This window comes from Streptomyces sp. SudanB25_2051 (assembly GCF_964272635.1).
GTDB lineage: Bacteria > Actinomycetota > Actinomycetes > Streptomycetales > Streptomycetaceae > Streptomyces.
The window spans coordinates 1354385-1412055 of the sequence record NZ_OZ186787.1 but is presented as its reverse complement, the minus strand read 5'-3'; the positions used below and the strand labels follow the sequence as shown (position 1 = coordinate 1412055).

The 57671-nt window shown below is 72.7% G+C and carries 50 protein-coding genes and 3 pseudogenes (2 of these 53 running past the window's edge); 37 read left to right on the top strand and 16 right to left on the bottom strand.

Annotation, left to right across the window (positions count from 1 at the left end; genetic code table 11):
* The 4 genes from ACSUPT_RS06270 to ACSUPT_RS06255 all read left to right on the top strand — a co-directional run.
* Positions 1-650: the 3' end of a DEAD/DEAH box helicase gene (locus ACSUPT_RS06270; protein ID WP_436943640.1), read on the top strand. It extends 2263 nt beyond the left edge of the window; only the last 650 of its 2913 coding nucleotides appear in the window; its start codon lies beyond the left edge, outside the window; it ends in the stop codon at positions 648-650.
* A complete protein-coding gene (locus ACSUPT_RS06265; protein ID WP_436943639.1) occupies positions 647-2032 on the top strand; it encodes an SWIM zinc finger family protein in 1386 nt (461 codons plus the stop codon). Before ACSUPT_RS06270 ends, ACSUPT_RS06265 begins: the two co-directional genes overlap by 4 nt.
* Before the next feature lie 54 nt (positions 2033-2086).
* A complete protein-coding gene (locus ACSUPT_RS06260) occupies positions 2087-2530 on the top strand; it encodes a hypothetical protein (protein WP_436943638.1) in 444 nt (147 codons plus the stop codon).
* A 181-nt stretch (positions 2531-2711) separates the two neighbouring features.
* Positions 2712-3488, top strand: a complete 777-nt coding sequence (locus ACSUPT_RS06255) for a chaplin (protein ID WP_436943637.1) — start codon at positions 2712-2714, stop codon at positions 3486-3488.
* Here the strand turns inward: ACSUPT_RS06255 and ACSUPT_RS06250 are convergent.
* Both ACSUPT_RS06250 and ACSUPT_RS06245 read right to left on the bottom strand, forming a co-directional pair.
* Positions 3452-4177 carry a DUF2293 domain-containing protein gene (locus ACSUPT_RS06250; protein WP_436943636.1) on the bottom strand — a complete coding sequence of 242 codons (726 nt, stop codon included), beginning with the start codon at positions 4175-4177 and terminating at the stop codon, positions 3452-3454. The two genes, ACSUPT_RS06255 and ACSUPT_RS06250, sit on opposite strands and share 37 nt — an antisense overlap.
* A 75-nt stretch (positions 4178-4252) precedes the next feature.
* Positions 4253-5464: a pyridoxal phosphate-dependent aminotransferase gene (locus tag ACSUPT_RS06245; protein ID WP_436943634.1), complete on the bottom strand. Its 1212-nt coding sequence runs from the start codon at positions 5462-5464 to the stop codon at positions 4253-4255.
* 84 nt (positions 5465-5548) lie between these two features.
* On the opposite strand from ACSUPT_RS06245, the gene ACSUPT_RS06240 reads away from it, so the two are divergent.
* Entirely contained in the window at positions 5549-6217 is a 669-nt protein-coding gene (locus ACSUPT_RS06240) for a winged helix-turn-helix transcriptional regulator (protein WP_351967451.1), read from the top strand.
* A 200-nt stretch (positions 6218-6417) separates the two neighbouring features.
* Positions 6418-7053, top strand: coding sequence for a uridine kinase (locus ACSUPT_RS06235; RefSeq protein ID WP_351967452.1), 636 nt, complete (start codon positions 6418-6420; stop codon positions 7051-7053).
* 107 nt (positions 7054-7160) lie between these two features.
* On the opposite strand, the gene ACSUPT_RS06230 is transcribed toward ACSUPT_RS06235, so the two are convergent.
* Both ACSUPT_RS06230 and ACSUPT_RS06225 read right to left on the bottom strand, forming a co-directional pair.
* Positions 7161-8051: a carbohydrate kinase family protein gene (locus ACSUPT_RS06230; RefSeq protein ID WP_436943632.1), complete on the bottom strand. Its 891-nt coding sequence runs from the start codon at positions 8049-8051 to the stop codon at positions 7161-7163.
* Between the two features lie 179 nt (positions 8052-8230).
* Positions 8231-9139, bottom strand: a pseudogene (locus ACSUPT_RS06225) (pseudouridine-5'-phosphate glycosidase); the annotation flags it as partial.
* A 75-nt stretch (positions 9140-9214) separates the two neighbouring features.
* Between ACSUPT_RS06225 and ACSUPT_RS06220 the strand changes: the two are divergent.
* Positions 9215-10000, top strand: a complete 786-nt coding sequence (locus tag ACSUPT_RS06220; RefSeq protein WP_436943631.1) for a class I SAM-dependent methyltransferase — start codon at positions 9215-9217, stop codon at positions 9998-10000.
* 82 nt (positions 10001-10082) lie between these two features.
* On the opposite strand, the gene ACSUPT_RS06215 is transcribed toward ACSUPT_RS06220, so the two are convergent.
* Positions 10083-10637, bottom strand: coding sequence for a methylated-DNA--[protein]-cysteine S-methyltransferase (locus ACSUPT_RS06215; RefSeq protein WP_351967455.1), 555 nt, complete (start codon positions 10635-10637; stop codon positions 10083-10085).
* Between the two features lie 148 nt (positions 10638-10785).
* Here ACSUPT_RS06215 and ACSUPT_RS06210 point away from each other — a divergent pair, with 148 nt between their 5' ends.
* The 5 genes and pseudogenes from ACSUPT_RS06210 to ACSUPT_RS06190 all read left to right on the top strand — a co-directional run bounded on the left by ACSUPT_RS06210 (position 10786) and on the right by ACSUPT_RS06190 (position 18218).
* Entirely contained in the window at positions 10786-11742 is a 957-nt protein-coding gene (locus ACSUPT_RS06210) for an MHYT domain-containing protein (RefSeq protein ID WP_399217399.1), read from the top strand.
* A gap of 95 nt (positions 11743-11837) precedes the next feature.
* Positions 11838-14000, top strand: a complete 2163-nt coding sequence (gene uvrB, locus ACSUPT_RS06205; protein ID WP_436943630.1) for an excinuclease ABC subunit UvrB — start codon at positions 11838-11840, stop codon at positions 13998-14000.
* Positions 14001-14198: 198 nt separating this feature from the next.
* A complete protein-coding gene (locus ACSUPT_RS06200; RefSeq protein ID WP_351968497.1) occupies positions 14199-14777 on the top strand; it encodes a TerD family protein in 579 nt (192 codons plus the stop codon).
* Positions 14778-14951: 174 nt separating this feature from the next.
* A pseudogene (locus ACSUPT_RS06195) lies at positions 14952-16956 on the top strand (TerD family protein).
* 272 nt (positions 16957-17228) lie between these two features.
* The gene (locus ACSUPT_RS06190) at positions 17229-18218 is read left to right on the top strand and encodes a TerC family protein (protein ID WP_351968495.1); all 990 of its coding nucleotides are present in this window, start codon (positions 17229-17231) and stop codon (positions 18216-18218) included.
* 67 nt (positions 18219-18285) lie between these two features.
* Here the strand turns inward: ACSUPT_RS06190 and ACSUPT_RS06185 are convergent.
* The 3 genes and pseudogenes from ACSUPT_RS06185 to ACSUPT_RS06175 all read right to left on the bottom strand — a co-directional run bounded on the left by ACSUPT_RS06185 (position 18286) and on the right by ACSUPT_RS06175 (position 21102).
* Positions 18286-19579, bottom strand: a pseudogene (locus tag ACSUPT_RS06185) (MFS transporter).
* Between the two features lie 167 nt (positions 19580-19746).
* Positions 19747-20403, bottom strand: coding sequence for an MBL fold metallo-hydrolase (locus ACSUPT_RS06180; RefSeq protein WP_351965396.1), 657 nt, complete (start codon positions 20401-20403; stop codon positions 19747-19749).
* 9 nt (positions 20404-20412) lie between these two features.
* The gene (locus tag ACSUPT_RS06175) at positions 20413-21102 is read right to left on the bottom strand and encodes a maleylpyruvate isomerase family mycothiol-dependent enzyme (RefSeq protein WP_436943629.1); all 690 of its coding nucleotides are present in this window, start codon (positions 21100-21102) and stop codon (positions 20413-20415) included.
* 195 nt (positions 21103-21297) lie between these two features.
* Between ACSUPT_RS06175 and uvrA the strand changes: the two genes are divergently transcribed.
* From uvrA to ACSUPT_RS06100, 15 genes are all read left to right on the top strand, one after another.
* Positions 21298-24210, top strand: a complete 2913-nt coding sequence (gene uvrA, locus ACSUPT_RS06170; protein WP_436943628.1) for an excinuclease ABC subunit UvrA — start codon at positions 21298-21300, stop codon at positions 24208-24210.
* A gap of 201 nt (positions 24211-24411) precedes the next feature.
* Entirely contained in the window at positions 24412-24840 is a 429-nt protein-coding gene (locus ACSUPT_RS06165; RefSeq protein ID WP_361657904.1) for a Rieske (2Fe-2S) protein, read from the top strand.
* A 261-nt stretch (positions 24841-25101) separates the two neighbouring features.
* Positions 25102-27150 carry an excinuclease ABC subunit UvrC gene (gene uvrC, locus ACSUPT_RS06160; protein WP_365724773.1) on the top strand — a complete coding sequence of 683 codons (2049 nt, stop codon included), beginning with the start codon at positions 25102-25104 and terminating at the stop codon, positions 27148-27150.
* A complete protein-coding gene (gene rapZ / locus ACSUPT_RS06155) occupies positions 27143-28099 on the top strand; it encodes an RNase adapter RapZ (RefSeq protein WP_351965401.1) in 957 nt (318 codons plus the stop codon). Before uvrC ends, rapZ begins: the two co-directional genes overlap by 8 nt.
* The gene (locus ACSUPT_RS06150) at positions 28096-29121 is read left to right on the top strand and encodes a gluconeogenesis factor YvcK family protein (protein ID WP_351965402.1); all 1026 of its coding nucleotides are present in this window, start codon (positions 28096-28098) and stop codon (positions 29119-29121) included. The genes rapZ and ACSUPT_RS06150 overlap by 4 nt, the downstream gene beginning before the upstream one ends.
* Positions 29112-30101 (top strand): DNA-binding protein WhiA, encoded by a 990-nt coding sequence (gene whiA / locus ACSUPT_RS06145; protein ID WP_023589240.1) that lies wholly within the window; start codon positions 29112-29114, stop codon positions 30099-30101. The genes ACSUPT_RS06150 and whiA overlap by 10 nt, the downstream gene beginning before the upstream one ends.
* Positions 30102-30364: 263 nt before the next feature.
* On the top strand, positions 30365-31369 hold the full coding sequence (gap, locus tag ACSUPT_RS06140; RefSeq protein ID WP_351965403.1) for a type I glyceraldehyde-3-phosphate dehydrogenase: 1005 nt from the start codon (positions 30365-30367) through the stop codon (positions 31367-31369).
* Between the two features lie 114 nt (positions 31370-31483).
* Positions 31484-32695, top strand: a complete 1212-nt coding sequence (locus ACSUPT_RS06135) for a phosphoglycerate kinase (RefSeq protein ID WP_351965404.1) — start codon at positions 31484-31486, stop codon at positions 32693-32695.
* 5 nt (positions 32696-32700) lie between these two features.
* The gene (tpiA, locus tag ACSUPT_RS06130; protein WP_361657915.1) at positions 32701-33477 is read left to right on the top strand and encodes a triose-phosphate isomerase; all 777 of its coding nucleotides are present in this window, start codon (positions 32701-32703) and stop codon (positions 33475-33477) included.
* Positions 33478-33597: 120 nt separating this feature from the next.
* On the top strand, positions 33598-33828 hold the full coding sequence (secG, locus tag ACSUPT_RS06125; protein WP_058944784.1) for a preprotein translocase subunit SecG: 231 nt from the start codon (positions 33598-33600) through the stop codon (positions 33826-33828).
* A 129-nt stretch (positions 33829-33957) separates the two neighbouring features.
* The gene (locus tag ACSUPT_RS06120) at positions 33958-34293 is read left to right on the top strand and encodes an RNA polymerase-binding protein RbpA (protein WP_003957010.1); all 336 of its coding nucleotides are present in this window, start codon (positions 33958-33960) and stop codon (positions 34291-34293) included.
* Positions 34294-34507: 214 nt separating this feature from the next.
* Positions 34508-36163 (top strand): glucose-6-phosphate isomerase, encoded by a 1656-nt coding sequence (gene pgi, locus ACSUPT_RS06115; protein ID WP_436946176.1) that lies wholly within the window; start codon positions 34508-34510, stop codon positions 36161-36163.
* Between the two features lie 4 nt (positions 36164-36167).
* A complete protein-coding gene (locus ACSUPT_RS06110) occupies positions 36168-36668 on the top strand; it encodes a PH domain-containing protein (protein WP_404142271.1) in 501 nt (166 codons plus the stop codon).
* A 134-nt stretch (positions 36669-36802) separates the two neighbouring features.
* Entirely contained in the window at positions 36803-38350 is a 1548-nt protein-coding gene (locus tag ACSUPT_RS06105) for a PH domain-containing protein (protein ID WP_403502213.1), read from the top strand.
* A gap of 101 nt (positions 38351-38451) precedes the next feature.
* The gene (locus ACSUPT_RS06100; RefSeq protein WP_351965408.1) at positions 38452-39300 is read left to right on the top strand and encodes a poly-gamma-glutamate hydrolase family protein; all 849 of its coding nucleotides are present in this window, start codon (positions 38452-38454) and stop codon (positions 39298-39300) included.
* A gap of 90 nt (positions 39301-39390) precedes the next feature.
* On the opposite strand, the gene pgl is transcribed toward ACSUPT_RS06100, so the two are convergent.
* From pgl to tkt, 5 genes are read right to left on the bottom strand one after another with little or no spacing between them, the layout of a single operon-like run.
* On the bottom strand, positions 39391-40167 hold the full coding sequence (pgl, locus tag ACSUPT_RS06095) for a 6-phosphogluconolactonase (RefSeq protein ID WP_436943623.1): 777 nt from the start codon (positions 40165-40167) through the stop codon (positions 39391-39393).
* Positions 40164-41345, bottom strand: a complete 1182-nt coding sequence (opcA, locus tag ACSUPT_RS06090) for a glucose-6-phosphate dehydrogenase assembly protein OpcA (RefSeq protein WP_436943622.1) — start codon at positions 41343-41345, stop codon at positions 40164-40166. Before opcA ends, pgl begins: the two co-directional genes overlap by 4 nt.
* Positions 41342-42865 carry a glucose-6-phosphate dehydrogenase gene (gene zwf / locus ACSUPT_RS06085; RefSeq protein WP_351965411.1) on the bottom strand — a complete coding sequence of 508 codons (1524 nt, stop codon included), beginning with the start codon at positions 42863-42865 and terminating at the stop codon, positions 41342-41344. Before zwf ends, opcA begins: the two co-directional genes overlap by 4 nt.
* A gap of 4 nt (positions 42866-42869) precedes the next feature.
* A complete protein-coding gene (tal, locus tag ACSUPT_RS06080; RefSeq protein WP_351965412.1) occupies positions 42870-43988 on the bottom strand; it encodes a transaldolase in 1119 nt (372 codons plus the stop codon).
* Positions 43989-44023: 35 nt separating this feature from the next.
* A complete protein-coding gene (gene tkt / locus ACSUPT_RS06075) occupies positions 44024-46111 on the bottom strand; it encodes a transketolase (protein ID WP_361657935.1) in 2088 nt (695 codons plus the stop codon).
* 400 nt (positions 46112-46511) lie between these two features.
* Between tkt and ACSUPT_RS06070 the strand changes: the two genes are divergently transcribed.
* Both ACSUPT_RS06070 and ACSUPT_RS06065 read left to right on the top strand, forming a co-directional pair.
* On the top strand, positions 46512-47486 hold the full coding sequence (locus ACSUPT_RS06070; RefSeq protein ID WP_399217412.1) for a heme o synthase: 975 nt from the start codon (positions 46512-46514) through the stop codon (positions 47484-47486).
* 97 nt (positions 47487-47583) lie between these two features.
* Positions 47584-47907 (top strand): hypothetical protein, encoded by a 324-nt coding sequence (locus tag ACSUPT_RS06065; protein ID WP_351965415.1) that lies wholly within the window; start codon positions 47584-47586, stop codon positions 47905-47907.
* A gap of 250 nt (positions 47908-48157) precedes the next feature.
* On the opposite strand, the gene ACSUPT_RS06060 is transcribed toward ACSUPT_RS06065, so the two are convergent.
* From ACSUPT_RS06060 to ACSUPT_RS06050, 3 genes are all read right to left on the bottom strand, one after another.
* A complete protein-coding gene (locus ACSUPT_RS06060; protein WP_361657939.1) occupies positions 48158-49120 on the bottom strand; it encodes a COX15/CtaA family protein in 963 nt (320 codons plus the stop codon).
* Positions 49121-49226: 106 nt separating this feature from the next.
* Positions 49227-49994 carry an ABC transporter permease gene (locus ACSUPT_RS06055; protein ID WP_436943619.1) on the bottom strand — a complete coding sequence of 256 codons (768 nt, stop codon included), beginning with the start codon at positions 49992-49994 and terminating at the stop codon, positions 49227-49229.
* On the bottom strand, positions 49991-50917 hold the full coding sequence (locus ACSUPT_RS06050) for an ABC transporter ATP-binding protein (RefSeq protein WP_351965418.1): 927 nt from the start codon (positions 50915-50917) through the stop codon (positions 49991-49993). Before ACSUPT_RS06050 ends, ACSUPT_RS06055 begins: the two co-directional genes overlap by 4 nt.
* Before the next feature lie 238 nt (positions 50918-51155).
* Between ACSUPT_RS06050 and ACSUPT_RS06045 the strand changes: the two genes are divergently transcribed.
* The 8 genes from ACSUPT_RS06045 to ACSUPT_RS06010 form a co-directional block, all read left to right on the top strand.
* Positions 51156-51908 (top strand): helix-turn-helix transcriptional regulator, encoded by a 753-nt coding sequence (locus ACSUPT_RS06045; protein ID WP_351965419.1) that lies wholly within the window; start codon positions 51156-51158, stop codon positions 51906-51908.
* Complete coding sequence (gene sufB / locus ACSUPT_RS06040) at positions 51905-53320, top strand: Fe-S cluster assembly protein SufB (RefSeq protein WP_351965420.1); 1416 nt, start codon at positions 51905-51907, stop codon at positions 53318-53320. Before ACSUPT_RS06045 ends, sufB begins: the two co-directional genes overlap by 4 nt.
* A gap of 63 nt (positions 53321-53383) precedes the next feature.
* Positions 53384-54559 (top strand): Fe-S cluster assembly protein SufD, encoded by a 1176-nt coding sequence (gene sufD, locus ACSUPT_RS06035; RefSeq protein ID WP_351965421.1) that lies wholly within the window; start codon positions 53384-53386, stop codon positions 54557-54559.
* Positions 54559-54876 (top strand): bifunctional 3-phenylpropionate/cinnamic acid dioxygenase ferredoxin subunit, encoded by a 318-nt coding sequence (locus tag ACSUPT_RS06030; protein ID WP_351965422.1) that lies wholly within the window; start codon positions 54559-54561, stop codon positions 54874-54876. Before sufD ends, ACSUPT_RS06030 begins: the two co-directional genes overlap by 1 nt.
* Positions 54877-54883: 7 nt before the next feature.
* Positions 54884-55648: a Fe-S cluster assembly ATPase SufC gene (gene sufC / locus ACSUPT_RS06025; RefSeq protein WP_351965423.1), complete on the top strand. Its 765-nt coding sequence runs from the start codon at positions 54884-54886 to the stop codon at positions 55646-55648.
* Positions 55645-56901: a cysteine desulfurase gene (locus ACSUPT_RS06020; protein WP_351965424.1), complete on the top strand. Its 1257-nt coding sequence runs from the start codon at positions 55645-55647 to the stop codon at positions 56899-56901. The genes sufC and ACSUPT_RS06020 overlap by 4 nt, the downstream gene beginning before the upstream one ends.
* A 97-nt stretch (positions 56902-56998) precedes the next feature.
* On the top strand, positions 56999-57472 hold the full coding sequence (gene sufU / locus ACSUPT_RS06015; RefSeq protein WP_351965425.1) for a Fe-S cluster assembly sulfur transfer protein SufU: 474 nt from the start codon (positions 56999-57001) through the stop codon (positions 57470-57472).
* On the top strand, positions 57469-57671 hold the 5' portion of the coding sequence (locus ACSUPT_RS06010) for a metal-sulfur cluster assembly factor (protein WP_023589266.1). It continues 136 nt past the right edge of the window; 203 of the gene's 339 nt are visible here — the first part of the coding sequence; it begins with the start codon at positions 57469-57471; the stop codon falls past the right edge of the window. The genes sufU and ACSUPT_RS06010 overlap by 4 nt, the downstream gene beginning before the upstream one ends.

Below are 57671 nucleotides of genomic sequence, written 5' to 3'. Positions count from 1 at the left end.
CCATCGAGGACTCGCGGGGGATGGCCCGCCGCGGCCTGATCATGAAGCTGCTCACCTCGCTCAAGCAGATCTGCAACCACCCGGCGCAGTACCTGAAGGAGGACACGCACCGGCTCGCCGGCCGCTCCGGGAAGCTCGCCCTCCTCGACGAGCTGCTGGACACGATCCTCAGCGAGGACGGCTCCGTCCTGGTCTTCACCCAGTACGTGTCGATGGCCCGGCTGCTCACCGCCCATCTCGCGGCCCGCGCCATCCCCTCCCAGCTGCTGCACGGCGGCACGCCGGTGGCGGAGCGCGAGCGGATGGTCGACCGCTTCCAGTCCGGCGGCGTTCCCGTCTTCGTCCTGTCCCTGAAGGCCGCCGGGACGGGCCTCAACCTCACCCGCGCCGGACACGTCGTCCACTACGACCGCTGGTGGAACCCGGCCGTCGAGGAGCAGGCGACCGACCGCGCCTACCGCATCGGCCAGACCCAGCCCGTCCAGGTGCACCGGCTCGTCGCCGAGGGCACCGTGGAGGACCGCATCGCCGAACTCCTCACCGCCAAGAAGGCCCTGGCCGACGCCGTCCTCGGCTCCGGCGAGGCCGCGCTCACCGAGTTGACCGACCGCGAACTGGCGGACCTCGTGTCCCTGAGGAGGCCGTCGTGACACCCCGCCGGCCCGGCCCCACCCCGTCCGGCGCCGACCGGCCGGTCCCACGGGGCCTCACCCCGCCCGGCACGGACCGGCCGCGCCCGGCCCGCGAGGACCGGGCCGCCGCACGCCGCGCCGCCGGGGGCCGCGCCCGCGTCGCGCCGCCCGTCCACGACGACCGGCGCCGCACCTTCCCGCGGCTCACGTCCGTCAGCGGCGGGGACGGACGGTTCGCCGCCACCTGGTGGGGCAACGCCTGGGTGTCCGCCCTGGAGGAGACCGCCCTCGACCCGGCCCGCCTCGCCCGGGGCCGCGCCTACGCCGACCGGGGCCTCGTGGACGCCATCACCGTCACGCCCGGCCGCGTCACCGCCTACGTCCACGGCAGCCGCGCCCGTCCCTACCGCACGCAGATCCGCCTCCAGGTGCTCGGCGACGACGACTGGGAGGCGTTCCTCGACGCCGCCGCGGCCCGCCCCGAACACATGGCCGCCCTGCTCGACAAGGACGTCCCGCAGGCGCTGGCCGACCTCACCGACCTCCTCCCGCACGCCGGGGACCTGATCCCCGACTGCTCCTGCCCCGACGACGGCTACCCCTGCAAGCACGCGGCCGCCCTGTGCTACCAGGCCGCGCGCCTCCTCGACGAGGACCCGTTCACGCTGTTCCTGATGCGCGGCCGGGGCGAGCAGGAGATCCTCGCCGCGCTCGGCCACCGCAGCGCCGCCGCATCCGCCGCCGAGGCCGGCACCGCCGCGCCCCCGCCCGCCGCCACCGTCCCCGCCCGCGAAGCCGTCACGGCGGCGCGGCCCGCCGCCCTGCCCCCGCCGCTGCCGGCCCCGGCCCACCCCGGCCGCCCGCCCGCCTTCCCCGAGGCGCCCGGCGCGCCCGACCCGCTCGCCCTGGAGCTCCTCGCCACCGAGGCCGCGGCCCGCGCGCACGCCCACCTGATCACAGGACACGACCCGGTCGCGGGCCTCACCCCCTGGCAGGACGCCGTGCGGCTGGCCGCCGCCCACCCCGGTTCGGGCCTCACCGCCACCACGCGCGCCCTGTACCGGGACATCGCCGCCGCCGTGGACCGCACCCCCGCCGACCTGGCGCGCGCCGTCGCAGCCTGGCGGCAGGGCGGACCGGCCGGGCTCGCCGTGCTGGAGGAGGCGTGGGACCCGCCCGCCGGGCCCTTCGACCGGGCCAGGCCCTCCCTCATCGCCGCCGACTTCCCGCACTTCCGGCCGTGGCGCAACCGCCTCTCCACCCCCACGCTCCAGCTCCGCTACGGCCGCGACGGCCTCTGGTACGGCTACGAGTCCGACGCCGGCCGCGAGGACTGGTGGCCGCGCGGCACCCCGGACCCGGACCCGGTCGGGGCGCTCGCCGGACTGCTCGGGACGTGAGCGCTACGCTGCAAGCCTGTTGGTTCGACCGTCGGTCAACCCCAAGGGGGAACTGTGGAAGCGGAGTTGGTGACGCTGGCGTCGGCGGGGGCGGCGGCCCTCGTCCAGCACATGGTCGGTGACGCGTGGGAGCAGGTCCGGGGGCGGGTCGCCGCGTTCTTCGCCCGCAGGTCCGGCCAGGACGTCGCGGTGATCGACGGTGAGCTGGACGAGGCCAGGGCCGACCTCGTGGACGCCGAGCGGTCCGGCGACGAGGAGGCCAGGAGCGAGGCGCTCGCCGAGTGGCGCAGCCGCATGCGCCGCGCCCTGCGCAACGACCCGGAGGCCGCGGCGGAGCTGAGAGGCCTGCTGGACGAGTTGGAGGGTACGGCGGGGGAGGCGCCCCGCCAGGTCGTGGAGACCCACAACTCGATGAGCCACAGCACCGTCAACGGCGGCACGGTCATCCAGACCGGCACGATCGGGACCTTCAACAACGGGGGCGGGCAGAGCGCCTGACCCGGCGGCGCCCCGGCGCTCCTCACCCCGGCAGCGCGGGGAGCGCCGAGGCGCCGTGAAGCCCGTTTCAAACGTCCCTCGATGGAGTGAATGAGGGGCGTGCCGTAGCCCTTCCGGGTGCCGGGCGCGTTAACCGGAGTGCGGGCGAGTGCCCGCGAGGAACTCCGGAAGGCAGGAAGCCATGAGGCACAGTCGCCGAAATGGTCTGGTCATTCTGATGGCCACGAGCGGCGCGCTCGCGCTGGCCGCCGGCTCGGCGCAGGCCGACGCCGGCGCGTCCGGCGCGGCGGTCGGCTCGCCCGGGCTGATCTCGGGCAACGGGGTGCAGCTGCCGGTGCACGTCCCCGTCAACATCTGCGGGAACACGGTGAACGTGGTCGGCCTGCTCAACCCCGCGTTCGGCAACGGCTGCGCGAACAAGGGCGGCGGCGCGCACGGCTCCCACAAGGACAAGCCGGGCACGCACCACGGCTCCGACCACGGAGGCAAGGGCGGCCACAATGGCGGCAAGGACCAGGGCGGGCACGGCAGCGGCAACGGCGGCGGCGCGACCGCGGACGGCGCCGCCGTCGGCTCACCGGGCGTGATCTCCGGAAACGGCGTCCAGCTTCCCGTCGACCTGCCGGTCAACGTCTCGGGGAACTCCGTCAACGTCGTCGGCATCGGCAACCCGGTCTTCGGCAACACCTCCACCAACGGCGGCGCCAAGCCGCCCACCCAGACCACCCCGCCGAAGCCCGCCAAGCCCGCCAAGCCGGTCACGCCCCCGGAGGACGACGAGCCGGCCGAGCCGTCGGCGCCCAAGCCCGCCGACGAGGCGCCCGCTCCGGCGGACGTCCCGGCGCTCGCCGTCACCGGCACCGGCGACCTCCTCGGCATCGGCCTGCCGGCCGCCGGCCTGGTCCTCGCGGGGGCGCTGCTCTACCGCCGCTCCCGACTGTCGGCCGCCCGGGCCTGACCCTCCTCGGCGGGGTGTCCGGCCTCGCCACCGGGACGCCAGGAAGCGAGCACGGCCTCGACCGCCGGCCCCACCCGGAGCCGGGCCTGGTGGCGCGGCACCCCGCTCAGCAGCAGCGCGTCGTACGGGGTGTCCCGGTGCCGCACCGACGCCCGTACGGCCGCCGTCACCGCGCCCTCGTCCAGGGCGCGCCCGGCCGCCGTACGACCCACGCGTCCGCTGCCGCGCACCGAGGCGTGCGCGGCGATCTCGGCGGCCCGGTCGGCCGGGCATCCCGGGAACAGCCGCCGTATCTCCGCCTCCAGCGCCGCGGTGAAGCGGGCGTCCTCCGCCGCGCGGCGCTCCGCGTCCCTGGCCCTGCGCCGGGCCCGCGCCTCGGCGTCGGCCCGGCACGCCGCCTCCGCGCGGGCCAGCGCCGCCCGCTCCACGAGGATGCCGAGCCGCTCGTACCGGGTGCGGCGCCGGTCGTGCCGTACGACCACCGCCCACAGGCCGCTCGCCTCCCGGGAGCGCCGGGTGAGCGCCGTGTCGCCGCGCGGCAGGTACACCAGATGGGCGAGGTCCGCGCAGCGCAGGCAGAGCGGCGCGGAATCCTCCAGCACCATCCGCGGCAGCGGCCCACCGCGGCACCGCGAGCAGCGGGCGCGCGGGCGGCGCGGCTCCACCACGACGACCGGGTCACGCGACACGGCGCACCTCCCCCGGGGAAGCCGTACGACGCAGAGGTCATCCCCGCCCCGGCCCCACCCCGAAACCGCCCCGTCCTACTGCCGGTAGCCGCTGAGGAAGCGGCCGATCCGGCTGATCGCCGCGTCCAGGTCGTCGGCGTACGGCAGCGTCAGGATGCGGAAGTGGTCGGGGCGCGGCCAGTTGAAGCCCGTGCCCTGCACCACCTGGATCTTCTCCCGCAGCAGCAGGTCCAGGACGAACTTCTCGTCGTCGTGGATCGGGTGCACCTTCGGGTCGAGGCGCGGGAACGCGTACAGCGCCCCGCGCGGCTTCACACAGGACACGCCGGGGATCTCGTTGAGCTTCTCCCACGCGCGGTCGCGCTGCTCGTACAGCCTGCCGCCCGGCGCCGTCAGCTCCTTGATGGACTGCCGGCCGCCCAGCGCCGCCTGGATCGCGTACTGCGCCGGGGCGTTGGGGCACAGCCGCATGGAGGCGAGCATCGTCAGCCCCTCCAGGTAGTCCTTGGCGTGCTGGCGCGGCCCGCTGACGACCAGCCAGCCCGAGCGGAAACCGGCCACGCGGTACGTCTTCGACAGGCCCCCGAAGGTGAGGACGACCAGGTCCGGGGCGAGGGCGCCGGCCGGGTGGTGCACGGCGTCGTCGTAGACGATCTGGTCGTAGATCTCGTCGGCGAAGACCATCAGCTGGTGGCGGCGCGCCAGGTCGAGGATGCCTTCGACCACCTCGCGCGGATAGACCGCGCCGGTGGGGTTGTTGGGGTTGATGATGACCACGGCGCGCGTACGGTCGGTGATCTTCGCGGCCATGTCGTCGAGGTCCGGGTACCAGTCGGACGACTCGTCGCACAGATAGTGCACGGGCCGCCCGCCGGCGAGGGTGGTGACCGCCGTCCAGAGCGGGAAGTCCGGCGCGGGGATGAGCACTTCGTCACCGTCCTCGACCAGTGCCTGGACCGCCATGGTGACCAGTTCGGAGACACCGTTGCCGAGGTACACGTCGTCGACGTCGACCCCGGTGAGCCCCATGGCCTGATAGCGCTGGGCGACGGCGCGCCGCGCCGAGAGGATGCCGCGCGAGTCGGTGTAGCCGTGGGCCCGGGGCAGCATCCGGATCATGTCCAGGACGATCTCCTCCGGCGCCTCGAACCCGAACAGCGCGGGGTTGCCGGTGTTGAGGCGCAGGACGCTGTGGCCCGCCTCCTCCAGCGCGTTGGCGTGCTCGATCACCGGGCCGCGGATCTCGTAGCAGACCTCGCTCAGCTTGCTCGACTGCCGGAACTCCATACGGCGACCTCCACGGAAACGGTGTTGCTTGGTTTTACCAAGTGCAAGCTTGGAAAGTCCAACAAGACGTCTAGACTGCGTCGCATGCCACGTCCGAGCACGCGTTCCTCCGACCGCCGCCGCAGCTACGACCAGTACTGCGCCGCCGCCCGCGCCCTCGACGCCGCGGGCGACCGCTGGACCCTGCTGATCGTCCGCGAACTTTTGGCGGGCCCCCGCCGGTACACCGACCTCCACGCCGACCTGCCGGGCGTCAGCACCGACATGCTCGCCACCCGCCTGAAGGACATGGAGCGCGACGGCCTCGCCACCCGCCGCCGGCTGCCGCCCCCCTCGCCCGCGTACGTGTACGAGCTCACCGACCGGGGCCGCGCGCTGCTGCCCGTCCTGCGCGCCCTCGCACGCTGGGGCGCCCCCGCCCTGGACACGCCGCGCCCCACGGACGCCGTGCGGGCCCACTGGTTCGCGGTGCCCCTGCTCGACGCGCTGGAGGCGGCGGGGGAGCCGGGGACGGTGGAGGTCCGCCTGGACGAGGGCGTGTTCCATGTGCGCCTGGGCGACGGGGAGGGCTCCGCGTACGGGGACGGCCCGGCCGAGGCGCCGGACGCCCGGATCCACATGGACGCCGAGACCTGCGCGGCGGTGGCCGCCGGCACGCTGACCCTCGCCGCCGGGGTGAAGGCGGGGCGCGTGGACGTGGCGGGGGAGAGCGCGCTGGCGGCAGCGCTCCGGGACGAGACGGCACGCGGCTGAGGCGGACGGCCTCCGGGGGCATGTGACGGCGGCCGGCCTGCCCCGCCCCGCCCCGTCAGGGACGCCGCCGTCGAGCGGGCCGGGGCGGGGCCACCCGGACTCTGGACAGGCGGGGGCGCTGCGGGGTCCGGGACGGGCGGGTCGCTGCGGTGCGGGGCCGGCCCGGCACGGTCCTCGGGCCGGCTTGGCAGGATGGGGGCGTGCGACTGGAACCGATCACCTGGGAACGGCTGACCGACGCGCTCGCCGCGCACCTGGACGGCCTGCGCCCCGCCGACGGAGGCCCCTGGCTGAAGGTCGCGCTCGACGGCGCCCCCGCCGCGCGCCCCGGCGACCTGGCGGAGAGCGTGGCACGGGAGCTGCGGCTGCGCGGGCGGGACGTGATCGTGGTCGGCACGTCGGGGTTCCTGCGGCCCGCGTCGCTGCGGTTCGAGTACGGCAAGGAGGACCCGGACGCGTACTACAGCGGCTGGTTCGACACGGGCGCGCTGTGGCGGGAGGTGTTCGGGCCGCTGGAGCCGGGCGGCACCGGGCGCGTGCTGCCCGACCTGTGGGACCCGGCCACCGACCGCGCGACGCGCAGCCCGTACCGGCGGCTCGCGCCCGGCGGGGTCCTGCTCCTGCACGGCCCGTTCCTGCTCGGGCACTGGTTCCCGTTCGACCTGACCGTCCATCTGCGCCTGTCGCCGGCCGCGCTCGCCCGCCGCACGCCCGAGCGCTGGACGCTCCCGGCCTTCGAGCGGTACGAGACGGAGGTCGCCCCGGCGGACACGGCTGACGTGGTCGTACGCGCCGACGACCCCCGCCACCCGGCCTGGACCCCGCTTCCCCGCTGACCGCCCACCGGGCCTCCACCCGGCACCCGCGCGGCGCCCCGCCCCACCGACACCACCGCCCCGCCTGACCGCCCGGCACCGGCCCCGCACGCCCGCGCACCACCCCGCTACTCCGGTCGGCCGCCCACCACCCCCACCGCGTCGGCGCCCGCCCGGCAGCCGGCCTCCGCGGCCTCCGCCGCCGTCGCACCGGCCAGGCGGGCCGCCAGGAACGCACCGGCGAACGCGTCGCCCGCGCCCGTCGTGTCGACCGGCCGCATCCGGCGGGCCCGCACCCGCGCGACCACCTCACCGGCCTCGGCGACCAGCGCGCCCCGCGCCCCGAGGGTCACCGCCACCAGCCGGTGCCGGCGGCTCAGCGCGGCGGCCGCCGCCTCCGGAGAGGCCAGCCCCGTCAGCAGCGCGGCCTCGTCGGCGTTCGGGAACAGCACGTCCGCCCCGGCCACCGCGTCCAGGAACCGGTCCACGCCCAGCTCCCCGACGAAGCCCGTGGACGCCGGGTCCACACTCACCGGAACGCCCCGCTCCCGCGCGTCCGCCATGGCGAGCGCCGCCGTCGCCCGGCTCGTCGCGGCGAAGAACAGATAGCCCGACAGGTGCAGCAGGCCCACCCCGTCCAGCAGCCGCGCCGACCAGTCGCCGGGCGACAGCCGCAGCACCGCCCCGCTGTCCGTGAGGAACGTCCGCTCACCGCCGGCCCGCCCGTCCACCAGGGCCACCACCGTCCCGGTGGCCGCCTCCGCGTCCCGGACGAGCAGCGGACGCACCCCGGCCCGCCGCAGGGCCTCCTCGTGCCAGTCGGCCTCACCCGCGCCGACCCGGCCCAGCAGCCGTACGTCGGGGCAGCCGGAACGCGCCGCCCAGCAGGCCGCGTTCGCCGCCGCCCCACCCGGCAGGATCCGGATCAGGGCGGCGGTGTCCGTGCCGGGCGCGAGCGGCTTCGCGTGCCGGGCCACCACATCGGTGACCACGTCCCCCACCAGCAGCAGCCCGGTCACGGCGCCCCGACCACCCCGCCTGCCCCGGCGCCGCCCACGGCTCCACCGCCCACGGCTCCACCGCCCACGGCTCCACCGCCCGCCGCGAAGCCGCCCGCCGGGAAGCCGCCCGCCGACAGCCCGCCCGCGGAGAGGCCGCCCGCTCCAGGGCCCCCGTCCGGCCCGCCGTCACCCTCCGCGGCCCACGCCGCGGCGATGCGCGCCGCCAGCCGTACATTGCCGCGCACGGCCGCGAGGTTGGCCTCCAGCGAGGCGCCGTCCGTGTGCCGCATCAGGTACTCCAGCAGGAACGGCGTCACCGCCTGCCCCGTGATGCCCCGCTCACGGCACTCCGCGAGACCCTCCGCGAGCACCCGGTCGTGCAGCGCCGGGTCCAGCTGCTCGTCCTCGGGCACCGGGTTCGCGACGATCAGCGCCGCCTCCGGGCCGCCGAGCGCGTCGCCCGCCCGCATGACCGCCGCCACCTCCTCGGGCGACCCCACGCTCCAGTCGACCGGCTCCCCCGACGAGGCGAGGTAGAAGCCGGGGAAGCGGTCCGTCCCGTACCCGACCACGCCGACGCCCAGCGTCTCCAGGCGCTGGAGCGTCGCGGGGACGTCCAGGATCGACTTCACCCCCGCGCAGACCACCGTGATCCGTGTCCGCGCCAGCAGCCGCAGGTCCGCCGACTCGTCCTGGGTGCGCACCCACTCGCGGTGCACCCCGCCGAGCCCGCCCGTCGCGAAGACCCGCAGACCCGCCCGCGCCGCCAGGAACGCCGTGGCCGACACGGTCGTCGCCCCGCTGGCGCCCGCGGCGACCGCCGGAGCCAGGTCGCGGTGGCCGAGCTTGCGCACCGAGTCGTCCCCGGCGACCCGCTCCAGGCCAGCCTTGTCCAGGCCGATCCGCGGCACCCCGTCCAGTACGGCGATCGTGGCCGGGACGGCGCCCCCGGCCCGTACGAGCGCCTCCAGCTCCACGGCGACGGCCAGATTGCGCGGGCGCGGCAGCCCGTGCGCGATGATCGTCGACTCCAGGGCGACCACCGGGCGGCGCGCGTCGAGCGCCTCCCGTACCTCTTCCGACAACACCACTTCGGTCAGGGACATGACCCATCCCTGGCGCGCCGGCCACACCCCCAAACATCCCCGCCCCCGACCTCCCCCTCCTCGTACGCTGCCCCCATGCGCACCCCCACGGCCCGGTACTTCTACGACGACCTGGCAGCCGACTACGACCTGCTGTACGCGGACTGGGACGCGAGCGTCGCCCGGCAGGGCACGGCCCTCGACGACCGCGTGACCCGCGCGCTCGGCCCCGGCACGTACGACGTGCTGGACTGCGCGTGCGGCATCGGCACCCAGGCGCTCGGCCTCGCCGCCCTCGGCCACCGGGTCACCGGTACGGACCTGAGCCCCGTCGCCGCCGCCCGCGCCGCCCGCGAGGCCGCCGCCCGAGGGGTCCCGCTCGCCGTGGCCGCCGCCGACATGCGCGCCCTGCCGCTGCGGGACGGCGCCTTCGACGTGGTCGTGTGCGCCGACAACTCGCTGCCGCATCTGCTGACCGCCGACGACGTCCGCACCGCCCTGGCCGGGATGCGCCGTGTGCTGCGCCCCGGCGGACTGCTGGTCCTCACCACCCGCCCGTACGACGAACTGCGCCGCGAACGCCCCCTCACCACCGCGCCCACCGTGCGCACCGGCCCCGAGGGGCGTGTCATCAGCTTCCAGCTGTGGCACTGGCACGACGACGGCGAGCGCTACGACCTGGAGCTGTTCCAGGTGCGGCCCGACACGGGAGAGGGCGCCGCCCCGGAACGCTGGACCACCACCGTGCGCCGCGCCACCTACTGGGCGCTCACCCGGCGGCAGCTGGCCGGGCTCGCCGCGGAGGCGGGCTTCCACTCCACGCAGTGGCACGACCCGGACAGCACCGGCTACTTCCAGCCGCTGCTGACCGCCCGCGCCTGACCGCCCGGGCCCCGCCCGCCGGTCCGCGCCTGACCGGCCCCGCCCCGCACGCGGCTCGCAGGACAGCAGGCCCGTACGGCCCTCAGAACAGCGGCTCGGGAAGCACACCCTCCAGCACCAGCAGCCGCCGCTTGGTCTCCAGACCGCCGCCGAACCCGCCGAGCCCGCCGTCCGCCTCCACCACGCGGTGGCACGGTACGACGACCGGCAGCGGATTGGCGCCCATCGCCGCGCCCACCGCCTGGGCCGCGCCCGGCTGCCCCACGCGGGCGGCCAGCTCGCCGTACCCGACCAGCGTCCCGTACGGCACCCCGGTGGCCAGCTCGCGCAGCACCTGCCGGTTGAACCCGCTGGTCAGCGACCAGTCCAAGGGCAGCCGGAACTCCCGCAGACGCCCCGCGAAGTACGCCTCCAACATCCGTATCGGCTCGGCGAGACGCCCCGCGGCCGTCTCCACCGGCTCCGCGCCGAGCCGTGCCGCGATCCGGCCGGGCGCCTCCCGCCGGACGTCCTCGCCCGCGTGGAAGACGACACCGGCCAGCCCGTCGGCGGTGGCCGCCAGCAGCAGCGGCCCGATGCCGCTGCCGACGACCGCCCACTCCACGGTCCGCTCCCCGCCCCGCACACTGCTGTCCATACCGCCACGCTACGCGCCGCCACTGACAGCGCACCGATCCGGCCACCGCCGCCCTGCCGGGCCGCCCGCCCGAAGGGGCGCCCGGCCGGTGCACTACCCTCCACGGTCAGGTTCGCGGCGAACACCGAGGGGTGAGGGGCACACGGGTATGCGGGGCACAGTCGACGGATTCAGCCACGGGCTGGTCACGCCCGTGGCGGCCTACCTCATGGCCTGCCTGGGCGGCGCGCTCGGCCTGCGCTGCACCACCAGATCCCTGCGCACCCCCGCCGCCCCCCGCCCCGGCTGGCTCGCCCTGGGCGCCGCCTCCATCGGCGCCGGCATATGGACCATGCACTTCATCGCCATGACGGGCTTCCGGATCGAGGGCGTGGCGATCGGCTACGACCTGCCCGTCACCTTCGCCAGCCTCGCCGTCGCGATCGTCATGGTCGGCGTCGGGATCTTCCTGGTCGGGCTGCGCGGCCGCACGGCGATGGCCCTCGTCACCGGCGGCACGATCACCGGGCTCGGCATCGCCACCATGCACTACCTCGGCATGGCGGGCATGCGCCTGCCGGGCCGCATCGCCTACGACACGCTCACCGTCTCCCTCTCCGTGGCGATCGCCGTCGTGGCGGCGACCGCGGCGCTGTGGGCGGCCGTCAGCGTGCGCGGGTTCGCGGCGAGCGTCGGCGCCAGCCTCGTCCTGGGCCTCGCCGTGACCGGGATGCACTACACGGGCATGGCCGCCGCCACCGTCCACCTCCACGACACCGCCGCCGGCCGGGCCGGCAGGGTGGACGCGGTCGACGCGCGGGCCGCCGCCGATGCCGTGGACGCGGTGGGCACGGAAGCCGCGAACGCCGTGGGCGGCGCGCTCGACGCGGCCGTGACGGCGGGCGGCGGTACGGACACGGAGCTGGTCCCGCTGCTCGTCGGACCGGCCGCGTTCCTGCTGCTGGCCGGTTTCGTCGTGCTGTTCGACCCGGCTCTGGTCGGGGGCGACGGGCCGGGCCGCGGCCCGGCCGACCCGCGCACGCAGCCGCCCGGCATCCCCGCCCCGCGCGCGAAGCGCCCCGGTACGCCCGTCCCGCGCCCCGGCGACCGCCGCGCCGGACACTGAACCCCGGCCCCGGCCGACGGCCCGGGGCGTCCCGCGGGCCGGGGCCGCCGGGCGATCGGCGCCCGACTGTCAGTGGCGGGTCGTACGGTGGACTCATGCGGCCCGTAACCCAGATCGAACGCTCGGTGGCGCCCTTCGAGGTCGTCAGCCCGTACCAGCCCAGCGGTGACCAGCCCACGGCCATCGCCGACCTCGAACGGCGCGTCCGCGCCGGTGAGAAGGACGTCGTCCTGCTCGGCGCGACCGGCACGGGCAAGTCGGCCACCACGGCCTGGATGATCGAGCGGCTCCAGCGGCCCACGCTCGTCATGGCGCCGAACAAGACGCTGGCCGCGCAGCTGGCGAACGAGTTCCGCGAGCTCCTGCCGAACAACGCCGTCGAGTACTTCGTCTCGTACTACGACTACTACCAGCCCGAGGCGTACGTCCCGCAGTCGGACACCTACATCGAGAAGGACTCCTCGATCAACGAGGAGGTGGAGCGCCTGCGCCACTCCGCGACGAACTCCCTGCTGACCCGGCGCGACGTGGTCGTCGTCGCCTCCGTCTCCTGCATCTACGGCCTCGGCACGCCCCAGGAGTACGTCGACCGGATGGTCTCCCTCAAGGTCGGCGACGAGATCGACCGGGACGACCTGCTGCGCCGCTTCGTCGACATCCAGTACACGCGCAACGACCTCGCCTTCACCCGCGGCACCTTCCGGGTGCGCGGCGACACCATCGAGATCTTCCCCGTGTACGAGGAGCTCGCCGTCCGCATCGAGATGTTCGGCGACGAGATCGAGGCCCTCTCCACGCTCCACCCGCTCACCGGCGAGGTCATCAGCGACGACCAGCAGCTGTACGTCTTCCCCGCCAGCCACTACGTGGCGGGCCCCGAGCGCATGGAGCGCGCCGTCACCGGCATCGAGCGCGAGCTGGAGCAGCGCCTCGCCGAGCTGGAGAAGCAGGGCAAGCTGCTGGAGGCCCAGCGGCTGCGCATGCGCACCACGTACGACATCGAGATGATGCGCCAGATCGGCTCCTGCTCCGGCATCGAGAACTACTCGCTCCACTTCGACCAGCGCGAGCCCGGCTCCCCGCCGAACACCCTCCTCGACTACTTCCCCGAGGGCTTCCTGCTGGTCATCGACGAGTCGCATGTCACCGTCCCGCAGATCGGCGCCATGTACGAGGGCGACGCCTCCCGCAAGCGCACCCTCGTCGACCACGGCTTCCGGCTGCCGTCCGCACTGGACAACCGGCCGCTGAAGTGGGAGGAGTTCCAGGAGCGCATCGGCCAGACCGTCTACCTGTCGGCCACGCCCGGCGCGTACGAGCTGTCCCGCTCCGACGGGTTCGTCGAGCAGATCATCCGCCCCACCGGCCTGGTCGACCCGGAGGTCGTCGTCAAGCCCACCGAGGGGCAGATCGACGACCTGGTCCACGAGATCCGCCTCCGCACCGAGCGCGACGAGCGCGTCCTCGTCACCACGCTCACCAAGAAGATGGCCGAGGACCTCACCGACTACTTCCTGGAGCTCGGCATCCAGGTCCGCTACCTCCACAGCGACGTGGACACGCTGCGCCGTATCGAGCTGCTGCGCGAGCTGCGCTCCGGCGAGTACGACGTGCTGGTCGGCATCAACCTCCTGCGCGAGGGCCTCGACCTGCCGGAGGTGTCGCTGGTCGCCATCCTCGACGCGGACAAGCAGGGCTTCCTGCGGTCCGGCACGTCGCTGATCCAGACCATCGGCCGCGCCGCCCGCAATGTGTCCGGCCAGGTCCACATGTACGCGGACACGATCACCCCCGCGATGGCGCAGGCCATCGACGAGACCAACCGCCGCCGCGAGAAGCAGATCGCCTACAACAAGGCCCACGGCATCGACCCGCAGCCGCTCCGCAAGAAGATCAACGACATCGTCGCCACCATCGCGCGCGAGGAGGTCGACACCGAGCAGCTGCTCGGCACGGGCTACCGGCAGTCGAAGGACGGCAAGGGCGCCAAGACGCCCGTCCCGACCCTGGGGACGGCCGCGAAGGCCGCCAAGGACGGCGGCAAGGCCGCGAAGCCCGCCAAGGGCAAGGCGGCCCGCACGGGCGCCGTCACCAGCGACCGGCCCGCCGCCGAACTCGCCGGGATCATCGAGGAGATGACCGAGCGGATGCGGGCCGCCGCCGCGGACCTCCAGTTCGAGGTGGCCGCACGGCTCCGCGACGAGGTCAGCGAACTGAAGAAGGAGCTGCGCCAGATGCGGGAGGCGGGCATCTCCTGAACGGCCGCGCCCCGCCGCCGGCGGGGCGCGCCACCGCCGCGGGCGCGGCCCGACGCGCCGCGCCCGCCCGCTGTGTTGCAACACCGATACAAAGTGGGACCGCCCTCCTGGCGTCCCCACGACCCCGCATAGGGTGCTGGCAACCGCACCCCACACCACAGGGCGGCCGCGGGGAACGCTACAGAGAGGGGACAGGGCGTGTCGGTCAACTTGACCAAGGGTCAGGCCATCAGCCTGCAGAAGAGCGACGGGGGGACCCTGACGGCGGTGCGGATGGGGCTCGGCTGGCAGGCGGCGCCGCGCCGCGGTCTGTTCGGCTCGCGCACCCGGGAGATCGACCTCGACGCGTCGGCGGTGCTGTTCGCCGGCAAGCAGCCCGTCGACGTCGTCTTCTTCCGCCACCTGGTGAGCGACGACGGCTCGGTCCGCCACACCGGTGACAACCTGGTCGGCGGCGCCGGCCAGGGCGGCGACGACGAGGCGGTCCTCGTGGACCTCCAGCGCGTACCGGTCCACATCGACCAGATCGTCTTCACGGTGAACTCCTTCACCGGCCAGACGTTCCAGGAGGTGCAGAACGCGTTCTGCCGCCTCGTCGACGAGACCAACGGCCAGGAGCTCGCCCGCTACACCCTGAACGGCGGCGGCCAGTACACCGCCCAGATCATGGCCAAGGTGCACCGCACCGGCGACGGCTGGACCATGACCGCCATCGGCGCCCCGTCGAACGGCCGGACGTTCCAGGACCTGATGCCGGCGATCCTGCCGCACCTGTAACCACAGGGCGCAGCCCCGCGGCCGCCGCACTCGCACGGCCGCGGGCGCCCGCAGCCGTACGAACGTACGCACCGCAGCTCCCGGAGGTCCGGCCGCCGGGAGCTGCACGCGTGCGCGACCGCCCGCGCCGCGCACGCACGCCACCAGCCGCAACCACCGAGGGGACGACAGGCGATGACGGCCGAGCTGGTCCGGGGGCAGAACCATCCGCTGCCCGGCACCCGACTGGAGGTCCGGGTGTCGTCCGGGGTGCCGGTGGCCGCGGGGGCCACGCTCTCCGACGCCGACGGGACCGTCCCCGGAGCCGACCGCGTCGCCCACCCCGGCGCGCCGTCGCTGCCCGGCGTCGAGGTCTCCCGGCAGGCCGCCGCACAGCACCGGCTCGCCGTGGACCTGGAGGCGGTCGCCGCCGACGTGCACCGGGTCGCCGTTTGGCTGGCCCTGCCCGAGGGCACGGGCGGCCCCGTCCGCTTCGGCGCGGTCGCCGCGCCGTTCGTCGCGGTCACCGCGCTCGACGGCGCCGAGATCGCCACCTTCACCCTCACCGGACTGGACAGCGAGTTCGCGGTCGTCGCCGTGGAGCTGTACCGGCGGCAGGACACCTGGAAGGTCCGCGCGGTCGGCCAGGGGTACGCGGGCGGCCTCGCCGCCCTCTTCCAGGACCAGGGCGTACCGGGCGCGACCGTGCTCGCCGCGGCGGTGCGGGACGCCGTCGCGAGCGGGCTGGACCGCTCGGTCGCCGCGCCGCCGCCCCGCAGCGAGGACGGCGACCGTTTCCGCCGTACCGCCCCGCCCCTCGCCCCGGCCACCCCGGCAGGCCCCTGCCGCCACTCCGCAGAGCCCCGTCGCCCCGCCGCAGCCCCCGCACGGCCCGGCGCCCGCGTCCGCCGCGACGCCCCCGCCCGCGCCGGACGCCGTCACCACGCCGGGCCCCGGGCCCGCCCCCTCCGGCGGTCCCATCGACTACACGCACCCCCGCCGCCGTACCGCCGCGCCCCCGCCGCCCCCGTCGGCCCCGCCCGCGCAGCCCGGTGCCCCCGCCGCCCCCGTCGCCGGGGACGCCGGCGGCTGGTCCATGGAGGAGCGCCTCTACAACCAGGTCTGGGGCATGTTCGAGGACCTGGCCCGTACGACCGCCGCCTACCGCAGCGCCGTCGACTTCGCCGAGTCCCGGATGGAGCAGGAGCTGGACAGCGCCCTCTCCGACCCGCGCAACCGCATCGGCGCCGCCGGCGACGCGGCCCGCGCCGAGGCCCGCGCCCGCTGCGAGGAGCTGACCGGCCGGGCGAGGGAGGCCCTCGACCGCGACCTCGCCCAGCTCACCGCCGAGTCCGAGGTCGTCGAGCCCGCCCTCCCGGCCGCGTTCGCCCGCTGGGACCACCCCGTGTGGCACGCGTACTCCGTCCCCGCCGAGGCCCCCATGGCCCTGCGCCTGGGCGACCTCCACCTCCCCGAACGGCCCGAGCTGCGCATCCCCATGCTGATCAGGCTGCCCCTGGCGCGCGGCCTGTGGGTGGACAGCGGCCGCCGGAGCTCCGAGCAGGCCCTGATGACCGACGAGGGGCGGCTGCGCCGGCTCGCCCTCGACACGGCCGTCGCCCATGCCGCGCGCCTCATCGCCGTCCACCCGCCCGGCGCATTCACCGTCCAGGTGATCGACCCGGCCGGCTCGGGCGCCGCCGCGTTCGCGCCGCTCACCGCCTCCGGGGTGCTGGCGGAGCCCCCGGCGAGCGGCGCCGGGGGAGTGGCCGCGGTGCTGGCCCGGCTCACCCGGCGCGTGGACCTGGTGCAGATGGCCCTGCGCGGCGGCGCGGGCACCGACGTCCTGCCGCCGGACCTGGACACGGCCGAGCAACTGCTGATCGTCAACGACTTCCCGCACGGCTTCGACGACCGGGCCGTGACCCAGCTGCGGTACCTCGCCGACGAGGGCCCGGCCGTGGGCGTGCACCTGATGATGATCGCCGACCGCGAGGACGCCCGTGCCTACGGGCCGGTGCTCGACCCGCTGTGGCGCTCGCTGCTGCGTGTCACCCCCGTGCCGGACGATCACCTGGCCGACCCGTGGGTGGGGCACGCCTGGACGTACGAGCCGCCGCGGGTACCGGAGGGGAGCCAGGTCCTGCACCAGGTCCTCGCGAGCGTCGCGGAGGCCCGTCGCCGCAGCCGGCGGAGCTGAACGCCGGCCCCCTGCGCGCCCCGATGACCTGCGCGTTTGGGGCGTCCTTTACAAAGCCCTTTACCTCGGCTTGGTGATGCGTGTACGGTTCCTTTACGCGGAGGGGAGTACTCCCACACAGCGGCGTGCCCGTCAGTACGGCCCGGTCGGACGGAGACCGGTCCCGGGGCGCCGGCCCGTAGAGCACCGCCCGGACATCCGCGGGCGCTCGGGTGGAAGAGACCTCCGGCAGCGACGACGCTGATCAGTAGCCGTACGACGCCGGAGGCGCAGTGGACGTTTCAATGAACCTGTGGGTGGTGACCGTTCTCGGTCTCATCGCCCTCATCGCGGTCGACTTCCTCATCGGGCGCAAGCCCCACGATGTGTCGATCAAGGAAGCCGGAATCTGGACGGTCGTCTGGATCGTCCTCGCCGTCCTCTTCGGCATCGGCCTGTGGGTCTTCGGCGACAGCAAGGCGTCCGGGGAGTTCTTCGCCGGCTTCATCACCGAGAAGTCGCTCAGCGTCGACAACCTCTTCGTCTTCGTCCTGATCATGGCGAAGTTCTCCGTGCCGTCCCACCTCCAGCAGCGGGTGCTGCTCGTGGGCGTGCTCATCGCGCTCGTGCTGCGGGCGATCTTCATCGCCGCGGGCGCCGCGATCATCGCCAGCTTCTCGTGGGTCTTCTACATCTTCGGCGCGTTCCTGATCTACACCGCCTGGAAGCTGATCAAGGAAGCCTCCTCCGACGAGCCCGACGAGGAGTACGAGGAGAACCGCCTCCTGAAGTCGATCGAGCAGCGCTTCGGCGTCGCCGACCGCTACCACGGCACGAAGCTGTCGATCCAGGTCGCCGGCAAGCGCGTGCTGACGCCGCTGATGGTGGTCATGCTCGCCATCGGCACCACGGACGTGCTGTTCGCGCTGGACTCGATCCCCGCGATCTTCGGCCTGACCCAGGACCCGTACATCGTCTTCACCGCGAACGCCTTCGCCCTGATGGGTCTGCGGCAGCTGTACTTCCTCATCGGCGGCCTGCTCAAGAAGCTGGTCCACCTGAGCTACGGCCTCTCCGTGATCCTCGGCTTCATCGGCGTCAAGCTGGTCCTGCACGCCCTGCACGAGTCCGGGGTGCACGTCCCGGAGATCTCCATCCCGTTCTCGCTGGCCGTCATCTGCGGTGTCCTGATCGTCACCACGATCACCAGCCTCATCGCCTCGCGCCGCCAGGCCGCGCAGGACGAGGGGACCGAGAAGGACACCGAATCCGCGAAGATCTGACGCCCCCGAGGGCAGCGGCGGCGTCGGCCGGGTCGTCCCACGACCCGGCCGACGCGCGCGTCCGGCCTCACGCCGGCGCCGGTTCCCCCGCGGGGGCGCGCCGTGCCGAGGCCGTTCCCGGCGCCGTCTCGGGCAGCAGCGCGAAGCAGCCGAGGCTCACCACCGCGATTCCCGCCAGATACGCCGCCACCGCCCACGGCGGCCCCGAGCCCCCCGCGGCGGCCGTGGTCGCCACCACCGGCGTCAGCGCCCCGCCCAGCACCCCCGCCAGGTTGTAGCCCACCGCCGCACCCGTGCAGCGCACCCGCGGCTCGTACAGCTCCGGCAGATACGCGCCGACCACCGCGAACATCGTGATGAACCCCAGCAGCGCCACCAGCATCGCCAGGAACATCAAGGCCGGCCGTCCGGTGTGCAGCAGGCCCACCATCGGGAACATCCACAGCGCACACCGCGCACCCCGCCAGACACATCGGCCGCCGCCCGTACCGGTCGCCCAGCACCGCCGCGAACGGCGTCACGGCGCCCTTCACCGCCACCGCCGCCATCACGCAGCCGAGCATCACCGTGCGGCTCACCCCGAGCCGTTCCGTGCCGTACGCGAGCGCCCACGTGGAGACCGCGTAGAACACGGCGTACCCCACCGCCAGCGCACCCGCCGTCAGCAGCAGCAACCGCCACTGCCTGCGCACCACCTCCACCAGCGGGGCGCCCGCCCGCCGTCCCGTCTCCGCCAGCTCCCGGAACTGCGGCGTCTCCGCCAGGGACGACCGCAGCAGCAGTCCGCCCAGCGCCAGCAGCCCCGCCGCCCAGAACGGCACCCGCCACCCCCACGACCGGAACGCCGCGTCGCTCAGCCCGGCGGAGAGCGCCAGCATCACCCCGTTCGCCAGCAGGAACCCCACCGAGGGCCCGATCTGCGGGAAGCTCGCCCACAGCGCGCGCCGCCGCTCCGGGGCGTGCTCCCCGGCCAGCAGGACCGCACCGCCCCACTCGCCGCCGAGCCCCAGCCCCTGGAGGAACCGCAGCACCAGCAGCAGCACGGGCGCCGCCGGGCCGATCACCGCGTACGACGGCACGCACCCCACCGCGACCGTCGCCGCGCCCGTCAGCGCCAGCGACGCGAACATCACCGTCCGGCGCCCCCGCCGGTCACCGACGTGCCCGAAGACCACCGCCCCCAGGGGGCGCGAGACGAACCCCACGGCGAAGGTGCCGAACGCGGCGAGCGTCCCGGCCAGCGGCGAGAAGGTGGGGAAGAACAGCGGTCCCAGGACCAGCGCGGCAGCGGTCCCGTAGACGTAGAAGTCGTAGAACTCGACGGCCGTACCGGCGAGCGACGCGGCCGCGACCCGCCCCATGGAAGGCCCGTCCGCGGACGGGGGCGCGGCGCTGCCGGGCGCGTGCGCGTCAGCGGGGGACGCGTGACCGTCGTCGGAAGAGGTGTGGTGCTGCATGCCGCGCCAACCGTGCGCGGCGCGCCGGGGTCACGGGGCGCGCGGAGGCACGCGGGTGGGTACCCGGCGCGTCACCAGCCCCGCGCGCGCCACTCCGGGAGGTGCGGGCGCTCGTCGCCCAGCGTCGTGTCCCGGCCGTGGCCCGGATAGACCCAGGACTCGTCCGGCAGCGCGTCGAACAGCTTGGTCTCCACGTCGTGGAGGAGGCTGGCGAACGCCTCGGGGTCCTTGTGGGTGTTCCCGACGCCGCCGGGGAACAGGCAGTCGCCGGTGAAGACGTGCGGGTGGCCGTGCGGGTCGTCGTAGACCAGCACGATCGAGCCCGGTGTGTGCCCGGTCATGTGGCGCGCCGTCAGCTCGACCCGGCCCACCCGGATCGTGTCGCCGTCCTCCACGAGGACGTCCGTCGGCACGTCGATCCCCTCGGCGTCGTACCGCCCCGCGTAGGTGCGGGCCCCCGTGGCCGCCACCACGTCCCGCAGGGCGTACCAGTGGTCGTGGTGGCGGTGGGTGGTGACGACGGACGCGATGCCGTCGTCACCGATCAGCTGGAGCAGGGTCCGCGGCTCGTTCGCCGCGTCGATCAGCAGCTGCTCGCCGGTGGTCCGGCAGCGCAGCAGGTACGCGTTGTTGTCCATCGGTCCGACGGCGACCTTCGAGATGATCAGGTCCGTCAGCTCGTGCGCATCCGCGGGTCCGCCGACCTTCACCGCTCCGCTGTACGTCATGGGGCCAGCCTATAGCGGGGGCAGCGCCGGGAGGGTGCCGTTCGAGACGTCCAGCGCGGAGCCGTCGCGGCGGCCCGCGAGCCAGCCCAGCAGGTCGGCGCGGGTGCCCTGGACGGTCACCGGGCCGCCGTCCGCGCCGCCGCCGGTGGTCCACTTCCGGCCGTCCTCGGCGAGGACGGTGGTGGCGGGGACGTCCTTGTGGCCGGCGAACCGCTCCGTCAGGAAGTCGATCTCCCGCTCGGTGAACTCTTCCGGCAGGTCCTCCAGCTCGTAGCCGACGCCGAGGTCGACGTGGTGCAGCTCGACCTCCACCAGGCGGCGGAAGGGGACGCGGGCGGCCAGGTCGGTCACCCCGTTGCGGAGCTCGACGGTGCGGCCCCAGTCGGCGGGCGCGTCGCCCTCGGCGCGGAAGCGCTCGGCGCTGGCCCGCAGGTCGTCGAGGTGGGCTGCGAGCGGGCGTACGGCGTCGCGCTCGATGTCGGCCTCGCGGGCCTCGGCGCTGGGGTACATGGGCAGTCCGCGCAACACGTTCACCAGGGCGTCGGCGTTGCGGGAGAGGTGGGCGAGGACATGGCCGCGGGTCCAGCCGGGAAGCCGGGAGGGCGCGGCGACGGCCGAGTCGTCCAGGGTGGAGGCGGCGGTGAGCAGCCGGTCGGTCGCCTCGCGGACGGAGGCCAGGTCATGGGCGTGGTCGATCATGCTGCTGACAGTAGCGCCGCCACTCGTTCGGGTGAAGCTCTCCGGGAGCGGCCGGAAATCGAATGCGCGTGCTATACGCTCGATGGAGGCATCCTTGAAAGTCAGGCAGTCATCCATCTGGCGGCCCCCCTAGGCTGGGGCGGTCGGAGACGGGGGCTGACCCCCCGCTTCTCTCAAGAAAGGTGCGGACCCGGCGTGGCCGACCGTCTCATCGTCCGTGGCGCGCGCGAGCACAATCTGAAGAACGTCTCGCTCGACCTGCCACGTGACTCGCTCATCGTCTTCACCGGGCTCTCGGGGTCGGGCAAGTCCTCCCTCGCGTTCGACACCATCTTCGCCGAAGGGCAGCGGCGCTACGTCGAGTCGCTCTCGTCGTACGCCCGGCAGTTCCTCGGCCAGATGGACAAGCCGGACGTCGACTTCATCGAGGGCCTCTCCCCGGCCGTCTCCATCGACCAGAAGTCGACCTCCCGCAATCCGCGCTCCACGGTCGGCACGATCACGGAGGTCTACGACTACCTCCGCCTCCTCTTCGCCCGCATCGGCAAGCCGCACTGCCCCGAGTGCCGCCGGCCGATCACCCGCCAGTCGCCGCAGGCCATCGTGGACAAGGTGCTGGAGCTGCCCGAGGGCAGCCGCTTCCAGGTCCTCTCGCCGCTGGTGCGCGAGCGCAAGGGCGAGTTCGTCGACCTCTTCGCGGACCTCCAGACCAAGGGCTACAGCCGGGCGCGCGTCGACGGGCAGACCGTCCAGCTGAGCGAGCCGCCCACGCTGAGGAAGCAGGAGAAGCACACGATCGAGGTGGTCGTGGACCGCCTCACCGTCAAGGAGAGCGCCAAGCGGCGGCTCACCGACTCCGTGGAGACCGCCCTCGGCCTGTCCGGCGGCATGGTCGTGCTCGACTTCGTGGACCTCCCCGAGGACGACCCCGAGCGCGAGCGGATGTACTCGGAGCACCTGTACTGCCCGTACGACGACCTGTCCTTCGAGGAGCTCGAGCCCCGCTCCTTCTCGTTCAACTCGCCCTTCGGCGCCTGCCCCGACTGCACCGGCATCGGCACGCGCATGGAGGTCGACCCCGAGCTCGTCGTCCCCGACGAGGAGCGCTCCCTGGACGAGGGCGCCATCCACCCCTGGTCGCACGGCCACACCAAGGAGTACTTCGGCCGCCTGATCGGCGGGCTCGCCGACGCGCTCGGCTTCCGCACGGACATCCCGTGGGCCGGGCTGCCGCAGCGCGCCAAGAAGGCCCTGCTGTACGGCCACAAGACCCAGGTCGAGGTGCGGTACCGCAACCGCTACGGCCGGGAGCGGGCGTACACCACCGCCTTCGAGGGCGCCGTGTCCTTCGTCAAGCGCCGCCACAGCGAGGCCGAGAGCGACTCCAGCCGCGAGCGCTTCGAGGGCTACATGCGCGAGGTGCCCTGCCCCACCTGCGAGGGCACGCGCCTGAAGCCGATCGTGCTCGCCGTGACGATCATGGACAAGTCCATCGCGGAGGTCTCCGCGATGTCCATCAGCGAGTGCGCCGAGTTCCTCGGCCGGCTCAAGCTCAACGCCCGCGACAAGAAGATCGCCGAGCGGGTGCTGAAGGAGGTCAACGAGCGGCTGAGGTTCCTGGTCGACGTCGGCCTCGACTACCTCTCGCTCAACCGCGCCGCCGGCACGCTCTCCGGCGGCGAGGCCCAGCGCATCCGGCTCGCCACGCAGATCGGCTCCGGCCTGGTCGGCGTGCTGTACGTGCTGGACGAGCCGTCCATCGGCCTGCACCAGCGCGACAACCACCGGCTGATCGAGACCCTGGTCCGGCTGCGCGACATGGGCAACACGCTCATCGTCGTGGAGCACGACGAGGACACGATCAAGGTCGCCGACTGGGTGGTCGACATCGGCCCCGGCGCCGGCGAGCACGGCGGCGAGGTCGTCCACTCCGGACCGCTGAAGCAGCTCCTCGCCAACAAGCAGTCCGTGACCGGGCAGTACCTCTCCGGCAGGAAGTCCATCCCCGTGCCGGAGGTCCGCCGGCCCGTCGACCCGGCGCGCCAGCTCACCGTGCACGGCGCCCGCGAGAACAACCTCCGCGACATCGACGTGTCGTTCCCGCTCGGCGTGCTCACCGCCGTCACCGGCGTCTCCGGTTCCGGCAAGTCCACGCTGGTCAACGACATCCTGTACACCCACCTGGCGCGCGAGCTGAACGGCGCCAGGTCCGTGCCCGGCCGCCACACCCGCGTGGACGGCGACGACCTGGTCGACAAGGTGGTCCACGTCGACCAGTCGCCCATCGGCCGCACGCCCCGGTCCAACCCGGCGACGTACACGGGTGTCTTCGACCACATCCGCAAGCTGTTCGCCGAGACGACGGAGGCGAAGGTCCGCGGCTACATGCCCGGCCGGTTCTCCTTCAACGTCAAGGGCGGCCGCTGCGAGAACTGCTCCGGCGACGGCACCATCAAGATCGAGATGAACTTCCTCCCGGACGTCTACGTCCCGTGCGAGGTCTGCCACGGCGCCCGCTACAACCGGGAGACCCTGGAGGTCCACTACAAGGGCAAGTCCATCGCCGAGGTGCTCGACATGCCCATCGAGGAGGCGCTGGACTTCTTCGAGGCCGTCCCGTCCATCTCCCGCCACCTCAAGACGCTCAACGAGGTCGGCCTGGGCTACGTGCGCCTCGGCCAGTCCGCGCCCACCCTCTCCGGCGGCGAGGCCCAGCGCGTCAAGCTCGCCAGCGAGCTCCAGAAGCGCTCCACGGGCCGCACGGTCTACGTCCTGGACGAGCCGACGACCGGTCTCCACTTCGAGGACATCGCCAAGCTGATCAAGGTGCTGTCCGACCTGGTGGACAAGGGCAACACCGTGATCGTCATCGAGCACAACCTCGACGTGATCAAGACGGCCGACTGGCTGGTCGACATGGGCCCCGAGGGCGGCAGCGGCGGTGGCCTGGTCGTCGCCGAAGGCACCCCGGAGGCGGTCGCGGGAGTCCCCGCGAGCCACACCGGCAAGTTCCTCCGCGACATCCTCGACCCCAGCCGCATCAGCGACGCGACCCCGGCCGTCCCGAAGGCCAAGCGCGCCCGCAAGACCGCCGCCCGCGCCCGCTGACGCCCAGCGGCCGGTGCCGCCCGCCGGGGCGCCGGCCGACCGCCGCCCCCGAGGGGCGACCGCCACGCGCGGTCGCCGCCTCGGGGGCGTCCGTCCATGGGCGGGACCCGGCGGAAGGGGTGCCGGGTTGCGTCGGTATCGTCGGGTCCGTACCGGTCGCACCGACGCCGGCCCCACCCACCCGCACGCCCAGGAGCGCCCATGCCCGGCCAGCCCGCCACCCGCCGCACCGTGCTGAAAGGCGCCGCCCTCGCCGGCACCGCAGGGCTGGGGGTCGCCGCCTGCTCCACCGAGTCCAAGCTCGGCCACGCCCGCACGCCCACCCCGACGGCCCCCGTCGACCTCGGCGCGGCCGACGCGGTGCCCGTCGGCGGCGCCCGCCTCTACCGGGAGCAGCGCCTCCTCGTCCACCGCCCCGCCGAGGGCGAGTACAAGGCGTTCAGCGCCCAGTGCACCCACGCCGGATGCGTCCTCGACAAGATCGAGGAGAACGAGGGCAACTGCCCCTGCCACGGCAGCCGCTTCGACGTCACCACCGGCAAGTCCCTCAAGGGCCCCGCGACGGTCCCGCTGCCCGAGGTCCCCGTCACGGTCAAGAACGGCAAGCTGATCGCCGGCCCCCAGGCCTGACGACCGGCGCCCACCGCCCGCGCCTGTCACCCTCCGCGCCCCGCGGCCCGCACGCGCCCGGCGCCCCGCGGCGCGCATCGGCCCCGCCCACCGGGCGCCCACTCCGGGCCCGTCCCGCCCGGCGCCCACACCCTCCCGCCCCGCGGCCGGCCTGGCCGGCGGCAGGCGTCCACACCCGGCCCCGTGGCACCCCCGCGGCGACCCCGGGCGCGGCTTCGCGGGCGGGCCGGGGTGTCGGTGGGCGCCAGTAGGGTGTGGGGTATGGCAGACCCCTCCAGCTACCGCCCCAAGCCGGGACAGATCCCCGACTCGCCGGGGGTCTACAAGTTCCGTGACGAGCACGGCCGCGTGATCTACGTCGGCAAGGCCAAGTCGCTGCGCCAGCGCCTCGCCAACTACTTCCAGGACCTCGCGGGACTCCACCCGCGCACGCGCACCATGGTCACCACGGCCGCCTCCGTGGAGTGGACGGTGGTCTCCACGGAGGTGGAGGCCCTCCAGCTGGAGTACTCCTGGATCAAGGAGTTCGACCCCCGGTTCAACGTCAAGTACCGCGACGACAAGAGCTATCCGTACCTCGCGGTCACCCTCGGCGAGGAGTTCCCCCGCGTCCAGGTCATGCGCGGCCACAAGCAGAAGGGCGTGCGCTACTTCGGGCCGTACGCCCACGCGTGGGCCATCCGCGAGACCGTCGACCTGCTCCTGCGCGTCTTCCCCGTCCGCACGTGCAGCTCCGGCGTCTTCCGCAACGCCCACCGCACCGGCCGCCCCTGCCTCCTGGGCTACATCGGCAAGTGCTCCGCGCCCTGCGTCGGCCGGGTCACGCCCGAGGAGCACCGCGAACTGGCCGAGGACTTCTGCGACTTCATGGCCGGCCGGACCGGCACGTACATCCGCCGCCTGGAGAAGGACATGATGGCGGCCGCCGACGACATGGAGTACGAGCGCGCCGCCCGCCTCCGCGACGACATCGAGGCGCTGCGCCGGGCCATGGAGAAGAACGCCGTGGTCCTCGCCGACGCCACCGACGCCGACCTGATCGCCGTCGCGGAGGACGAGCTGGAGGCCGCCGTCCAGATCTTCCACGTGCGCGGCGGCCGGGTGCGCGGCCAGCGCGGCTGGGTCACCGACAAGGTGGAGGCCGTCGACACGGCCGGCCTGGTCGAGCACGCCCTCCAGCAGCTGTACGGCGAGGAGAGCGGCGACGCCGTGCCCAAGGAGGTCCTGGTGCCCGCCCTCCCCGAGGACCTCGACGCCGTCACCGAGTGGCTGAGCGGCCGCCGCGGCTCCCAGGTGTCCCTGCGCATACCGCAGCGCGGCGACAAGAAGGACCTGATGGAGACCGTCGGGCGCAACGCCCAGCAGGCCCTGGTCCTCCACAAGACCAAGCGCGCCAGCGACCTCACCACCCGCTCCCGCGCCCTGGAGGAGATCGCCGACGCCCTCGGCCTGGACACGGCCCCGCTGCGCATCGAGTGCTTCGACATCTCCCACCTCCAGGGCGAGGACGTCGTCGCCTCCATGGTCGTCTTCGAGGACGGGCTGCCCCGCAAGAGCGAGTACCGCCGCTTCCAGATCAAGGGCCGCGTCGGCGACACCCAGGTGTGGCACGGCCAGGGCCAGGACGACGTGCGCTCCATGCACGAGGTGGTCAGCCGCCGCTTCCGGCGCTACCTCGCGGAGAAGGAGCAGACGGGGGAGTGGCTCGCCGAGAGCGGCGAGGTGCCCGTCGACGCCGCCGAGCCCGCGCCCGCGGAGGACGGCCGGCCGAAGAAGTTCGCGTACCCGCCGCAGCTCGTCGTGGTCGACGGCGGCAAGCCGCAGGTCGCCGCGGCCCGCCGGGCGCTGGACGAGCTGGGCATCGACGACGTCGCCGTGTGCGGCCTGGCCAAGCGCCTGGAGGAGGTCTGGCTGCCCGACGAGGACGACCCGGTCGTCCTGCCCCGCACCAGCGAGGGCCTCTACCTCCTCCAGCGGGTCCGTGACACGGCTCACGACTTCGCCATCCGCTACCAGCGGGGCAAGCGGGGCAAGCGGCTGAGGACCAGTCCCCTCGACGACGTGCCGGGCCTGGGCGAGGCGCGCAAACGGGCGTTGATCAAGCATTTCGGTTCGGTGAAACGCCTCCGGCAGGCGACAATCGAGCAGATCTGCGAGGTGCCCGGCTTCGGCCGCAAGACCGCCGAGGCGGTCGCCGTCGCCCTCGCCCAGGCGGCGCCGGCCGCCCCCGCCGTGAACACGGCGACAGGAGAGATCATTGAAGACGACGACGGGGGAACGGCACATGGACGGGAATCCGGACATGAATGAGCACACGGCGCACGACCACGACCGAGAAGACGGAGCAGCAGACGTGAGTACGGGCACGACGATCGAGGCCGGAGAGGCCGCCGAGGCGGCCATCCCCGAGCTGGTGATCATCTCCGGCATGTCCGGTGCCGGGCGCAGCACCGCCGCGAAGTGCCTGGAGGACCTCGGCTGGTTCGTCGTGGACAACCTGCCCCCGGCCCTGATCCCCACCATGGTGGAGCTCGGCGCCCGCTCCCAGGGGAACGTCGCCCGCATCGCCGTCGTCGTCGACGTGCGCGGCCGGCAGTTCTTCGACAATCTGCGCGAGTCCCTCGCCGACCTCGACGCCAAGCAGGTCACCCGCCGCATCGTCTTCCTGGAGTCGTCCGACGAGGCCCTCGTCCGCCGCTTCGAATCGGTACGCCGCCCGCACCCCCTCCAGGGCGACGGCCGGATCGTCGACGGCATCGCCGCCGAGCGCGACCTGCTGCGCGAGCTGCGCGGCGACGCCGACCTGGTGATCGACACCTCCAGCCTCAACGTCCACGAGCTGCGCGCCAAGATGGACGCCCAGTTCGCGGGCGACGAGGAGCCCGAGCTGCGGGCGACGGTCATGTCGTTCGGCTACAAGTACGGCCTGCCCGTCGACTCCGACCTGGTGGTCGACTGCCGCTTCCTGCCCAACCCGCACTGGGTGCCCGAGCTGCGCCCGTTCACCGGGCTCAACGAGGAGGTGTCCGGCTATGTCTTCAACCAGCCCGGCGCCAAGGAGTTCCTCGACCGGTACACGGAGCTGCTCCAGCTGATCGCCGCCGGCTACCGCCGCGAGGGCAAGCGCTACGTCACCATCGCCGTCGGTTGCACGGGCGGCAAGCACCGCTCCGTCGCCATGTCCGAGAAGCTCGCCGCCAGGCTCGCCTCGGAAGGGGTCGAGACCGTCGTCGTGCACCGGGACATGGGGCGCGAGTGAGGCGCCCCTACCGCCGGCGTGCGAGCACCCTCACCGCTCGTACGCTGCGCAGACGCGGCGCGCAGCCCAAGGTCGTCGCCCTCGGCGGGGGCATGGGCCTGTCGGCCTCACTCGCCGCCCTGCGCCGGATCACCGGCGACCTGACCGCCGTGGTCACCGTCGCCGACGACGGCGGGTCCAGCGGCCGGCTCCGCGAGGAGCTGGGCGTCCTGCCCCCCGGCGACCTCCGCAAGGCGCTCGCCGCCCTGTGCGGCGACGACGACTGGGGCCAGACGTGGGCGCGGGTCATCCAGCACCGCTTCCAGTCCAAGGGCGACCTGCACGAGCACGCCGTCGGCAATCTGCTGATCGTCGCCCTGTGGGAGCAGCTCGGCGACCATGTGCAGGCCCTGGACCTGGTCGGCCGGCTGCTCGGCGCGCAGGGCAGGGTGCTGCCCATGTCGGCCGTGCCGCTGGAGCTCCAGGCGCTGGTCAGGGGCCACGACCCGGCCCGTCCGCACGACGTGGACACCGTGCGCGGCCAGGCGACGGTGGCGCTCACGCCCGGCGAGGTCCAGTCGGTGCACCTGGTGCCGCACGACCCGCCGGCCGTGCCGGAGGCCGTCGCCGCGGTGCTGGACGCCGACTGGGTGGTCCTCGGGCCCGGCTCGTGGTTCTCCTCGGTGATCCCGCACCTGCTGGTGCCGGAACTGCTGGACGCGCTCGTCGAGACCAAGGCCCGCAGGGTGCTGTCGCTGAACCTCGCGCCGCAGCCCGGGGAAACCGCCGGGTTCTCTCCGCAGCGTCATTTGGAGGTTTTGGCCCGACACGCCCCTAAACTCGCCCTGGACGTGGTGCTGGCCGACGAGGCCGCCGTGCCCGACCGCGAATCTCTGGCGGACGCCGCGAAGCGGCTCGGAGCGGCGGTCGAGCTGGCCCCGGTGGCCCGGAAGGACGGCCTGCCCAAGCACGACCCGGAGCTGCTGGCCGCCGCGTACGACCGTATTTTTCGGATGCATGGAAGGATCGGCCCATGGCGATGACGGCAGCGGTGAAGGACGAGATCTCCCGGCTCCCCGTCACCCGCACCTGCTGCAGAAAGGCCGAGGTCTCGTCGATCCTGCGGTTCGCCGGCGGCCTGCACCTGGTGAGCGGCCGGATCGTGATCGAGGCGGAGCTGGACACGGCGATGGCGGCGCGCCGCCTGAAGCGGGACATCGCGGAGATCTTCGGCCACGGCTCGGAGCTGATCGTCATGGCCCCGGGCGGGCTGCGGCGAGGCTCCCGCTTCGTGGTGCGCGTGGTGGCGGGCGGCGACCAGCTGGCCCGCCAGACGGGCCTCGTGGACGGCCGCGGCCGGCCGATCCGCGGGCTGCCCCCGCAGGTCGTCTCCGGCGCCACCTGTGACGCGGAGGCCGCCTGGCGCGGCGCGTTCCTGGCGCACGGCTCGCTGACCGAGCCGGGCCGGTCCTCCTCCCTGGAGGTGACCTGCCCCGGCCCGGAGGCCGCGCTCGCCCTGGTCGGCGCCGCCCGGCGGCTGTCCATCGCCGCGAAGGCCCGCGAGGTACGGGGCGTGGACCGGGTCGTCGTCCGCGACGGCGACGCGATCGGCGCGCTGCTGACGCGGCTCGGCGCCCACGAGTCCGTACTGGCCTGGGAGGAGCGGCGGATGCGCCGCGAGGTGCGCGCCACCGCCAACCGCCTGGCCAACTTCGACGACGCCAACCTGCGTCGCTCGGCGCGTGCCGCGGTTGCCGCGGGCGCCCGGGTGCAGCGGGCCCTGGAGATCCTGGGCGAGGACGTGCCCGAGCACCTCGCGGCCGCCGGCCGGCTGCGCATGGAGCACAAGCAGGCGTCGCTGGAGGAGCTGGGCGCGCTCGCCGAGCCGCCGCTCACCAAGGACGCCGTCGCGGGCCGAATCCGCCGCCTTCTCGCAATGGCCGACAAGCGGGCCCAGGACCTGGGTATTCCGGGGACCGAATCGAATCTGACGGAGGAGATGGCCGACGGTCTCGTCGGCTGATTTCCACCGCCGCACCCCGCCCCGCGCACGACCCCGCCGAGCCGCTGTTTCCGCAGGCCCGGCGGGGTTTTGTCGTCTGCACATATGGGCCGGTGGTCCGACAAATGATTAACCAGACGGTAGATTTTCCGGTTCGGGTCTTTACGGTGCGCTGGATGTCACTCAAGCGGCTTGGGAGATGTAGGGTCGGAGGCGGTCGGGGACATCCCAAATAAAGCTCGCCGGGCGTCGAACCCCGGCGTACCTAACGAGGAGATCGGTTCGTGACGATCCGCGTAGGAATCAACGGCTTCGGCCGCATCGGTCGTAACTACTTCCGGGCGCTGCTGGAGCAGGGTGCGGACATCGAGATCGTGGCTGTCAACGACCTGGGTGACACCGCGACCACCGCGCACCTGCTGAAGTACGACACCATTCTGGGCCGCCTCAAGGCCGAGGTGACCCACACGGCCGACACCATCACCGTGGACGGCCACACCATCAAGGTGCTCTCGGAGCGCAACCCGGCCGACATCCCCTGGGGCGACCTGGGCGTCGACATCGTCATCGAGTCCACCGGCATCTTCACCAAGAAGGCCGACGCCGAGAAGCACATCGCCGGCGGCGCGAAGAAGGTCCTCATCTCGGCCCCGGCCAAGGACGAGGACATCACCATCGTGATGGGCGTCAACCAGGAGAAGTACGACCCCGCGCAGCACCACGTCATCTCCAACGCGTCCTGCACCACCAACTGCGTGGCCCCGATGGCCAAGGTCCTCGACGAGAGCTTCGGCATCGTCAAGGGCATGATGACCACGGTCCACGCCTACACCAACGACCAGCGCATCCTGGACTTCCCGCACAAGGACCTGCGCCGCGCCCGTGCCGCCGCGGAGAACATCATCCCGACGTCCACCGGCGCCGCCAAGGCGACCGCGCTGGTCCTCCCGCAGCTCAAGGGCAAGCTGGACGGCATCGCCATGCGCGTCCCGGTCCCGACCGGCTCGGTCACCGACCTGGTGCTGGAGCTCGACCGCGAGGTCACCAAGGACGAGGTCAACACCGCCTTCCAGAAGGCCGCCGAGGGCCAGCTGAAGGGCATCCTGGAGTACACCGAGGACCCGATCGTCTCCTCCGACATCGTCAACTGGCCGGCCTCCTGCACCTTCGACTCGTCCCTGACGATGGTCCAGGGCAAGCAGGTCAAGGTCGTCGGCTGGTACGACAACGAGTGGGGCTACTCGAACCGTCTGGTGGACCTGACCGTCTTCGTCGGTTCCCAGCTCTGATAAACAGCAGGGCGGGCACCTCGATGTGAGCACGGGGCCCGGGCAGCGCGACGTCGCGCTGTACGGGCCCCGTGGCTTGCCCCGGCCACGAGTTCTCCAAGGAGCACCACACCGATGCAGACGATCGACACACTTCTCGAGCAGGGGGTCGACGGCAAGCGGGTCTTCGTCCGCGCCGACCTCAACGTCCCGCTCGACGGCACCACCATCACCGACGACGGCCGCATCCGCGCCGTCCTGCCCACGATCAAGGCCCTCGTCGAGGCGGGCGCCAAGGTCGTCGTGGCCTCCCACCTCGGCCGCCCCAAGGGCGCCCCGGACCCGGCCTTCTCGCTGCGCCCCGCCGCCGAGCGCCTCGGCGAGCTGCTCGGCGCGCCCGTCGCGTTCGCCGGCGACACCATCGGCAGCGAGGCCCACGACGCGGTGGGCGGCCTCCAGGCCGGCCAGGTCGCCGTCATCGAGAACCTGCGCTTCAACGCCGGCGAGACGTCCAAGGACGACGCCGAGCGCGCCGAGTTCGCCGCCCGCCTCGCCGCTCTCGCCGACGTCTACGTCGGCGACGGCTTCGGCGCCGTGCACCGCAAGCACGCCTCGGTGTTCGACCTGCCGAAGCTGCTGCCCGCCTACGCCGGCCACCTCATCGCCACCGAGGTCGGCGTCCTGAGGAAGCTCACTGACGACGTCAAGCGGCCCTATGTGGTCGTCCTCGGCGGCGCCAAGGTCTCCGACAAGCTCGGCGTCATCGACCACCTGCTGGAGAAGGCCGACCGCATCCTGATCGGCGGCGGCATGGCGTACACCTTCCTCAAGGCCAAGGGCCACGAGGTCGGCATCTCCCTGCTCCAGGAGGACCAGATCCCGGCCGTCCTGGACTACCTGGACCGCGCCGAGAAGCGCGGCGTGGAGTTCGTCCTCCCCGTCGACGTCCTGGTCTCCGCCGAGTTCCCGGACCTCAAGACGAAGGCCCCGGCCAACCCGACCACGGTCGCCGCGGACGCCATCCCCGCCGACCAGGAGGGCCTCGACATCGGCCCGGAGACCCGCGAGCTGTACGCGTCGAAGCTGGCCGATGCCGCGACCGTCTTCTGGAACGGCCCGATGGGCGTCTTCGAGCACCCCGACTACGCCCAGGGCACCAAGGCCGTCGCCCAGGCGCTCGTCGACTCCCCGGCCTTCACGGTCGTCGGCGGTGGCGACTCCGCCGCGGCCGTCCGCATCCTGGGCTTCGACGAGAACGCATTCGGCCACATCTCGACCGGCGGCGGCGCCAGCCTCGAATACCTCGAGGGCAAGACGCTTCCCGGCCTCGCCGCACTGGAGGACTGAACACCGTGACCACCCGCACCCCGCTCATGGCGGGCAACTGGAAGATGAACCTCAACCACCTCGAGGCCATCGCGCACGTCCAGAAGCTCGCCTTCGCCCTCACCGACAAGGACTACGACGCCGTCGAGGTCGCCGTCCTGCCGCCCTTCACCGACCTGCGCTCCGTGCAGACCCTGGTGGACAGCGACAAGCTGAAGATCAAGTACGGCGCCCAGGACCTGTCCGTGCACGACTCCGGGGCGTACACCGGTGAGATCTCCGGCGCCATGCTCGCCAAGCTGCGGTGCACCTACGTCGCCGTGGGCCACTCCGAGCGCCGCCAGTACCACGGCGAGACCGACACCACCTGCAACGAGAAGGTGAAGGCCGCCTTCCGGCACGGCCTCACCCCGATCCTGTGCGTCGGCGAGGGCCTCGACGTCCGCAAGGCCGGCGACCAGGTCGCGTACACCCTCGCCCAGCTCGACGGCGGCCTGCAGAGCATCCCCGCCGAGCAGGCCGAGACGATCGTCATCGCCTACGAGCCGGTGTGGGCCATCGGCACCGGCGAGGTCGCCACCCCCGAGGACGCGCAGGAGGTGTGCGGCGCCATCCGCGGCCGCCTCGCCGAGCTGTACTCGCAGGAGCTGGCCGACAAGGTCCGCATCCAGTACGGCGGCTCCGTGAAGGCCGGCAACATCGCCGCGATCATGGCGCAGCCCGATGTGGACGGCGCGCTGGTCGGCGGCGCCGCGCTGGACCCGGAGGAGTTCGTCAAGATCGTCCGCTTCCGCGACCAGTGAGTATGCGGTAGGGCGGAATCGTCGTACCCTTGCGGGGGCCCGGGGCTCTGGGTGAGCCCAGGGCCCCCGTCGTCCATCCAGTCCGAGAGAATTGCCAGGAAGTAGGGTCCAGCCGTGATTATGGGGTTCTCGATCGCCCTGATCGTGTTCAGCCTGCTGCTGATGCTGCTGGTGCTGATGCACAAGGGGAAGGGCGGCGGTCTCTCCGACATGTTCGGTGGCGGTATGCAGTCCTCCGTCGGCGGCTCCTCGGTCGCCGAGCGCAACCTCGACCGCATCACCGTCGTCGTCGGCCTGCTGTGGGTCGCCTGCATCGTCGTCGTGGGGCTGCTCATCAAGCTCGACGGCTGACCGGGTCCAGCCCGGCCCGCCGCCTTGGCGTCCGCGTCCCGGGGCGGGGTAACTCCCGTCACTGGACGTGCGTTGGGCCTTACGTAGACTGGGGCATCCTCGAGCACCATCACGCAGGGAGTGACGACCGTGGCAAGTGGCAACGCGATCCGGGGAAGCCGGGTCGGGGCGGGGCCGATGGGGGAGGCCGAGCGCGGCGAGTCCGCACCCCGGCTCCGCATTTCCTTCTGGTGCTCCAACGGGCACGAGACACAGCCGAGCTTCGCCAGCGACGCACAGGTCCCCGACACGTGGGACTGCCCCCGGTGCGGCTTCCCGGCCGGTCAGGACCGGGACAACCCGCCGGACCCGCCGCGCACCGAGCCGTACAAGACCCACCTGGCGTACGTCAGGGAGCGGCGCAGCGACGCGGACGGCGAGGCGATCCTGGCCGAGGCACTGGCCAAACTGCGCGGCGAGATCTGAGTTCCGGCACCTGGCAGCAGCACCACGGGCCCTGCCCGCGAATCCCCCCCGGGGATTTCCGCGAGCGGGGCCCTTTTCGCATGCCTGTGGAGAACTCCCTCACCCGGCCAACTTCGACCTGTGGACAAGTCGGTGGCACGAGGTCAGATCAATTAGGTTGGAGGTGCAGCGGGGCAAGCAGGCAGGTACGAGAAGAAGTGGGCTGATGTCCAACATGAACGCAGAAAGCAGCCGCCCGAGGCTGAACCGGATGCCGGAGTGGGCCGCTCTCGCGGAACACCGCGAGCGGTTCGGCAGGACACATCTGCGCGAGCTGTTCGCCGCCCAGCCGACGCGCGGCACCGACTACACCCTGCGGGTCGGCGACCTGTATCTGGACTACTCCAAGCAGCTCGTCACCGACGAGACGCTGACGCTGCTGCGCCGCCTCGCCGAGGCCGCCGGCGTCGCGGAGCTGCGGGACGCGATGTTCCGCGGCGAGAAGATCAACACGACGGAGCACCGCGCCGTCCTCCACACCGCGCTGCGCGCCCCGCGCGACGCCGTCGTCGAGGTCGACGGGGAGAACGTGGTCCCCGGTGTCCACGCCGTCCTCGACCGGATGGCCGACTTCGCCGAGCGCGTCCGCTCCGGCGCCTGGACGGGCCACACCGGAAAGCCCATCAGCAACGTGGTGAACATCGGCATCGGCGGCTCCGACCTCGGCCCCGCCATGGCGTACGAGGCGCTGCGCGCCTACACCCACCGCGGTCTGACGTTCCGTTTCGTGTCGAACGTCGACGGCGCCGACCTGCACGAGGCGATCCGCGACCTGGACGCGGAGGAGACCCTCTTCATCATCGCGTCCAAGACGTTCACCACCATCGAGACCATCACCAACGCCACATCCGCCCGCGAATGGCTGCTCGGTGAGCTGAAGGCCGGCCAGGAGGCCGTCGCGCGGCACTTCGTCGCCCTGTCGACCAACGCCGGCAAGGTCCAGGACTTCGGCATCGACACGGCGAACATGTTCGAGTTCTGGGACTGGGTCGGCGGACGCTACTCCTACGACTCCGCCATCGGCCTGTCCCTGATGATCGCGATCGGCCCGGACCGGTTCCGCGAGATGCTCGACGGCTTCCACCTGATGGACGAGCACTTCCGCACCGCGCCGCCCGAGGAGAACGCCCCGCTGCTGCTCGGCCTCCTCGGCGTCTGGTACGGCGCGTTCTTCGACGCCCAGTCCCACGCGGTGCTGCCCTACTCGCACTACCTGTCCAAGTTCACCGCCTACCTCCAGCAGCTCGACATGGAGTCCAACGGCAAGTCCGTGGACCGCGACGGGCAGCCGGTCGACTGGCAGACCGGACCGGTCGTCTGGGGCACCCCCGGCACCAACGGCCAGCACGCCTACTTCCAGCTGATCCACCAGGGCACCAAGACGATCCCGGCCGACTTCATCGGCTTCGCCAAGCCGGTCGGCGACCTGATGCCCCACCTCGTGGGCCAGCACGACCTGCTGATGGCCAACTTCTTCGCCCAGACCCAGGCCCTCGCCTTCGGCAAGACCGCCGACGAGGTGCGGGCGGAGGGGGTGTCCGAGGAGCTGGTGCCGCACAAGACCTTCCGCGGCAACCACCCGACGACCACGATCCTCGCCGACGAGCTGACCCCGTCCGTCCTGGGCCAGCTGGTCGCCCTGTACGAGCACAGGGTCTTCGTCCAGGGCGCCGTCTGGAACATCGACTCGTTCGACCAGTGGGGCGTCGAGCTCGGCAAGGTCCTCGCCAAGCGCATCGAGCCCGTCCTGACGCAGGGCGTCGGCGGCGAGGGCCTCGACAGCTCCACGGCGGCCCTGGCCGCCGCCTACCGGGCGCTGCGGGCGGGGTGACGTGATGCGGGGGGAGAGCGCGGTGCGGCTGCGGCCGCCGCGGAACACGCTGGACGAGCGGGCCGTCGCCTGGTGGCGCACGCAGTGGCTGCTGGCGACGGCCGTGCCGACGGTCGTCCTGGCCGTGCTGGGCGGCTTCATCGAGCCGGCCAGGAGCTGGCTGTTCGGGTCCGCGGGCGCGGTGGCGGCGGTGGGCCTCGCCTGCACCGCGTTCTTCCCCCGCTGGTGGTTCCGGGTCCACCGGTGGGAGGTCACGGACGAGGCGGTGTACGTCCGCACCGGCTTCTTCTGGCAGGAGTGGCGGATCGCGCCCATGTCCCGCATCCAGACCGTCGACACCGTGCGCGGGCCCCTGGAGCAGGCGTTCCGGCTCGCCACGGTCACCGTCACCACGGCGTCCGCCAAGGGCGCGGTCACCATCGCCGGACTCGACCACCGGCTGGCCGCCGACCTCGCCGAACGCCTGACGCTGATCACCCGCGACACCCCCGGGGACGCGACATGAGCCCCGCGCCGGAGGCGGCGGCGCCCGAAGGCGACGGCGGGCCTGTGCCCGGCGGGCCCGTGCCGGGTGGGCCTGTGCCGGGTGGGCCTGTGCCGGGTGGGCCCGTGCCCGGTGGACCTGTGCCGGGTGGGCCCGTGCCCGGTGGACCTGTGCCGGGTGGGCCCGGCGAGTGGCGGGGGCTCGACCCCCGGACGGCCGTCGTCACCGGAGCCGCCGGGGCCGGTTTCGCGGCGGGCGGCGCCGTGCCGGCGTTCCTCGGGCTGACCGGACCGCTGGGCGCGCCGCTGGCGCTGCTCGTGGTGGCCGCCGGCTTCCTGCTGCTCGTCGCGGGCGGGGTCGCCGTCGAGTACGTACGGTGCCACCGCACCCGCTACCGCGTCGGGGAGGAGCGGGTCGAGCTCCAGTCGCGGCTGTTCGTCCTCGACCGGCGCCGCTCCCTGCCCCGTGAGCGCATCCGCAGCGTCGACCTGACCGCCCATCTGCTGCTGCGCCTCCTCGGCCTGGTGAAGGTCCGCATCGGCACGGGCGAGAGCACCGGGGGCTCCGAGTCCACGCTGGAGCTGCACGCCGTCGGCCGCGCCGAGGGGGAGCGGCTGCGCCGTGAGCTGCTGCGCCGCGCCCCCGCCGCGGACGCCACGGCCCGCCACGACGGCGAGCTGGCCGTGTTCGACCCGTCCTGGATCCGGTACGCACCGGTGTCCTTCGTGGCCCCGCTCCTCGGTGGCGCGGCGGTCGGCGCGGTGATGCAGGTCAGCGAATGGTTCGGGGTGCAGGCCGAGGTCATCGACCGCGTCGGCGACCTGTTCCGCCGGACGCCGGTCGTCTGGATCGTCGTCACGCTCGTCGCCGCCGCGCTCCTCGCCGGGGTCGTCGGAGCGCTCGCCCTGTGGGTCGAGATGTGGTGGAACTTCCGGCTGGAGCGCGAGCCGGGCGGCACGCTGCGGGTCCGGCGCGGGCTGCTGACCGCCCGCTCGCTGTCCATCGAGGAGCGCCGGCTGCGCGGTGTGGAGCTGGTCGAGCCGCTGGGCGTCCGGATGTTCGGCGCCGCGCGGATAGACGCCGTCGCCACGGGCCTCGCGCAGGGCTCCGACGACAAGCACGACACCCACAAGTCGCTGCTGCCGGCCGTGCCCCGCCGGGTCGCCGACGAGGTGGCCGCCCGGGTGCTGCGCGAAGCCGGGCCGCCCACGGGCGCGCCGCTCGTCCGGCACCCGCGGGCGGCCCGCGCGCGGCGGCTGCGCTGGGCGGTGGGCGCCGCCGCGCTGCCCGTCCTCGTCCTCACCGTGCTCGGTGCCGCGCTGGACGTCCCCGCGCTGCTGTACGCGGCCGGGGCGGCGGCCCTGCTGCTGGTGCCGTGCGCCGTGCTCCTCGCGCTCGACGCCTACCGGAACCTCGGGCACGCCATATCCGGCGGCTACCTGGTGGCGCGCTCGGGCACGGTGCGCCGTTCGACCGTCGCCCTCCAGCGCGGCGGCGTCATCGGATGGACGCTCAAGCAGTCGTACGCCCAGCGGCGCGCCGGGCTGCTGACGCTGACCGCGACGACGGCGGCGGGCGACGGCGCCTACGACGTGTACGACGCGGACGAGAGCGAGGGCCTGCGGTTCGCGGCCGCCGCCGTGCCGGGACTGCTGGAGCCGTTCCTCGAACCGGTGGAGCCGCTCGGCGAAGCGGCGCGGTGACATGGGCGGTGGCGTGTGGGGGAGTGGCATGGGGCGGTGGGTCGACGCAGGGCGCGGCGGCGGAATGGCCACCTCCGCCCGCCGGTGCTGATCATGGCCGGATGACGCAGACCAGCCGACGTACCGTCCTCACCGCGCTCGCCACGGCCGCCGTCGCCGGGCCGCTGCTCGGCACGGTGGCCGCCGCACCGGCGCACGCCACCGACGAGTTCGACCTCTACACGTCCAACACCGACCTCTACACCAAGCTGGCCGGGCAGGAGGGCACCGAGTTCGCCCGCCGGTACAAGCGGCACGAGTTCCTCGACCACAGCTATCCGGACCGGTACCCCTACAACCGCACCACCGTCCTCGCCATGCACGGCGGCGGGATCGAGACCGGCACCTCGGAGCTGTGCTTCGGCATAGCCGGATACCATCCCGCCACCCTCCAGCCGCTCGACGACGGCCTGGGCGTCCACGACTACTGGATGTTCGAGGGCCTGCGCAGCTCCAACAACCGCGAACTGCACGTCACCGCCAAGAACAACGACGACCACGTCTGCCAGTCGATGGTCCGCTCCAGCCTCAATGTGCTCAGCCTGCACGGCTGCACGGCCGCCCAGGCCCACACGGCCAACCCGCGGGCGGTGGTCGTCGGCGGGCTCAACGAGCGGTTCAAGTCCCTGCTGAAGGCGGAGTTCGACCGGGTGGGCATCGCCTGGAAGGACGGCAACGACCCGGAGGTCCGCGACCTCGCGGGCATCAACCCCGACAACCCCTGCAACCGCACCATGCTCGGCAAGGGCGGCCAGCTGGAGCTCACCACCGAACTGCGCGCCGCGATGTTCTCCGTCAACACCCGCGCGGGGCGCGCCGGCAGCACGACCCCGGTCTACTGGGACTTCGTCCGCGCCTGCCGCACCGCCATCGCCAAGCTGCACCAGGACCCCGACCAGGTCATCCTCTGACCTCGGCAAGGCCCGGAAAGCCGGAGGCCCGGTCCGCGAACCCTCGCGGACCGGGCCCGGCACCGTACGTGCCGACGGGGTGACGAGCCGTCAGGCGGAGCCGACGGGGTACAGGTCGCGCGGCAGCCGGGCCGCCGCGGCGGCGTCCAGCAGCCAGAGCGTCCGCGCCTGCCCGTACGCGCCCGCCGCCGGGGCCTGCAGCTCACCGGCGCCGGACAGGGCGACGGCCACCGCCTGCGCCTTGTCCTCACCGGCCGCCAGCAGCCACACCTCGCGGGCCGCGCGGATCGCCGGAAGGGTCAGGGAGATCCGGGTGGGCGGCGGCTTCGGCGCGCCGTGCACGCCCACCACCGTCCGCTCGGTCTCCCGCACCGCCGGGTGCTCCGGGAAGAGCGACGCCACATGGGTGTCGGGCCCGACGCCCAGCATGAGGACGTCGAACCGGGGGACGGGCCCGTGGTTCTCCCCCGCCTCGGCGAGCTCCCGCGCGTACGCGGCGGCCGCCGCGTCGGCGTCCGTCCCGTAGGCACCGTCCGCCGCAGGCATCGCGTGCACCCGCGCCGGGTCGACCGGCACATGGTCGAGCAGGGCCTCACGCGCCTGGGTGACGTTCCGCTCGGGGTCGCCCTCCGGGAGGAACCGCTCGTCGCCCCACCACAGGTCGAGCCTCGACCAGTCGACCGCGTCCCGCGCGGGGGCGGTGCGCAGCGCGGCCAGCAGGCCGTTGCCGTTGCGGCCGCCGGTCAGGACGACCGACGCGGAGCCGCGGGCGGCCTGCGCGTCGACGATCCGGGTGATGAGCCGGGCGGCGGCGGCCTGGGCCATCAGCTCCTTGTCGCGGTGGACGACCAGCTGCGGTGCGCTCACTTGGCGGCCGCCTTCTTCGCCGGGGCCTTCTTCGCACCGGACTTCGCCGAAGGCGCGGCAGCCTGAGCGGCGGCGGCGTCCGAGCCGTCGGACGCCTCACCCTCGCCGGCCCCGCCGGAAGCCGAGCCCCCGCCGGAAGCCGAGCCCCCGGCACCGGAGGCCGAGTCGTCCGACGCGCCCGCGCCTTCAGCCGGGGCCGAGCCCCGGCCGGCGCCGGACCCGGAGACCTCGTGCGCCACGCCCTGGCCGGAGCCCTGGCCCAGCCGCGCCACCCCGTACCGCAGGGCCGACGCGTAGGTGTCGTCCGGGTCCAGCCGGCGCAGCTCCTCCGCGATCAGCTCGGCCGTGTCGCGCCGCTTCAGCGCCACCGCCCGGTCCGGCTGCCCCTGCACGCACAGCGTGGCGAGCGACCCGTCCGGCCGGTCCAGCACGATCGGCCCGCAGTCCGTCTCCAGCCGCACGGCGGTGAGGCCCGGCCCCGTGGAGGTCGTACGGCGCACCGCCACCCCCAGCCGGTCCGCCAGCCACATGGCGAGCAGCTCCACGCTCGGGTTGAACTCCTCGCCCTCCACCTCGGCGGAGATCACCTGGCAGGCGACCTGGTCCAGCGCGGCGGCGAGCATCGAACGCCACGGAGTGATCCGGGTCCAGGACAGGTCGGTGTCACCAGGGGTGTACGCCTCGGCGCGCGCGGCGAGCTCGCTCACCGGGTCCTCGGCGTTGTACGTGTCGGTCACCCGGCGCTGGGCGAGCGCGCCCAGCGGGTCGCTGGTCGGGTCGGTCGGCGCGTTCACCGGCCACCACACGACGACGGGCGCGTCGGGCAGCAGCAGCGGCAGCACCACCGACTGGGCGTGGTCGATGACCTCGCCCCGCAGGCGCAGGATGACCGTCTCCCCGGTGCCCGCGTCCGCGCCGACCCGCACCTCGGCGTCCAGCCGGGCCTTCGCCCGGTCGCGCGGCGAGCGCGAGACGCGCTTGATGACGACGAGCTTGCGCGACGGGTGCTCGCGGGACGCCTCGTTGGCCGCCCGCAGCGCGTCGTAGGCGTTCTCCTCGTCGGTGACGATGACCAGGGTCAGCACCATGCCGACGGCCGGCGTGCCGATGGCCCGCCGACCCTGCACCAGCGCCTTGTTGATCTTGCTGGAGGTGGTGTCCGTAAGGTCGATCTTCATGGCCGGCGCCAGCTCCGTCCGTCTCGTGCGAGCATCTCGTCCGCCTCGACCGGACCCCACGTGCCCGCCTTGTACTGCGCGGGCCTGCCGTGCTGGTCCCAGTACTCCTCGATCGGGTCGAGGATCCGCCAGGACAGCTCGACCTCCTCCACGCGCGGGAAGAGGTTGGCGTCGCCGAGGAGGACGTCGAGGATGAGCCGCTCGTACGCCTCCGGGCTGGACTCGGTGAACGACTCGCCGTAGGCGAAGTCCATCGAGACGTCCCGGACCTCCATCGACGTGCCCGGGACCTTCGAGCCGAACCGCATGGTCACGCCCTCGTCCGGCTGGACGCGGATGACCAGCGCGTTGTGGCCGAGCTCCTCCGTCGCCGTGTGGTCGAACGGGGAGTGCGGGGCCCGCTGGAAGACGACGGCGATCTCCGTCACCCGGCGGCCCAGGCGCTTGCCCGTGCGCAGGTAGAAGGGGACACCGGCCCAGCGGCGGTTGTCGATCTCCAGCTTGATCGCGGCGTAGGTGTCGGTCTTGGAGTCGGGGTCGATGCCCTCCTCCTCCAGATAGCCGACGGCCGGCGCGCCGCCCTGCCACCCGGCCGCGTACTGGCCGCGCACCGTCGAGGCGCCCAGGTCCTTCGGCAGCCGCACGGCGCCCAGCACCTTGGTCTTCTCGGCGGCCAGCGCGTCGGCGTCGAAGGAGGCGGGCTCCTCCATCGCGGTCAGCGCGAGCAGCTGGAGCAGGTGGTTCTGGATGACGTCGCGGGCGGCGCCGATGCCGTCGTAGTAGCCGGCCCGGCCGCCGATGCCGATGTCCTCGGCCATGGTGATCTGGACGTGGTCGACGTACGACCGGTTCCAGATCGGCTCGAAAAGGGTGTTGGCGAAGCGCAGCGCCAGGATGTTCTGGACCGTCTCCTTGCCGAGGTAGTGGTCGATCCGGAACACCTGGTCCGGGGTGAACACCTCGTGGACGATCGCGTTCAGCTCCTGCGCCGACGCCAGGTCGTGCCCGAAGGGCTTCTCGATGACCGCGCGCCGCCAGCACCCCTGCCGCTGCTCGGCCAGGCCGTGCTGCTTCAGCTGCTGGACGACCACGGGGAAGAACTTGGGCGGCACCGACAGGTAGAAGGCGAAGTTGCCGCCCGTGCCCTGCGCCTTGTCCAGCTCGTCCATCGTGGCCTTGAGCTGCTCGAACGCCGCGTCGTCGTCGAAGTCGCCCTGGACGAACCGCATGCCCTGGATCAGCTGCTGCCAGACCTCCTCGCGGAAGGGCGTGCGCGCGTGCTGCTTCACGGCGTCGTGGACGACCTGCGCGAAGTCCTCGTCCGCCCACTCGCGGCGGGCGAACCCGATCAGCGCGAAGCCCGGCGGCAGAAGCCCCCGGTTCGCCAGATCGTAGACGGCGGGCATCAGCTTCTTCCGGGACAAATCGCCCGTAACGCCGAAGATCACCAGGCCCGACGGCCCCGCGATGCGCGGGAGCCGTCGGTCCGCGGCGTCACGCAGCGGATTGCTGCTGTGCAAGGGTCTACGCCTCCGCGGGGGCGAGGCGCTTGAGCTCCGCCTCGGTCGACGCCAGCAGGTCGCTCCAGGACGCCTCGAACTTGCTCACGCCCTCGTCCTCGAGCAGCTGCACCACCTCGTCGTACGAGATGCCCAGCTTCTCCAGCGCGTCCAGGTCCGCACGGGCCTGCTCGTACGTGCCGGACACCGTGTTGCCCCGGATGTCACCGCGCGCGGCGGTGGCCTCCAGCGTCGCCTCCGGCATGGTGTTCACCGTGCCCGGCGCGACCAGCTCGTCCACGTACAGCGTGTCCTTGTACGCGGGGTCCTTCACACCGGTCGACGCCCACAGCGGACGCTGCTTGTTGGCCTGCGCCCGGTCCAGCGCCGCCCAGCGGTCGGAGCTGAAGACCTCCTCGTACGCCTGGTAGGCGAGGCGCGCGTTGGCCAGGGCCGCCTTGCCGCGCAGCTCCTTTGCCTCCGGCGTGCCGATGCCGTCCAGCCGCTTGTCGATCTCGGTGTCCACCCGGGAGACGAAGAACGACGCCACCGAATGGATCTTCGACAGGTCCAGGCCGCGCTCCTTGGCCTTCTCCAGACCGGCGAGGTACGCGTCCATGACGGCGCGGTAGCGCTCCAGCGAGAAGATCAGCGTGACGTTGACGCTGATGCCCAGGCCGATCGTCTCCGTGATCGCCGGGAGACCCGCCTGGGTGGCCGGGATCTTGATGAGGGTGTTGGGCCGGTCCACCAGCCACGCCAGCTGCTTCGCCTCGGCGACCGTCGCCCGCGTGTCGTGCGCGAGCCGCGGGTCCACCTCGATCGACACCCGGCCGTCCTGGCCCTGCGTCGCGTCGAAGACCGGGCGGAGGATGTCGGCGGCGTCCCGGACGTCCGCCGTCGTGATCATGCGGATGGCCTCCTCGACGGTCACCTTGCGGGCCGCGAGGTCGGCGAGCTGCACGTCGTAGCCGTGGCCCTCGGAGATCGCCTTCTGGAAGATCGACGGGTTGGTGGTGACACCCACCACGTGCTGCTCGTCGATCAGCTCGGCGAGGTTGCCGGAGGTGATCCGCTTGCGGGACAGGTCGTCGAGCCAGATCGCGACGCCTTCGTCGGAGAGGCGCTTGAGTGCGTCTGTCATGAGGATTGCATCTCCTACTAGTGCTTGTGTTGGCGTCAGCGCGTCGCGGCCGCGATCGATTCCCGCGCGGCGGCGGCGATGGCCTCCGGGGTGAAGCCGTACTCCCGGAAGAGCAGCTTGCCGTCCGCGGAGGCACCGAAGTGCTCCAGCGACACGATCCGGCCCGCGTCACCCACGTACCGGTGCCAGGTCAGCCCGATACCGGCCTCCACCGCCACCCGCGCCTTCACCGACGGCGGCAGCACCGAGTCCCGGTACCCCTGCTCCTGCTCCTCGAACCACTCGACGCACGGCATCGACACGACCCGCGTCGGCACGCCCGCCGCCTGGAGCTGCTCGCGCGCCTCCACGGCCAGGTGCACCTCGGAGCCCGTGGCGATCAGCACGGCCTGCGGCTCGCCGCCCTCGGCGTCCAGGAGTACGTAGCCGCCCTTGGCCGCGCCCTCGTTCCACTCGTAGGTCGGCACGCCCTGGCGGGTCAGCGCCAGACCGTGCGGGGCGCCCTTGCCGAACTCCTTCGTCCAGCGCCTGAGGATCTCGCGCCAGGCGATGGCCGTCTCGTTGGCGTCGGCCGGGCGGACCACGTTCAGACCCGGGATCGCGCGCAGCGACGCCAGGTGCTCCACCGGCTGGTGGGTCGGGCCGTCCTCGCCGAGGCCGATCGAGTCGTGCGTCCACACGTACGTCACCGGCAGGTGCATCAGCGCCGACAGCCGCACCGCGTTGCGCATGTAGTCGGAGAACACCAGGAAGGTGCCGCCGAAGATCCGCGTGTTGCCGTGCAGGGCGATGCCGTTCATCTCGGCGGCCATCGCGTGCTCGCGGATACCGAAGTGGATGGTGCGGCCGTACGGGTCGGCCTCCGGCAGCGGGTTGCCCTCCGGCAGGAACGACGACGTCTTGTCGATCGTCGTGTTGTTCGAGCCGGCCAGGTCCGCGGAGCCGCCCCACAGCTCGGGGATGACCGCGCCGAGCGCCTGGAGGACCTTGCCGGACGCGGCGCGCGTGGCGACGCCCTTGCCCGCCTCGAAGACCGGGAGCTTCTCCTCCCAGCCCTTGGGCAGCTCGCCCGCGGAGATCCGGTCGAACTCGGCGGCGCGCTCCGGGTTGGCCGCGCGCCACGCCTCGAGGTCCTTCTCCCAGGCGGCGCGGGCCTCGCGGCCCCGGTCCAGGGCCTTGCGGGTGTGCGCGATGACCTCGTCGGACACCTCGAACGTCTTCTCCGGGTCGAAGCCCAGGACGCGCTTGGTGGCCGCGACCTCCTCGTCGCCCAGCGCCGAGCCGTGGGACGCCTCGGTGTTCTGCGCGTTCGGGGCCGGCCAGGCGATGATCGAGCGCATCGCGATGAACGACGGGCGGCCGGTCTCCGCCTTCGCCGCCTGGATCGCCGCGTACAGGGCGGCCGGGTCGAGGTCGCCGTTCTCCTGCTGCTCGACGCGCTGGACGTGCCAGCCGTACGCCTCGTAGCGCTTGAGGGTGTCCTCGGAGACGGCGGTCTCGGTGTCGCCCTCGATCGAGATGTGGTTGTCGTCCCACAGCATGATCAGGTTGCCGAGCCGCTGGTGACCGGCCATCGAGGACGCCTCGGCGGCGATGCCCTCCTGGAGGCAGCCGTCACCGGCGATGACGTACACGAAGTGGTCGAACGGCGAGGTGCCGGGCGCCGCCTCGGGGTCGAACAGGCCGCGCTCGTAGCGGGCGGCCATCGCCATGCCCACGGCGTTGGCGACACCCTGGCCCAGCGGGCCGGTCGTGGTCTCCACACCCTTGGTGTGGCCGTACTCCGGGTGGCCCGGCGTCTTCGAGCCCCAGGTGCGGAAGGCCTTCAGGTCGTCCAGCTCCAGGCCGAACCCGGCCAGGTACAGCTGGGTGTAGAGCGTCAGCGAGGAGTGGCCCGCGGACAGCACGAAGCGGTCGCGTCCGGCCCAGTCCGGGTCCGCGGGGTCGTGGCGCATCACCTTCTGGAAGAGCGTGTACGCCGCGGGGGCCAGGCTCATCGCCGTACCAGGATGGCCGTTGCCGACCTTCTGTACGGCGTCCGCGGCCAGGACACGGGCGGTGTCGACGGCACGCTGGTCCAGTGCGGTCCATTCGAGGTCTGTGGTGGTCGGCTTGGTGCTCACCCTCGGTCAGGGCTCCTCTCCACATGTCGCAGGCCGATGACGTCGGTGCACCGGCCGCTGCCGAGCCTATCCCGTCACCAGGCCCGATTTTCCGGCTCACAACCGGGTTCCGCCACCTGCGGCCGCCCCCGTGCACCACCTGTATACGAGGCCGCTCATCCGATCGCTCATCCGTGCCCCCGGCGGTGGAACGGCGCTCATCGGAGCGCTCGTCCGAGTGGGGGCGCCGCCCGTCTGCGCCCCCTTTCCCGCGGGTGCCCGGCCGGGCCGGGTGAACACGACCCACCCCCGCGAAGGGCGAGGTATGGGCAACGTCTACAGTGGCGTGGTACGCGCGAGTCTTCACCGGCCCATCACGTCAAGGGGCGGGCTCGCAGGGATGTCTCTGTCAGGGGTGTGCGTGACGGCCGTCGAATCCCGTCCTGGGGGCACTTCCCAGGCCCTCAAGGCTCTGGGGGAGGGTGTACCCGGCACGAGCCAAGTCCATCGGTCGTTCGGGGCCCGCGCCAAGGCGTTCGTGGCGCTGACCAAGCCGCGGATCATCGAGCTGCTGCTGATCACCACGGTTCCGGTCATGTTCCTCGCCGAACAGGGCGTACCGGATCTCGTGCTGGTACTCCACACGTGTTTCGCCGGCTATCTGTCGGCGGGCGGCGCCAACGCGCTGAACATGTACATCGACCGGGACATCGACGCGCTCATGGAGCGCACATCGCGGCGTCCCCTCGTCACCGGCATGGTCTCGCCCCGCGAGGGCCTGGTCTTCGGTCTGGCGCTCGGCGTCGTGTCCACGCTCTGGTTCGGCCTGTTCGTCAACTGGCTGTCGGCGTGGCTCGCCCTCGGCGCGCTCCTCTTCTACGTGGTCGTCTACACGATGATCCTCAAGCGCCGCACGGCGCAGAACATCGTGTGGGGCGGCATCGCCGGCTGCATGCCGGTCCTCATCGGCTGGTCGTCGGTCACGAACTCCATGTCGTGGGCCGCGGTCATCCTCTTCCTCGTCATCTTCTTCTGGACGCCGCCGCACTACTGGCCGCTGTCCATGAAGGTGAAGGAGGACTACGCCCGCGTCGGCGTGCCGATGCTGCCGGTCATCGCCTCCAACAAGGTCGTCGCCCGGCAGATCGTCGCCTACAGCTGGGTCATGGTCCTCGTCTCCCTGCTGCTCCAGCCGCTCGGCTACACCGGCTGGTTCTACACGGCCGTGGCACTGGCCACCGGCGGCTGGTGGCTGTGGGAGGCGCACGCCCTCCAGCACCGCGCCAGGACCGGCGTGACCGGGGCCAAGCTGAAGGAGATGCGCCTCTTCCACTGGTCCATCACCTATGTGTCGCTGCTCTTCGTGGCGGTCGCCGTGGACCCCTTCATCGGCTGACCGCACCAGGACCGACCGCCTGACGGGCGGGTCGCGTGGCCAAGGCCACGTGGCCCGCCCGTCGCACGTTGATCTACCCGGCAGTAGCATCCTGTCCATGGCAGACACCACCAAGCAGGCAGAGCGCACGGCGGCGAAGCTCGCCAAGCAGATCCAGGCGTTCGCCGCGAAGCACGGCGGCGCCGAGGGCCAGCTCGCCTACACAGGGCAGGCCGGCACCCGGATCGTGCTCGTCGGCGAGGACGGCGGCTGGGGCGACCTCGTCGCCCCGAACCAGGACATCGCGCGGGGCGCCGCCGAGAAGGCCGGCCTCACCCTGCACGACGCGTTCGACGGCGAGCTCGCCGCCAAGGTCCGCACGGGCCCGTACGAGTGGAGCCGCATGGCCGGCATCCAGATCGGCGGCGACACCGCCAAGTGAGGCGCGGGGCCCTGGCCCGAGAGACCGGGCTGAACCGGTTGTGGGCAGTCGTTCCGCCGGGGCAGAACGGGTAGGCACAACCGGTGCCCCGCCCTGGGAGGACGCCCCCTGATGCGTGAGGCGCCGACCGGCACCGCCAGGTCCGCCGCGCACCCGCCGGGCACAGGAAGACGCCCGGGGCGTCACCGCGACGGTTCACCCGTCCCGGTGACGCCCCGGGCGTCTGCCGTACTCCTGCTCCGCAGGCCCCTCAGGCCGCCGTCAGCGCCGCGTCACCCGACTGCGCCGGCACCGGCGCCACCGGCAGCGGCCGCTCGCGCAGGCTCAGCAGCAGGCGCAGCACGGCCACCCACAGCAGCGCCGAGCCGAGCATGTGGAGGCCCACCAGGACCTCGGGCACTCCGGTGAAGTACTGCACATAGCCGATACCGCCCTGGAGCAGCAGCACCAGCAGCAGGTCGCGGGCGCGGGCCCGCACGTCGTCGGGGGCGTCGACCACCCGCAGCACGAAGAACATCGCGACCGCGCCGACGCACACGATCCACGCGAACGCGGCGTGCACCTGCGCGGCCGTCTCGTAGTCGAACGGCATGCGCGGCACGTCGCTGCTGTCACCCGCGTGCTTGCCGCTGCCGGTCACCCCCGTGCCCGCCACGATCAGCACCGCCGACAGGGCGACCAGCGCCCACCCGAGCTTGCGCACCGGGCCGGGGACGCGCGGCCGCGGCGGCGTGTCGCCCTCGCCGGTGCGCACCCACGTGATCACCGCGACGGTCAGCAGCGCGTTCGCGGCGATGAAGTGGCCCGCCACCGTCCACGGGTTCAGCCCCATCCAGACGGTGATCCCGCCGAGCACCGCGTTGCTCGCGACGATCCAGAACTGCGCCCAGCCCAGCCGGGTCAGCCCGCGGCGCCACGGCTTGGTCGATCGGGCCGCGACGATCGCCCAGCCGACGGCCGCCGACAGGACGTACGTCAGCATCCGGTTGCCGAACTCGATGGCGCCGTGGATGCCCTGCTCGGGCGTGGCGAACAGACTGTCGTCGGTGCACTTGGGCCAGGTGTCGCAGCCGAGGCCCGAGCCGGTCAGCCGGACCGCGCCGCCCGTGACGATGATGACGACGGTCATGACGACCGCGCTGAGCGCGGCCCGCCGGAGCGTCCGGGGCGACGGCGTCCAGCGCTGGGCAATGAAGGCGAGAGGGGTCAACACGGACCTATCGTAGGTCGCCGCTTGTGCACGCTTTCACGAGGGGGTGCGCCAAGGGCGCTCGCGGGCGGTACGGGCGGACGCCCGTGCGCGGCCCCGGCAGCCGCTCCTACTCCCAGCGGAAGAACCGCGCCGCCGCGCCGAGCCCCGCCGCCGCCCACGCGGCCAGCACGCCCAGCTGCCCCCACGGGATCCCCGCCCCGTGCTGGAGCACGTCCCGCAGGCCGCCGGAGAGCGCCGAGATCGGCAGCCACTCCAGCGCCGCCCGCGCCGCGTCCGGGAACCGGTCCAGCGGTACGACGACCCCGCCGCCCACGAGCAACAGCAGGAACACCAGGTTCGCCGCCGCCAGGGTCGCCTCGGCCTTGAGCGTGCCGGCCATCAGCAGCCCGAGCCCGGAGAACGCGGCGGTGCCGGCGACCAGCAGCAGGAGGACCGCGGCCGGGCTGCCCTGCGGCGACCAGCCCAGCGCCAGGGCGATGGCGGTCAGCAGCAGCACCTGGAGGACCTCGGTGACCAGCACGGCCAGCGTCTTGGCGGCCATCAGCGCCCAGCGGGGGAGCGGTGACGCGCCGAGGCGCTTGAGCACCCCGTACCGCCGTTCGAAGCCCGTGGCGATGGCCTGCCCGGTGAACGCGGTGGACATCACGGCGAGCGCGAGGACGCCCGGCGCGAGGAAGTCCACGGCCTCTCCGCTGCCCGTGTCGACGATGTCGACGGTCGAGAACAGCACCAGCAGCAGTGACGGGATGACCACGGTGAGCAGCAGCTGCTCGCCGTTGCGCAGCAGCATCCGGGTCTCCAGCGCGGCCTGCGCGGCGATCATCCGCCCGACCGGCGCGGCGCCCGGCCGCGGGGTGTACGTACCGCTGTTCATCCGCGCAGCTCCTTGCCGGTCAGCTCCAGGAAGACGTCCTCCAGCGTGTGGCGCTCGACCGCGATGCCGTCGGGCATCACCCCGTTCTGGGCGCACCAGCTGGTGACCGTGGCGAGGAGCTGCGGGTCGACGGCGCCGGTGATCCGGTACGCGCCGGGGGCGGTCTCGGCGGCGGCCGTGCCGTCGGGCAGCGCCTTCAGCAGGGAGCCCAGGTCGAGGCCGGGGCGGCCGGTGAAGCGCAGCGAGTTCTCCGCGCCGCCCCGGCACAGCCGCTCGGGGCTGTCCTGGGCGACGACCCGCCCGGCGTCGACGATCGCCACGTCGTCGGCGAGCTGCTCGGCCTCGTCCATGAAGTGGGTGGTGAGGACCACGGTCACCCCGTCGGCGCGCAGCTCGCGCACCAGGTCCCAGGTGGAGCGGCGGGCCTGCGGGTCGAGGCCGGCGGTCGGCTCGTCCAGGAAGACCAGCTCGGGCCGCCCGACCACGGCCATCGCGAGGGCGAGCCGCTGCTGCTGCCCGCCCGACAGCCGCCGGTAGGCCGTGCGGCCGCAGGAGCCGAGGCCCAGGCGCTCGATCAGGGCGTCCACGTCGAGCGGGTGGGCGTGCAGCTTCGCCATGTGGCGCAGCATCTCGTCGGCGCGGGCGCCCGAGTAGACGCCGCCGGACTGGAGCATCACGCCGATGCGGGGCCGCAGCCGCGCCGCGTCGGCGACCGGGTCGAGGCCGAGGACGCGGACGGTGCCCGCGTCGGGCCTGCGGTACCCCTCGCAGGTCTCCACGGTGGTGGTCTTGCCGGCCCCGTTGGGACCGAGGACGGCGGTGACGGTGCCGGTGCGGACGTCGAGGTCGAGCCCGTCCACCGCGGTCTTGTTCCCGTACCGCTTGACCAGGCCCCGTACCCGGACGGCGGACTCGTTTCGCATGGCAGCCAAGTCTAGGCAGCCGCGGCGCGCCCCCGGGCCGCGGGCCCGCCACCGGCCGTCCGTGGGCCCTTGTGGCGGGCCCCGCGCCGGGCGGAAGGCCCCGGTCAGGGCGCCGGGCCCGGACGGGCGGGTGATCGTTTCCGCAGGTCAGGTTAGGTTTCCCTAAGTGACGCACGGCACCGGCGGGTCGGGAGGGTGCGGCTTGTCACCCTCTCCGGAATTACGCAACAATGGCGTTGTGAAAAACGTCGGTGAGACTCCCACGGCCTCCGGAGAGGAGCTCGCGACCGGGGAGCGGTCCACCCGCAACCGGGTCGCGCGGTCCATCCTGGACCACGGTCCGTCCACCGTCGCGGAACTCGCCCAGCGGCTCGGCCTCACCCAGGCCGCCGTGCGCCGGCACCTCGACGCGCTCGTCGCGGACGGCGTGGTCGCCCCGCGCGAACAGCGCGTCTACGGCGCCCGCACCCGGGGCCGCCCCGCCAAGGTCTTCGCGCTGACCGACTGCGGCCGGGACGCCTTCGACCAGTCGTACGACAGCCTCGCGGTCGACGCCCTGCGCTGGATCGAGCAGAACGCCGGGGGAGAGGCCGCCGTCGCGGCCTTCGCCCGCGACCGGGTCGAGGCGCAGGCGGAGGCGTACCGCGCGGCCGTCGAGTCCGCCCCGCCCCAGCGGCGTGCCGAGGCCCTGGCCAAGGCGCTGAGCGCCGACGGGTACGCTGCGACGGCACGCGAGGCGCCGGTGGGGCAGGTCGGGCAGCAGCTGTGCCAGCACCACTGCCCGGTCGCCCACGTCGCGGAGCGCTACCCGCAGCTCTGCGAGGCGGAGACGGAGATCTTCTCCCGACTGCTCGGGACGCACGTCCAGCGCCTGGCCACCATCGCGCACGGCGACGGGGTCTGCACGACGTTCATTCCGCACAGCGATCCGAAACACCCCAAGACCCCTTCATCACCATCCGCAAGCACGGCCGGGAGGAACCCCGCATGACCACCGAGATCAGCCACCCCGAGCTCGAGGGCCTGGGTCGGTACGAATATGGCTGGGCCGACCCGGACGCGGCCGGTGCCGCCGCCAAGCGCGGTCTGAACGAGGACGTCGTCCGCGACATCTCCGCGAAGAAGAACGAGCCCGAGTGGATGCTGAAGCTGCGGCTGAAGGGTCTGCGCCTGTTCGAGAAGAAGCCCATGCCGACCTGGGGCTCGGACCTCTCCGGCATCGACTTCGACAACATCAAGTACTTCGTCCGGTCCACCGAGAAGCAGGCCGAGTCCTGGGAGGACCTGCCGGAGGACATCAAGAACACGTACGACAAGCTCGGCATCCCCGAGGCGGAGAAGCAGCGCCTCGTCGCCGGTGTCGCGGCCCAGTACGAGTCCGAGGTCGTCTACCACCAGATCCGCGAGGACCTGGAGTCCCAGGGCGTGATCTTCCTCGACACGGACACCGCGCTCAAGGAGCACCCGGAGCTCTTCCAGGAGTACTTCGGCACGGTCATCCCGGTCGGCGACAACAAGTTCGCCTCGCTGAACACGGCCGTGTGGTCCGGCGGCTCCTTCATCTACGTGCCGAAGGGCGTGCACGTCGACATCCCGCTCCAGGCCTACTTCCGCATCAACACGGAGAACATGGGCCAGTTCGAGCGGACGCTGATCATCGTCGACGAGGACGCCTACGTCCACTACGTCGAGGGCTGCACCGCGCCGATCTACTCCTCCGACTCGCTGCACAGCGCCGTCGTGGAGATCATCGTCAAGAAGGGCGCCCGCTGCCGCTACACGACCATCCAGAACTGGTCGAACAACGTCTACAACCTGGTCACCAAGCGAGCCGTGGCCTACGAGGGCGCGACCATGGAGTGGGTCGACGGCAACATCGGCTCCAAGGTCACCATGAAGTACCCGGCCGTCTACCTGATGGGCGAGCACGCCAAGGGCGAGACCCTGTCGATCGCCTTCGCCGGCGAGGGCCAGCACCAGGACGCCGGCGCCAAGATGGTCCACATGGCGCCGAACACCTCCTCCAACATCGTCTCCAAGTCGGTGGCGCGAGGCGGCGGCCGCACCTCCTACCGCGGCCTCATCGAGATCGGCGAGGGCGCCCCGGGCTCCAAGTCCAACGTCCTGTGCGACGCGCTCCTGGTCGACACGATCTCCCGCTCCGACACGTACCCGTACGTCGACGTGCGCGAGGACGACGTCTCCATGGGCCACGAGGCCACGGTCTCCAAGGTCTCGGAGGACCAGCTCTTCTACCTGATGAGCCGCGGCCTCTCCGAGGACGAGGCCATGGCGATGATCGTGCGCGGCTTCGTCGAGCCGATCGCCAAGGAGCTGCCGATGGAGTACGCCCTGGAGCTCAACCGGCTGATCGAGCTGCAGATGGAGGGCGCGGTCGGCTGACGCCGCACCGCCCCCCGCACGACTTGACGACGTACGCACGTAGGAAGAGAAACCACGACAGCCATGGCTGAGAACATCCCGGTGGGTTCGACCACCGCCGGCTCCATCGCGGTGGCGGCCGAGTCGACCGTCGCCACCCGCATGAGCGCCCCCCCGTCCTTCGACGTCGCGGACTTCCCCGTCCCGCACGGCCGCGAGGAGGAGTGGCGGTTCACGCCGCTGGAGCGTCTGCGCGGACTGCACGACGGCACCGCCGCCGCCACCGGTGAAGGGGTACGCGTCGACGTCACCGCGCCCGACGCCGTCACCGTCGAGGCGGTCGGCCGCGACGACGCGCGGCTCGGCAAGGCCGGCACGCCGGTCGACCGGGTCGCCGCCCAGGCGTACTCCTCGTTCGAGAAGGCCACGGTCGTCACCGTGCCCAAGGAGGCCGTGCTCACCGAGCCCGTCCGCATCGCCGTGCACGGGCAGGGCGGCACCTCCTTCGGCCACCTCGTGGTCGAGCTCGGCGCGTTCGCCGAGGCCGTCGTGGTCATCGACCACACCGGCGACGCCGTCCTCGCGGCCAACGTCGACTACGTCCTCGGCGACGGCGCCAAGCTGACCGTGGTCTCCGTCCAGGACTGGGACGACAAGGCCGTCCACGTGGCGCAGCACAACGCGCTGGTCGGCCGCGACGCCTCCTTCAAGTCCGTCGTCGTCACCTTCGGCGGCGACCTCGTCCGCATCCACCCGCGCGTCGCGTACGCCGGGACGGGCGGCGCGGCGGAGCTGTTCGGCCTGTACTTCACCGACGCCGGCCAGCACCAGGAGCACCGCCTCCTGGTCGACCACAACACCCCGCACTGCACGTCGAACGTCGTCTACAAGGGCGCCCTCCAGGGCGAGTCGGCGCACGCCGTGTGGATCGGCGACGTCCTCATCCAGGCCGCCGCCGAGGGCACCGACACCTACGAGATGAACCGGAACCTCGTCCTCACCGACGGCGCCCGGGTCGACTCGGTGCCGAACCTGGAGATCGAGACCGGTGAGATCGCCGGTGCCGGCCACGCCTCCGCGACCGGCCGCTTCGACGACGAGCAGCTGTTCTACCTGATGGCCCGCGGCATCCCGGAGACCGAGGCGCGCCGCCTCGTCGTCCGCGGCTTCTTCGCCGAGCTCGTCCAGCAGATCGGCCTGCCCGACGTCGAGGCGCGGCTCATCGAGAAGATCGAGGCGGAGCTGGAGGCGTCCGTCTGATGGCCTTCGTCCGCGTCTGTGGCCTGAGCGAGCTGACGGAGGACACCCCGAAGCGGGTGGAGATCGACGGCACGCCGGTCTCCGTCGTCCGCACCGAGGGGGAGGTGTTCGCGATCCACGACATCTGCTCGCACGCGAACGTGTCCCTCTCGGAGGGCGAGGTCGAGGACTGCGCCATCGAGTGCTGGCTGCACGGCTCCAGCTTCGACCTCCGTACCGGCAAGCCGTCCGGCCTTCCCGCGACGCGCCCCGTCCCCGTATACCCCGTAAAGATCGAAGGGGACGATGTGCTCGTCTCCGTCACCCAGGAGTCCTGAGTCACCCATGGCAACGCTTGAAATCCGCGACCTGCACGTCACCGTCGAGGTCGAGAACGGCACGAAGGAAATCCTCAAGGGCGTCGACCTGACCGTGAAGCAGGGCGAGACCCACGCCATCATGGGCCCCAACGGCTCCGGCAAGTCCACCCTCGCCTACTCGCTCGCCGGCCACCCGAAGTACACGATCACCGGCGGCACCGTCACCCTCGACGGCGAGGACGTCCTGGAGATGTCCGTGGACGAGCGCGCCCGCGCCGGCGTCTTCCTCGCCATGCAGTACCCGGTCGAGGTCCCGGGCGTCTCCGTCTCCAACTTCCTGCGCACCTCTGCCACCGCCGTCCGCGGCGAGGCCCCCAAGCTGCGCACCTGGGTGAAGGAGGTCCGCGAGGCCATGGAGCGCCTCAACATGGACCCCGCGTTCGCCGAGCGGAACGTGAACGAGGGCTTCTCCGGCGGTGAGAAGAAGCGCCACGAGATCCTCCAGCTCGAGCTGCTCAAGCCGAAGATCGCGATCCTCGACGAGACGGACTCCGGCCTCGACGTGGACGCCCTGCGCATCGTCTCCGAGGGCGTCAACCGCGTCCGCGAGACCGGCGAGGTCGGCACCCTGCTGATCACCCACTACACGCGCATCCTGCGCTACATCAAGCCCGACCACGTCCACGTCTTCGCCGGCGGCAAGATCGTCGAGTCGGGCGGCCCCGAGCTGGCCGACAAGCTGGAGGCCGAGGGCTACGAGGCATACACGAAGGGTGGCGTATCCGCGTGACACAGCTGCCGGGCCTCCTCGACGCTGAGGCGATCCGCAAGGACTTCCCGATCCTGGACCGTGTCCTCCACGACGGCAAGAAGCTCGTCTACCTGGACAACGCGGCGACGTCCCAGACGCCGCGCCAGGTGATCGACGTGCTCAGCGAGTACTACGAGCGCCACAACGCCAACGTCCACCGTGGTGTGCACGTCCTCGCCGAGGAGGCCACGGAGCTGTACGAAGGCGCCCGCGACAAGGTGGCCGCCTTCATCAACGCGCCCAGCCGCAACGAGGTGATCTTCACCAAGAACGCCTCGGAGTCGCTGAACCTCGTCGCGAACATGCTCGGCTGGGCCGACGAGCCCTACCGCGTCGACGCCGACACCGAGATCGTCATCACGGAGATGGAGCACCACTCCAACATCGTCCCGTGGCAGCTGCTCGCGCAGCGCACCGGCGCGAAGCTGAAGTGGTTCGGGCTGACCGACGACGGCCGGCTCGACCTCTCCCGGATCGACGAGGTCATCACCCCGAAGACGAAGATCGTCTCCTTCGTGCTGGTCTCCAACATCCTCGGCACGTTCAACCCGGTCGAGGCGATCGTGCGCCGCGCCCAGGAGGTCGGCGCGCTCGTCCTCATCGACGCGTCGCAGGCCGCGCCGCACATGACGCTGGACGTGCAGGCCCTCCAGGCCGACTTCGTCGCCTTCACCGGCCACAAGATGTGCGGCCCGACCGGCATCGGCGTGCTGTGGGGCCGCCAGGAGCTGCTGGAGGACCTCCCGCCGTTCCTCGGCGGCGGCGAGATGATCGAGACCGTCTCGATGAGCTCGTCCACGTACGCCCCCGCGCCCCACAAGTTCGAGGCGGGCACCCCGCCGATCGCGCAGGCCGTCGGGCTCGGCGCGGCGGTGGACTACCTGTCCGCGATCGGCATGGACAAGATCGCCGCTCATGAGCACGCGCTCACCGAGTACGCGATCCAGCGCCTGCGGGAGGTCCCCGACCTGCGGATCATCGGCCCCACCACGGCCGAGGACCGCGGCGCGGCGATCTCCTTCACACTCGGCGACATCCACCCCCACGACGTGGGCCAGGTCCTCGACGAGCAGGGAATCGCGGTCCGCGTCGGCCACCACTGCGCGCGGCCCGTCTGCCTCCGGTACGGAATTCCCGCGACCACGCGAGCGTCGTTCTATCTGTACTCCACGCCCGCCGAGGTCGACGCCCTGGTGGACGGCCTGGAGCACGTCCGCAACTTCTTCGGATGAGGGACTGACGACTCGTGCTGTGCTTTCGCGGGGGACCTGCCCGGGACCCCCGGTGGACACACGGTGCGGCGACCGACGGGACGCGAGGTTAATCGCTGTGAAGCTTGATTCGATGTACCAGGACGTCATCCTGGACCACTACAAGAACCCGCACGGGCGGGGCTTGCGGCCGGGTGACGCCGAGGTGCACCACGTCAACCCGACGTGCGGTGACGAGATCACGCTCCGCGTGAAGTACGACGGCTCCCGCATCGCGGACGTCTCGTACGAGGGGCAGGGCTGCTCCATCAGCCAGGCCTCCGCCTCCGTACTGAACGAGCTCCTGGTCGGCAAGGAGCTCCAGGAGGCGCAGCGGGTCCAGGAGACGTTCCTGGAGCTGATGCAGTCCAAGGGCCGGATCGAGCCCGACGACGCGATGGAGGAGGTGCTGGAGGACGCGGTCGCGTTCGCCGGCGTCTCCAAGTACCCGGCCCGGGTGAAGTGCGCGCTGTTGAGCTGGATGGCGTGGAAGGACGCGACCGCCCAGGCCCTGGGCGAGGAGCCCGCGAACGCGGATAGGAAGACGGCATGAGCGAGAACGAGACGGCAACGGTGAAGCCCGCCTCCGAGGAGGAGATCCGGGAGGCGCTGTACGACGTGGTCGACCCCGAGCTGGGCATCGACGTCGTCAACCTGGGCCTGATCTACGGCATCCACGTGGACGACTCCAATGTCGCCACGCTGGACATGACGCTGACGTCGGCGGCCTGCCCGCTGACCGACGTGATCGA

Bases quoted from the DNA above. Each gene is read 5' to 3' on its own strand.
- ACSUPT_RS06110 (WP_404142271.1), top strand. From the start codon at position 36,168: ATGCGGGGGGAGAGCGCGGTGCGGCTGCGGCCGCCGCGGAACACGCTG.
- ACSUPT_RS06055 (WP_436943619.1), bottom strand. From the start codon at position 49,994: ATGAACAGCGGTACGTACACCCCGCGGCCGGGCGCCGCGCCGGTCGGG.
- ACSUPT_RS06050 (WP_351965418.1), bottom strand. From the start codon at position 50,917: ATGCGAAACGAGTCCGCCGTCCGGGTACGGGGCCTGGTCAAGCGGTAC.
- opcA (WP_436943622.1), bottom strand. From the start codon at position 41,345: ATGAAGATCGACCTTACGGACACCACCTCCAGCAAGATCAACAAGGCG.
- secG (WP_058944784.1), top strand. From the start codon at position 33,598: ATGGGGTTCTCGATCGCCCTGATCGTGTTCAGCCTGCTGCTGATGCTG.
- sufB (WP_351965420.1), top strand. From the start codon at position 51,905: ATGACCACCGAGATCAGCCACCCCGAGCTCGAGGGCCTGGGTCGGTAC.
- ACSUPT_RS06165 (WP_361657904.1), top strand. From the start codon at position 24,412: ATGCCCGGCCAGCCCGCCACCCGCCGCACCGTGCTGAAAGGCGCCGCC.
- ACSUPT_RS06135 (WP_351965404.1), top strand. From the start codon at position 31,484: ATGCAGACGATCGACACACTTCTCGAGCAGGGGGTCGACGGCAAGCGG.
- ACSUPT_RS06065 (WP_351965415.1), top strand. From the start codon at position 47,584: ATGGCAGACACCACCAAGCAGGCAGAGCGCACGGCGGCGAAGCTCGCC.
- ACSUPT_RS06245 (WP_436943634.1), bottom strand. From the start codon at position 5,464: ATGGAGTTCCGGCAGTCGAGCAAGCTGAGCGAGGTCTGCTACGAGATC.
- ACSUPT_RS06175 (WP_436943629.1), bottom strand. From the start codon at position 21,102: ATGATCGACCACGCCCATGACCTGGCCTCCGTCCGCGAGGCGACCGAC.
- ACSUPT_RS06100 (WP_351965408.1), top strand. From the start codon at position 38,452: ATGACGCAGACCAGCCGACGTACCGTCCTCACCGCGCTCGCCACGGCC.
- ACSUPT_RS06220 (WP_436943631.1), top strand. From the start codon at position 9,215: ATGCGCACCCCCACGGCCCGGTACTTCTACGACGACCTGGCAGCCGAC.
- ACSUPT_RS06215 (WP_351967455.1), bottom strand. From the start codon at position 10,637: ATGGACAGCAGTGTGCGGGGCGGGGAGCGGACCGTGGAGTGGGCGGTC.
- ACSUPT_RS06180 (WP_351965396.1), bottom strand. From the start codon at position 20,403: ATGACGTACAGCGGAGCGGTGAAGGTCGGCGGACCCGCGGATGCGCAC.
- sufD (WP_351965421.1), top strand. From the start codon at position 53,384: ATGGCTGAGAACATCCCGGTGGGTTCGACCACCGCCGGCTCCATCGCG.
- rapZ (WP_351965401.1), top strand. From the start codon at position 27,143: ATGAATGAGCACACGGCGCACGACCACGACCGAGAAGACGGAGCAGCA.
- uvrB (WP_436943630.1), top strand. From the start codon at position 11,838: ATGCGGCCCGTAACCCAGATCGAACGCTCGGTGGCGCCCTTCGAGGTC.
- ACSUPT_RS06210 (WP_399217399.1), top strand. From the start codon at position 10,786: ATGCGGGGCACAGTCGACGGATTCAGCCACGGGCTGGTCACGCCCGTG.
- uvrC (WP_365724773.1), top strand. From the start codon at position 25,102: ATGGCAGACCCCTCCAGCTACCGCCCCAAGCCGGGACAGATCCCCGAC.
- ACSUPT_RS06030 (WP_351965422.1), top strand. From the start codon at position 54,559: ATGGCCTTCGTCCGCGTCTGTGGCCTGAGCGAGCTGACGGAGGACACC.
- ACSUPT_RS06255 (WP_436943637.1), top strand. From the start codon at position 2,712: ATGAGGCACAGTCGCCGAAATGGTCTGGTCATTCTGATGGCCACGAGC.
- tal (WP_351965412.1), bottom strand. From the start codon at position 43,988: ATGACAGACGCACTCAAGCGCCTCTCCGACGAAGGCGTCGCGATCTGG.
- sufC (WP_351965423.1), top strand. From the start codon at position 54,884: ATGGCAACGCTTGAAATCCGCGACCTGCACGTCACCGTCGAGGTCGAG.
- ACSUPT_RS06240 (WP_351967451.1), top strand. From the start codon at position 5,549: ATGCCACGTCCGAGCACGCGTTCCTCCGACCGCCGCCGCAGCTACGAC.
- pgi (WP_436946176.1), top strand. From the start codon at position 34,508: ATGAACGCAGAAAGCAGCCGCCCGAGGCTGAACCGGATGCCGGAGTGG.
- whiA (WP_023589240.1), top strand. From the start codon at position 29,112: ATGGCGATGACGGCAGCGGTGAAGGACGAGATCTCCCGGCTCCCCGTC.